The sequence below is a fragment of the Duganella sp. genome (genome assembly GCF_039595735.1).
Classification (GTDB): Bacteria; Pseudomonadota; Gammaproteobacteria; order Burkholderiales; family Burkholderiaceae_D; genus Rugamonas.
The window spans coordinates 1-57,671 of sequence record NZ_JBCNLB010000009.1 but is presented as its reverse complement, the minus strand read 5'-3'; the positions used below and the strand labels follow the sequence as shown (position 1 = coordinate 57,671).

Genomic DNA, 57,671 nt, shown 5'->3' with positions numbered 1-57,671 from the left:
TCGGATCGATACAGCTTAGAACGAGTACTGTGCCAGCAAGGTGTAACGCGGACCGCTCATGAACACCTGACGGGTGAAGTTACCCGCGTGCTGCTGCATGATCTGACGCGTGTAGGTGTTGGTCAGGTTGGTGCCTTCCAGGCCGACACGGAACTTGTCCGTGAAGTCATAGAAGATCGACGCGTCCACCTGGCCATAGGCTGCCTGGTACAGCGGCAGACCGAAAGCCTGGTCGTTGTTGGTGGTCGGGATCAGGAAGCGGCCGGCACCGGAGTCCGGATTGGTGTTCAGGCCGTTGTTGCCGCGGCTGCCCCATTGGTTCACGCCCAGCAGATAGCGCGAGCGCCAGTTGTACGCCAGACGCATCGACAGGCCGTGCTGCTCGTACATGATCGCAAAGTTGATCGTGTTACGCGACAGGCCCTGCAGCGGGGTCTTGCCGAAAGCACGGGCATCGGTATCGCAGCCATTGATGCTCAGGTTGAAGTTGGACGAGGCATCGTTGCCCGAGCACCATGCTTCAAACACCGGATTCTTCAGGGTGCGCTCGCTGTCCACATAGGTCCAGCTGGCCTGGGTGCCGATACCGCGCAGCCAGTCAGGCACGAAGTCGTAGTACTGCTGGTGAGCGATTTCGAAACCGCGGGCATAACCGTTGGCGCCGTTGACCGGACCGGTGACCACGAAGGTTTGCGGCTTGCCGGTGACATCTTTCGCAGTGTACGAATAGTTCTGCGTCATGATGATGTCTTTGAGGTCTTTGTTGAACGCCGAGAAGGTCAGCGAACCGGCCTTGGCGAAGTACCACTCGGCGGTCAGGTCGACGTTGGTCGACATGGTCGGCTTCAGCATCGGGTTGCCGTCGCTGGTGCCGGTCAGGCTGGTGCCGTCGAAGCGCACGCCGATGGTGTTGCCGGCCGCATCCTTGGTGACGGTCTGCAGGTGCTGGGCGCTCAGCGTGGTCTGGACCTGAAGCTGGTTGAAGTCCGGACGCGACATGCCGCGCGCCACCGCAAAGCGGAACTGCAGGTCGTCGCGGGCTTTCAGGCGCAGGTTCAGGCTAGGCAGCCAGTTGTCGTAGGAATTCTTGTACGACTGTGCCTCGGCAAACGCGGCGATGTTGATCAGCTTGTCCTGGCCGGTGGCATTGGCGCCGGCCGGGATGGTCGGGGTGGACGGCGGCGTGAAGGCGACATAGCCGCTGCCCGAGCCATTGGTTTTCACATAGCGCAGGCCGACATTGCCGTCGATCGGGTACTTCAGGTCGTCCCAGCCGAAACGCAGCTGCGCGTAGGCCGCCTTGGTGCGCTCCTTCTGGATGTTGGTGGCGGCCGGATCGTTGAAGGTGGCCGGTTTCCAGGTATCGCAGGTGCCCCAGCCCTGGGCTGCCGATTGCTCCGCGCACAGCACGTCGTGGTAGGCGTGGATCTTGCTCCATTCCTCAGGGAAGCCGCGCACCGTCGCCTCGTTGGCGAACAGCATCGGCGGCAGGTTGTATTTGCCGCCGAAGAAGTTGTCGATGGTCTGCAGCGAGGCGCCGCCGGCAAAGCGCGGATCGTTCAGCCGCGCCACGTGCGGGATCTGCCAGCCTTCCATCCACGGGAAGGTAATGCCCTGCCAGTTGTAGAACTTCTGGGCCTTGTTGTTGACGCCTTCGCGGTCGGTCAGGCGCACGCCGAAGCGCACATCGCGCAGCACCGGATCGTCAAAGGTGTACTTGAAGTCGGATTTCCACGCCTTCTGGGTCGCATGGGCGCGGTCCAGCGCTTCCTGGGTGTAAGCCCAGTAGTAGTTTTTCGGGTCGGCCATGTAGGCCGCCGAACCCAGGCTGATCTGCGGCACGCTGCCGGTCATGTCCATGGTCTGGTTCGGCAGGATGAAGCCGGTCGAGACGTCGGCGTCAAAGCCCTCGGTGGTCGAGCGCACGTGCTGGAAGTCGTTGGTCCAGGTCAGCGACGGGGTGGCGCGCCATTGGACGTTCAGCGAAATGTCGCGGGTGCCGGATTCGCGGGTATTGATGCGCTGCGAGCTGTTGAACGGCGAACCGCCATAGGTCGGGTTCGAGATGGTGCCGCTCTGGAACGCGCCATTGCTGTCGAACACCGCGTTGGAACTGGCCACCTGCTGGTACCACTTGTCTTCGGAAGACGCCACCACGTGCTCGTCCAGGTCTTCCTTGTACTTGGTCTTGAAGTAAGTCAGGCCGGCGGTCAGGTCGCGGTTCGGGCGCCACTGCAAGGCCGCGTAGTCGCCGCGGCGGGTGCGGTCGAAGTCCTGCGAACGGTAGCCGACGCCGAGCGGAATCCACTGGGTCTTGGAGCGGTCATACTTGGCCGGATCGGTGGAGTTCACGTGCGGGAAGTAGGGATCGACACCGACGCCGTCCGAACGGCTTGGGCTCTTGGCGTGGGCGATATCGATCAGGGCGCCGATTTCGCCCAGCCCGGTGGTCCAGCGGTTCGACAGCAGGAGGGTGCCGGTTGGCGAAGGCTTGCCTTTGCGCAGGGTGGAATACGATTCCGACACGCCCACGGTGCCCTTGAAGCCCTTGTAGTCGAATGGCATGGCGGTGCGCAGATTGACCAGCGCGGCCACCGCGCCTTCCACCTGTTCCGCGGACGGGTTCTTGTAGACGTCCACGCCGGCCATCAGCTCAGGCGCCACGTCGGCAAAGCCGAGCGAGCGGCCGCCACCGGCCGAGAAGGCGTCACGGCCGTTGATTTCCGAACGCACATAGGTCAGGCCGCGCACGGACACGCCCGAGCCTTCAACCGACTGGCGGTTCGGGTCGCCCGCCATGTTGCGGTCGATGGTGACGCCGGCGATGCGCTGCAGCACTTCGGTGACCGAACGGTCCGGCAGCTTGCCGATGTCTTCGGCCACAATCGAATCAACGACCTCGTCCGCATCCTGTTTGAGTTTCTGGGCCGATTGCAGGGCGGCGCGCTGGCCGCTCACCACCACGGTGGTGGTGCCTGGGGCGGCGTCTGCCGTTTGTGCCCATGCCGGGCTGGCGTGCAGTACCACAAGCTGTGCGACCGCAGCGGCGATCGCCGTTTTCTGTAACTTACTCAATTGTGTCTCTCCCTCTTAAATGCTTTTTTGTATTTCACAAGTCTTGATGCTTTGTCTGCTGGTCCGAAAGTTTATGCCTCCATCAGTTGGTGATTCGGTTCATCTCAGGCGGCTGCCCGAGCGGAAACTTTTGCCGCCGCCTGGCGCGCCACATAGCTGCCGTGGTCCGGCGTGCGCGCCACCACCTGGGCGATCTTGTCGCGCAGATCGGCAAAGTGGCCGTGCACCACGCGCAGGTCGACACGCTCGGCCAGCGGGTCGTAGCGTTTCGGCACCACGCCCAGGCCCATCAGCATGGCCACGAAGGACGGCTCGGCGAAGCCGGCGCGGTCGAGAATGGCGACGCGCCCGGTCTCGCGGAACAGCTCGATCTGGTGGCGCAGCGTGTCCGGGATCGCCATGTTGGCGCAGTAGCGCCACAGTTCGCTGTCGTTGCGCTGGGTCAGCTTGTAGTGCAGCACGATGAAGTCGCGCACCGATTCGTAGCGGATCCCCATGTAGCGGTTGAATTCGTCGGCCAGGGTCACGCTGCAATCGCGCTCCGGGAACAGTTCCAGCAGCTTGCCCACCGCCGTTTCGATCAGGTTGATGCTGGTCGATTCCAGCGGCTCGACAAAGCCGGCCGACAGGCCGATGGCGACCACGTTCTTGACCCAGCTCTTGCGCCGGCGGCCGGTGAGGAAGCGGATCTGGCGCGGCTCGTCCAGCGCGGCGCCGTCAATCGCGTCCAGCAGCACGCGGCGCGCCTGCTCGTCGGTGGTGAAATTGTTGCTGTACACGTAGCCGTTGCCGGTGCGGTGTTGCAGCGGAATGCGCCAGGTCCAGCCGGCTTCCTGCGCGGTGGAGCGGGTGTAGGGCGTCAGCGCCGGCACCGAGGCGCATGGCACGGCCAGTGCGCTGTTGCACGGCAGGTAGTCGCTCCAGTCCTCGTAGCCGGCCTTGAGCGCGCCTTCGATCAGCAGGCCGCGGAAGCCCGAGCAATCGACGAACAGGTCGCCTTCGACGCGGCGGCCGTCGCGCAGCTTGACCGCGGTGACGAAGCCGCTCTCGGGATGCTGCTCGACCTCCACGATCATGCCCTCGATGCGCTGGGCGCCGCGCGCCAGCGCGTAATCGCGCAGGTAGCTGGCGTACAGGCTGGCATCGAAATGGAAGCCGTAGGAATAGGCGTCGGTGATGCCGGGCGTTTCCTCGCTGGGCGGCACGAATTTGTTGTGGCGTGCCATGACCGAGGCCAGCGACCAGTTTTCGATGTCCGGCATTTTGTCGAATGCCTGCGCCAGGCGCAGCCAGTGATGGTGCGCGCTGATGCCGGCCAGCGCCGGGCCGAAATCGCCAAACTGGTGGAAGAAACGGTTGCCGACGTGGCCCCAGTCCTTGAACTCGATGCCGAGTTTGAAGCTGGCCTGGGTCTTGGCGACAAAGTCGGCGCCATCCAGACCCAGCGCCTTGTTGTAGACGCGGATGGTGGGCAGGGTCGCTTCGCCGACACCGATGGTGCCGATCTCGGGCGATTCCACCAGGATCACTTCGCAGGGGATGGTGGGGTGGCGCGCCAGGCGCTGGGCCAGCGGGGCGGCGGTCATCCAGCCGGCCGTGCCGCCACCGACGATCACGATCCTGCGGATCGCACCGCCTTGCATGTCATTGCTGTTCATTCCGTTTCCTCAGAATGGACTAGTTATGACAACGTTTTCAAAAAAGCCTGGATCAAGGGTGGTCAATGTGGTCATGCGTGTGTCTCCCGTATTTTTTTATTGTCCGGCAACTGGTGCAGGTCATTGCAAATTAACATTAATGCGAACAGCGAACAAATAATTCTTTGCGAAATGTCGCTGTTTAACCGCACACGCTAAACAAGGGTTGACAGGATAAAATATCGCAGCGCCGGCGATGATGGAATTTTCATCGGGGATTTGGTGTTTTCGCGGAATTTAAGCCCTGAAAGGTAAACGGTTTCCCGCCGCGCTGTTGGGCTGGCATGAATACTGCATTGCAAGTCACGGACCGGCCCGCAAGCCCCGCTTTGGTGCGCACAGGCCGCTTTTTGTGACCTTATCCCGGAACGAGCTCATGCATAACGATTTGGGCAATTTGTGCCCGCAGTGCGCCACCGCCGCCTACCGCGACCCGATTGACGCCCTGGCCGGGCTGGGACGCTGGTCCATGGTGCGCGGGGCGCCGCATTTGTGCCTGTCGGCGGTGGCCATGCGCCTTCTGGGCGTGGAGGGCGCCGACGATGAGCTGCCGTGGATCGAGCGGGTGGTGGCGGAAGACCGGCCGGCGCTGGATGCCGCGCTGCTGGAGATCGTGGCCCGCGGCGCCGCGGTCAGCTGCGAATTCCGCCTGGCCGAGCGCGAACAGGGCGTGCGCTGGCTGCGCCTGCAATCGGTGGCGGCCGAACAGCGCATGGTGGCCACCGGCATGCTGACCGATATCACCACCAGCAAGCGCGCGGCCCTGCGCGAGCGCTTCAATTTCGCCCTGACCCAATACCTGATCGGCACCGACACGCTGGACGAGGCGGTGTACAAGATCATCCACCTGGTGTGCGAAGAACTGGGCTGGGAGTGGGGCGCCTTCTGGGCGCTGGAACGCCACGGCGCCGCCGAGGTGCTGCGCTGCCGGCATGTCTGGCATGCGCCGGACCGCGACTACACGCCGTTCCGCAGCGCCGCCACCGCGCTGGTGGTGGAGCGCGGCCAGGGGCCGGTGGGCCAGGCCTGGCACAGCGGGCAGTCGCTGTGGGTGGATGCCGGCGGCGCCCACAGCGATGTGGCGCGGGTGCAGGCGGCGCGCCAGTGCGGCCTGCAGTCGGGCTTTTTCTTCCCGGTCACCTACGTCGCTGGCGATGGCCGCCTGCACAGCGCCGGCGTGCTGGAATTCTTCAGCGACGAGCCGCGCCAGCGCGAAGCGCAGCTGCCCGGGCTGGCGGAGTCGATCAGCGCCCTGATCGCCCAGACCGGGCAGCGCATGGCGCAGCAGGAGCGCGTGCGCGTGCTGGCGCAGACCGATGAAATGACCGGCCTGTTCAACCGCGCCCACTTCCACGCGCTGCTGGACGCCGCCTGCGCCCAGGGCGGGCAGTTCGGCCTGATGTACATCGACCTCGACCAGTTCAAGCCGATCAACGATGGCTTCGGCCACGCGGCCGGCAACCTGGTGCTGTGCGAATTTGCCGACCGCCTGCGGCAGCTGGCGCCGGCCGGCGCGCGCGTGGCCCGCCTCGGCGGCGATGAGTTTGCGCTGATGGCGCCGCCCGGCTGGGACCAGCAGGCGCTCGACGCCCTGGCCGCCGCCGTGCTGGAGGCGGCGCGCGGCCGTTTCAACTACCTGGGGCATGACCTGTCGGTGTCGGCCAGCATCGGCGTCAGCATGTTCCCGCTGCACGGCGCCGACACCGCCCAGCTGCTGCACGCGGCCGATGCCGCCATGTACCTGAGCAAGCGCAACGGCCGCAACCTGGTCAGCTATTTCTGCCGCGAGAGCGACACCCAGCAGCGCGTGGTGGCGGCCCAGTTGCTGATGTTGTCGGCCCTGCAGGACGCCTTGCAGCGCAACGAATTCTTCCTTGAATACCAGCCGATCCGCGACCTGCAAAGCGACCGCATCGTCGGGCTGGAAGCGCTGATCCGCTGGCGCAAGGCCGATGGCAGCATCGTGCCGCCGGACCAGTTCATTCCGGTGGCCGAGCAAAGCCGCCTGATCGTCTTCATTGGCCGCTGGGTGATCGAGCAGGTGTGCCGCGACCTGCCGCGCCTGCAGGCGGCCGGCATGCCGGACATCCAGGTGCACGTCAACATGGCGGCGCCGGAATTCCTGGACGACGATTTGCCGCGCGAGCTGATGGCCATCGTCAGCGCTGCCGGCATCGCGCCGTCGCGCATTTGCCTGGAGCTGACCGAGGGCGTCATCATGCGCCGCCTCGACAAGACCCTGCCCATCATGCGCGAGCTGGTGCGGCTGGGTTTTGAGATCAGCCTGGACGATTTTGGCATGGGCTATTCCTCGCTGTCGCTGCTGAAAACGTTGCCAATCAGCTCGCTCAAGATCGACCGCGTGTTCGTGCAAGGCGTGCCGCACGACCGCAACGACGGCGCCATCGTCCGCACCATCATCGATCTGGCGCTGCACATGCAGCTGCGGGTGATTGCCGAAGGGGTGGAAAGCGCCGCCCAGCTGGCGTTTCTGCGCCAGTTCGATTGCACCCAGGTGCAGGGCTATCTGCCCGGGCGGCCGCTGGTGCTGGCCGGGCTGCTGGCCGCGCTGGCCTAGGAAAAGCGGCCGAAGGTCAGCAGCACCCAGGCCACCAGGATCACCACCATGCCGGTCACGGTCATGCACGACCAGGTGAAAAAGCAGGCCGACAGCGCGGTGGCCTGCAGGCCGCGCTCGAACAGGAAGCCGAGTCCGAAGTCGAAGGTGGCCAGCACGCTCCAGCGGCGCAGGTAGACCGGCAGGTAGCGGCTCATGTATTTGTTGTGCTGTAGCGCGGCGTGGCGTTCGAAGCGGTTGCGCGCGGCGCTGACGTCGCGGAACAGCCAGTCGAAGAACATGAAGCGGTAGAGCAGGGTGCGGAACGGCATGGCGGCTGGCTCCGGCGTGTGGTTCGCTTGATCAGGCTTGAATATGTCCGTCATCTTGAGCACTCCTGCTGAGATAAGCTGTCGCCCCCGGCCCTAGCATATACGGAATGGCGGCGCGCCTCAAGCTGCGGCTGTGCGGCGGTCCGCCCTGTGGCAAAAAAACGCTGCCGTCTCCTATTATATGTCTTATATAAGAGTTGTTGGTGTACAATAGCGGCCAGTACAGGCGGTCGATTATTGCCTGCCCTGCAATCAACCTGACGAGAACTAACATGCTAGCTGCTTATCGTGCCCACGTTGCCGAACGTGCAACCCTCGGTATCCCTCCGCTGCCGCTGTCCGCAGCCCAGACCACCGATCTGGTTGAACTCCTGAAGAATCCGCCAGCCGGCGAAGAAGCCTTCCTGGTCGATCTGATCACCAACCGCGTGCCGGCCGGCGTGGACGATGCCGCCAAAGTCAAGGCCGCCTTCCTGACCGCCGTGGCCAAGGGCGCGGAAAGCTCGCCGCTGGTGTCGCGCGAACTGGCGACCCAGCTGCTGGGCACCATGCTGGGCGGTTTCAACATCAAGCCGATGATCGATCTGCTGGCAGACGAGGTGGTGGGCGACGTGGCCGCCGAGGGCCTGAAGAAAACCCTGCTGATGTTTGACTACTTCCACGACGTCAAGGAACTGGCCGACCAGGGCAATGCGCGCGCCAAGGGCGTGCTGCAATCGTGGGCCGACGCCGAGTGGTTCACCTCGCGTCCTGAAGTGCCGCAAAGCCTGACCCTGACCGTGTTCAAGGTCTCCGGCGAAACCAACACCGACGACCTGTCGCCGGCGCCTGACGCCACCACCCGTCCGGACATCCCGATGCACGCGCTGGCCATGCTGAAAAACCCGCGTCCAGGCATCGAGCCGGTGGAACCGGGCAAAGTCGGCCCGCTGAAGCAGATCGAAGCGCTGAAAGCCAAGGGCAACCTGGTGGCCTACGTCGGCGACGTGGTCGGCACCGGTTCCTCGCGTAAATCCGCCACCAACTCGGTGCTGTGGTTCACCGGCGAAGACATCCCGTTCATCCCGAACAAGCGTTTCGGCGGCGTCTGCCTGGGCACCAAGATTGCGCCGATCTTCTACAACACCATGGAAGACGCCGGCGCACTGCCGATCGAGCTGGACGTGTCGCAAATGGAGATGGGCGACGTCATCGAGCTGCGTCCATACGAAGGCAAGGCGCTGAAAAACGGCACCGTCATCGCTGAATTCAAGGTCAAGTCCGACGTGCTGTTCGACGAAGTGCGCGCCGGCGGCCGGATTCCGCTGATCATCGGCCGCGGCCTGACCGCCAAGGCGCGTGAAGCGCTGGGCCTGCCGGCGTCGGAACTGTTCCGCCTGCCGCAAAACCCGGCCGACACCGGCAAGGGCTACTCGCTGGCGCAGAAGATGGTCGGCCGCGCCTGCGGTCTGCCGGAAGGCAAGGGCATCCGCCCAGGCACCTACTGCGAACCGAAGATGACCACCGTCGGCTCGCAAGACACCACCGGTCCGATGACCCGCGACGAGCTGAAAGACCTGGCCTGCCTGGGCTTCTCGGCCGACCTGGTGATGCAATCGTTCTGCCACACCGCCGCGTATCCGAAAGTGGTGGACGTGAAGATGCACCGCGAACTGCCAACCTTCATTGAAAACCGCGGCGGCGTGGCCCTGCGTCCGGGCGACGGCGTGATCCACTCGTGGCTGAACCGTCTGCTGATGCCGGACACCGTCGGCACCGGCGGCGACTCGCACACCCGCTTCCCGATCGGCATTTCGTTCCCGGCCGGTTCCGGTCTGGTGGCGTTTGCCGCCGCCACCGGCGTGATGCCGCTGGACATGCCTGAATCGGTGCTGGTGCGCTTCAAGGGCAAGATGCAGCCGGGCGTGACCCTGCGCGACCTGGTCAACGCGATTCCGCTGTACGCCATCCGTGCCGGCCTGCTGACCGTCGACAAGAAAGGCAAGAAGAACATCTTCTCCGGCCGCATCCTGGAAATCGAAGGCCTGCCGGACCTGAAGGTTGAGCAGGCATTTGAACTGTCGGACGCGTCGGCGGAACGCTCGGCCGCCGGCTGCACCGTGCACCTGGACAAGGCGCCGATCATCGAGTACATGAACTCCAACATCACCCTGATGAAGTGGATGATCGCCAACAACTACCAGGACAAGCGCACGCTGGAACGCCGCATCAAGGCCATGGAAGCCTGGCTGGCCAACCCGCAGCTGCTGGCGCCGGACGCGGATGCCGAATACGCCGCCGTGATCGAGATCGACCTGGCCGACATCCACGAGCCTATCGTGGCCTGCCCGAACGATCCGGACGATGTGAAGACCCTGGCCGAAGTGGCTGGCGACAAGATCGACGACGTGTTTGTGGGTTCGTGCATGACCAACATCGGCCACTTCCGCGCCGCCTCGAAAGTCCTGGAAGGCAAGTCGGACATTCCGGTGCGCCTGTGGATTGCGCCGCCAACCAAGATGGATGCGCAACAGCTGACCGCCGAAGGCCACTACGGCACCCTGGGCCGCACCGGCGCGCGCATGGAAATGCCGGGCTGCTCGCTGTGCATGGGTAACCAGGCGCAGATCCGCAAGGGCGCCACCGTGATGTCGACCTCGACCCGTAACTTCCCTAACCGTCTGGGCATCGAAACCAATGTGTACCTGGGTTCGGCCGAACTGGCGGCGGTATGCTCGGCGCTGGGCCGCATCCCGACCAGGGAAGAATACATGTCGCACATCGGCGTGATCGACAAGAACGCCGCCGACATCTACCGCTACATGAACTTCGACCAGATCGACGAGTTCCGCGAAGTGGCCGACACCGTCAAGGTGTAAGCAAGCAGAAACCCCGCTTCGGCGGGGTTTTTTTTCAGGTCAGCAGCGGGCGGCCGCCGCCGTGGCCGAGGGCGCGCTCGGGCGCGGCCGGCGCCAGCCGGAACGCGCCGACCGCGCTGGACAGCACGCCGGCCTGATCGCGCAGCGATTCCGCCGCCGCCGCCGCCGCCTGTTCCACCAGCGCCGAGTTCTGCTGGGTAGCGCTGTCCAGCTCGGCCACCGTGCGGTTGATTTGCTGGATGCCCACTTCCTGCTCCTGACCGGCCGCGCTGATGGCGCTCATGCTGTCCGCCACCTGGCGGATGCTGGCCACAATCTGCTCCATAGTAACGCCGGCCTGTTCCACCAGCCGGCTGCCGTTGTCGACCTGCGCGGTCGAGTCCCCGATCAATTGCTTGATGTCCCTGGCCGCGCTGGCGCTGCGCTGCGCCAGGTTGCGCACCTCGCTGGCCACCACCGCAAAGCCGCGGCCCTGTTCGCCGGCGCGGGCCGCTTCCACTGCGGCGTTCAGGGCCAGGATATTGGTCTGGAAAGCGATGCCGTCGATCACGCCGATGATGTCGGCAATGCGGCTGGAGGAGTGGCGGATGGTGTCCATGGTGCTGACCACGCCGGAGACGATCTGGCCGCCCTTGTGGGCGACGTCGGAGGCGGCGCTGGCCAGTTGCTGCGACTGGCGCGCATGGTCGGCGTTGTGCTTGACGGCGGCGGTCAGCTGTTCCAGCGAGGCGGCGGCTTCCTCCAGGCTGGCGGCCTGCTGCTCGGTGCGGCGCGACAGGTCGGCATTGCCGGTGGCGATTTCGGCCGTGGCGCTGGCGATTGCGGCGGCGCCGTCGCGCACCTTGCCGACGGTGGCGGCCAGGCGGGTCTGCATGGCCGCCAGGCCGCGCATCAGCACGGCCATCTCGTCATGCCCCTCGGCGTGGATGGGATTGGACAGGTTGCCCTCCGCGATGCTGTTGAAGTGGGCGATGGCCTGCTTGATCGGCCGCAGGATGGCGCGCGCCAGCGCCACCGAGGCCAGCACGATCAGCACCACGCCCACGCCGATGGCGCCGGTGGTGATCCAGCGCAGCATGCGATAGGAATCCCGGCTTTCCTGCGAGTGCAGGCGGTTGCTGCGTTCCTGGAATTCAGTCAGCCTGGTGGCGCTGTCGGAAAAGCGCGTGAACAGGGGCTGCATGCGGGTCATGATGATGTGGTCGGCGCTCACGGCATCCCTGGCCTGGAGCCGCTCGACCACCGGCCGCAGCGCCTGCTCCAGGAATTCCTTGCGGCTGGCATCGACCTCGGCGGCCAGCCGCGCCTCTTCGGCGTCCTGCGGCAGCGCCAGGTAGCGGTTCCAGGCCTGATCGGACAGCGCCGCGAAATTGCTGGCGCGCGCCAGCAATTTGTCCACTTCCGGCAGTTCCGGATGCATGGTCACCCGGTCCAGCACCAGCCGGGCGCGGCAAAGCGCCAGCTGGGTGTCGGCAATTGCCGTCATCGAGGGCATGATATTGCTTTCGATATCGGCCATGGCGGCGTGGACCCGGCTCATGCCGTACAGGCCGCTGACGCCGGTGACCACGATGAGCAGCCCCAGCAACGTCATGGTCGCGGTCAGGCGCAGGCGGATGGTGGTGTTGAATTGCATGAGCTACCTCCTGTCAGATGGCTGGCGCCGATGCGCCCGGCAGGGGCAGGCGCGCCGGCGCACGCAGCGTGTCGGCGGCCTGCGCCGCCCCGGTCTTGAATGCGGCCACGACATGGGCCAGGCCGTCCGCCTGCTCACGCATGGCGGCCGCCGCCGCGGCCGCTTCTTCCACCAGCGTGGCGTTCTGCTGGGTGACCTGGTCCATTTCGCAGATGGCCTGGTTGATTTGCTCGATGCCGATGCTTTGCTCGTTGCTGGCGGTGGTCAGCTCGGTGATGATGCCGTTGACATCGTTGATGCTCCTGACCACCTCGTCCATGGTGGCGCCGGCCTGCTGCACCAGCGCGGTGCCTTTGCCCAGTTCGGCGACGGAATCGCCGATCAGCTGCTTGATCTCCCGTGCGGCGTTGGCCGAGCGCTGCGCCAGGGCGCGCACCTCGCCGGCCACCACCGCAAAGCCGCGGCCCTGGTCGCCGGCGCGGGCGGCTTCCACCGCCGCGTTCAGGGCCAGGATGTTGGTCTGGAAGGCGATGCCGTCGATCACGCCGATGATCTCGACGATCTTGTTGGAGGCGGCATTGATGGCGCCCATGGTGTCGACCACCTGGGCCACGGCGGCGCCGCCGCGGGCCGCGGTCTCGGTGGCGGCACGCGCCAGCTGGTGGGCGCGCTGGGCCTGGCCGGCGCTTTGCTGCACCGTGCTGGTCAGTTCTTCCATCGACGACGCGGTTTCCTCCAGCGCGCTGGCCTGCCGCTCGGTGCGGCTGGACAGGTCCTGGTTGTCGCGGGCGATCTGGCGCGAGGCGGCGGCGATGGCGTCGGCGCCGTCGCGCACGCGGCGCACAATGCCGTCCAGGCTGCCGTTCATGTCGCGCAGGGCCAGCAGCAGCTGGCCCGATTCATCGCCGCTGGTGACTTCGATATTGCTGCGCAAGTCGCCGGCGGCCACCGCCTGTGCCAGCGTGACGGCCCTGGTGATCGGCGCGGTGATCGAGCGGCTGATGCGCCACGCCACCACCGCCCCCAGCGCCAGCGCGCTCAGCGACAGCAGCAGCATCAGGCGGGTGGCGTTGTGGAAGGCTTGCTCGGCGTCCTGCTCGTCGCGCTGGCTTTTGCGTTCCTGCAGTTCAATGAATTCGTCGATGCCGCTTTGCCAGGCGGTGTAGGCCGGGCCGGCCTGCTTGAGCAGGAAGTTGACCGCCTGGGCGCGGTCGCCATGGCTCATCACCAGGAATTGTTCGCTGAGCGGCTCGGCGGCCGTCTGCAACTGGCGGATGCGGTCCAGCAGGCGCCGGCCATCGGCGTCCAGCGACATGCGCTCCAGCGCGTTGCTGGCCAGCTGATAGCGTTCGCGCGCGGCCTTGACCTTGTGGTACTCGACCGCGGCGGCGGCGTCATCCTGCAGCAGGGCGATGCTGCGGATCACGCGCGAGACGATGTGGGTCTGGGTGGCCATCTGCTCCAGCAGCAGCACTTTTTTGCCGTTGACGTCGGCGATGCGGTGCAGCGCGTCGTTGGCACGCTGCAATCCTTGCAGGCCGCACAGCGCGACCGCGGTCAGCAGCACCAGCAGCAGCGCGTGGCTGAGGCCGAGGCGGATGCCGATTTTCCAGTTGGCGATTTTCATGACAAAACTCCTTTGTGCAACGTGAAATCCGGGCCGCGCACGGCAGCCATGGCGCGCCAGCTTAGCTGAATTGGCGCTCGCGGCGGTAGCGGAAATTTGCGGCGCGCGGCAAGCGTTGTTTTTGCCTGCAAGGGCGCGGCGGCGGCTTCAGGATTTTTTTTCGGCCACCTGCAAACGGCCCCGTCATAGAGCGGCTGCGGCCTGCCGGGGTGGCTTTGTCAGGATTTCCTGACCATCCTGTAAGCTTGCCCTACATGGCAATCAAGAATGCCCGATAGGCAGGCGGCGGCGATCACGGCATGCTGGCTACCGCCACCACTTTCCCCGGTGGCCTTGAAGGAGAATCGAGTGAACCATCCCGCCAGTCCGGCCGCGGCAACCGGGCGACCAAGCCACACCATCCTGATCGTCGACGACCGGCCGGCCAATCTCGGTTTCGTGGTCGACCACCTGGAGTCGCTGGGCTACCAGCTCATCGTGGCGCTGGACGGCGCCGAGGCGCTGCGCCGCGTCGGCTTTGCCCGGCCCGACCTGATCCTGCTGGACGCCATGATGCCGGACATGGATGGCTTCGAGGTGTGCCGCCAGTTGAAGGCGCAGGGCAGCCTGGACGACATCCCGGTGATCTTCATGACCGCCCTTAAGCAGACCGACACCAAGCTGTCGGCGTTTGCGCTGGGCGCGGTCGACTACCTCACCAAGCCGCTGCAGGTGGACGAGGTGGCGGCGCGCGTGGCCACCCATCTGGCGCTGCGCGACACCCGCCTGCAGCTGCAGCAGCAGACCCGCCAGCTGCAGCAGGTGCGGCGCGACCTGCTGGAGGAGGCCGACCTGCGCAACGCCGAGCTCAAGGAAAGCAACCGCCGCCTGCAGTTCGAGCTGGCCGAGCGCTACGCCGCCGAGCTGGCGCTGCAGGCCAGCATGCTGGGGTACCAGGAAATCTTCGATCACGTGTCGGACGCCCTGTACCTGCTGGAAGGCGGCGACGATGGCCAGTTCCGCTACGTGCAGATCAATCCGGCCTTTGCCGCGCTGGTCGGGCTGCCGCACAGCGCCGTGATCGGCCAGCCGGCCGGCCAGCTGTTTGGCGCGGCGGCCGGCGCGCAGCTGCAGGCGGCCTGCCAGCGCTGCCTGACGGAGGGCGCGGCGGTCGATCAGGAACTGGTGCTGGAAGCGCCGGGCGGGCGCAGCATCGTGCAGCTGACCATGGTGCGCTCGTGCGTGCCCAGCCGCAATGGCAGCCACCTGGTCGGCATCGGCCGCGACGTCACCCGCCTGCACGACTACCAGGCCCAGCTCACTTTCCTGGCCAAGCGCGACCCCCTGACCGGGCTGCCCAACCGGCACTGCTTCCGCGACAGCCTGACGCAGGCGCTGGCCGGCGCGGCGGCGGACGGCGCCACGGTGGCGGTGCTGCTGCTGGGGCTGGACCACTTCCGCGAGCTCAACGACGGCCTCGGGCGCGCCTTTGGCGACCGCCTGCTGGTGGCCTGCGCGCGCCTGCTGGAACAGGCGGTGGACGGGCAGGGCCGGGTGGCGCGCATCGGCGGCGACGAGTTTGCCATCCTGCTGCATGCCGACGGCGCCGGCCAGGCGGCCGGACCGCTGGCGCGCCGGCTGCTGCGCCTGCTGGCGGCGCCGGTCGACCTGGGCGACTACGAACTGGCGGTCGGCTGCAGCATCGGCATCAGCCTGGCGCCCCAGGACGGCGCCGACGCCGAAACCCTGCTGTGCAATGTCGACACCGCCATGTGCCGCGCCAAGGCCGAGGGCGGCCACCGCTACCAACACTTCACCGCCGAGATGAGCACCACTACCCGCCGCCGGGTCGAGATCGGCAATGCGCTGCGCCACGCCATCCGCCAGGCCGAGCTGTCGCTGCACTATCAGCCGCGCGCCAGCGTGCAGGGCGAGGCCGTGGTGACGGTTGGCATGGAAGCGCTGCTGCGCTGGGACGGCCAGCTGCTGGGCCGGGTGGCGCCGTCGGAATTCATCCCGCTGGCCGAGCAGAACGGCCTGATCCTGCAGATCGGCCAGTGGGTGCTGCAGCACGCCTGCCAGCAGGCGCAGGCGTGGCGCAGCCAGCACGGCAGCGCGCTGCCGGTGGCGGTCAACCTGTCGGCGCGCCAGTTCCGCGACGCCGACCTGGTGCGCATGGTGGAAGTGGCGCTGCAGACCAGCGGCCTGCCGCCGCAGCTGCTGGAGCTGGAGCTGACCGAGAGCATGCTGATGCAGGACGCCCGCCGCACCCGGCGCACCCTGGCCGCGCTCAAGGCCATCGGCGTGCGGCTGGCGGTGGACGATTTCGGCACCGGCTACTCTTCGCTCAGCTACCTGAAAAGTTTCCCGCTCGACTACCTGAAGATCGACCGCTCGTTTGTCAGCGGCCTGCCGCAGGACCGCAGCGACGCCGCCATCGTGCGCGCCATCATTGCCATGGCCCACACGCTGGGCCTGAAGGTGATTGCCGAGGGCGTGGAAACGCTCGGCCAGCTCGACTTCCTGCGCGCCCAGCAGTGCGACGAGGTGCAGGGCTACTGGTTCAGCCGTCCGCTGGCTGTGGCCGACATGGAACGCTACCTGCAGCGGCCGGCGGCGCCGTTTGCTGCGGCCAGCCAGTTGTCTGGTAGCATCACTTAAACCCGCAGCCCGCCCGCTGGAGCCATCATGAGCCTGCCACCCGATTTGCATGACCGCACCATTCTGATCGTCGACGACACCCCCGCCAACCTGACGCTGGCGGTGGCCATGCTGGAACAGCAGGGCCTGCGCCTGTCGGTGGCGCAAAGCGGTGACGAGGCGCTGCGCCGGGTGGCGTTCGCGGCGCCCGACCTGATCCTGCTGGACGTGATGTTGCCCGGCATCGATGGCTTTGAAGTATGCCGCCGCCTCAAGGCCGGGCCGGCCGCGGCGGTGCCGGTGATCTTCATGACCGCGCTGCGCGACACCGCCGACAAGGTGGCCGGCTTTGCCGCCGGCGCGGTCGACTACGTCACCAAGCCGCTGCAGTCGGAAGAGGTGCTGGCGCGCGTCACCACCCATCTGCGGCTGGCCGCCATGCAGGCCCAGCTGATCGCCCAGAACGCCTTGCTGGCGCGCGAAAACCAGGAGCGGCGCGTGGCCGAACGCATTCTGCAGCAGTACCGCGACAGCCTGGAACTGCAGGTGGCGGCGCGCACCGCCGAAGTGCGCGAGCTGGCGGCCCACCGTGAAAGCGCGCGCGAGGACGAGCGCAAGCACATCGCCCGCGAGCTGCACGACGAGCTGGGGCAGTCGCTCACGGCGCTGCGCATGCGCGCCGCGCTGCTGCGGGTGCGCTTTGGCGCCAGCGTGCCAGGCTTGAACGAGCAGGTGCGCGAGATGACCGAACTGGTGGACCGCAGCATCAGCGTGGTGCGCAATGTCGCCACCAGCCTGCGCCCGACCGTGCTGGACCTGGGCATCGGCTCGGCGCTGGAATGGCTGGTGGATGAATTCCGCCAGCACAGCGGCCTCAATTGCAGCCTGACGCTGGCGCTGGACGAGGGCGGGCTGAGCGAGGCGCAGGCGATTGTGGTATTCCGCATCGTGCAGGAATCGCTGACCAACATCGCCCGCCACGCCGAGGCCAGCGAAACCAATGTGGCGCTGCGCTGCAGCGCCGACCACTGCGAACTGCAGATCGAGGACGATGGCTGCGGCTTCGATCCGGCGCAGGCGCGGCCGCATTCGTTCGGGCTGCTGGGCATCCGCGAGCGCGTGCTCAGCCTGGACGGCCAGGTCACCATCAGCAGCCGCCCGGGCGGCCACACCAGCATTGCCGTGGTGCTGCCGCGGGGCCAGGCATGAAACAGACCGGCGCGTGGTGGCGCGGGCGGCCGGCGTGGCCGCTGTGGCCGCTGCTATGGCTGCTGGCGGCGGCGCCGCTGCCGCTGGCGGCCGCGCCGGCGCACTGGTCGGCGCTGGCGCAGCCCATGTTCCACACCCTCGGCGCGCAGAGCGGGCTGGCCAACGTGATCGTCACCGCCGTGGCCCAGGACCGCGACGGCTTCCTGTGGGTCGGCACCCAGGGCGGCCTGTCGCGCTGGGACGGCTACCGCTTCCGCAACTACGCCTCCGTGCCCGGCGACCCGCACAGCCTGCCGGACGGTTTTATCGGCCCGCTGCACGTCGACCCGCGCGGGCGGCTGTGGATCGGCACCGCCAGCGGCGGCCTGGCGCGCTATGAGCCGGCCAGCGACGGCTTTGTCACCTACAACGTGCGCAACGCCGGGCTGGCCAGCCTGGGGGTGCTGGCACTGGCCGGCGACGCCGCCGGCGGCCTGTGGGTGGGGTCCGACAACGGCCTGGATTATCTGCATCCGGGCGACGCCCCGGCCATGCCGCAGGTCAGCCACTACCGCGAGGGCGACGGCAGCGGCCTGCCGGCCACCATCATCAAATCATTGTGGCAGGACGGTGGCGGCACGCTGTGGGTCGGCACCAAGCAAGGCCTGGCGCGGCGCGATCCGCGCAGCGGCAAGTTCGTCAAGGTGCCGGTGCCGACCCGCACCTCGGACACGCCCGGCGTCGAGGCGCTGTTCATGGACCGCGCCGGCCAGCTGTGGATCGGCACCAACGGCGACGGCCTGTTCGTGCTGGACCCGCAAACCGGCGTGGCGCGCCGCTTTGCCGCCACCCGCGCGGCGGTCGAGCTGATGAAGAACGAGGCCATCAACGGCATTGCCGAGCCGGTGCCGGGCGAGATCTGGATCAGCTCCTATGCCGGCGGGGTCGGGGTGGTGGAGCGCGCCAGCGGCCAAGTGCGCACCCTGTCATATGACCCGCAAGCCACGGCCGGCGTGCCCAGCGGGCTGTTGCGCGGCGTATACGGTGACCGCGCCGGCACCCTGTGGCTGGCCAGCGATGCCGGCCTGGCCCAGCATCAGCCGGCGCAGGCCGCCCTGTCGCTGGGGCGCGCCTATCCCGGCCGCGCCGGGCTGGCCGATGGCGACGTCATGTCGCTGGCCGAGGCCGCCGACCACCAGCTGTGGGCCGGCTTCGCCCGCCGCGGCGCCGACCTGGTCGATCCGGCGCGCGGCACGGTCACGCCGTGGCGCCAGAGCAGCGTGCCGCATCGCGGGCTGACGCCGTCCAGTGCCGTGACCGCGCTGTTTCCCGACCGCGACGGCACGGTGTGGCTGGCCACGCCATCCGGCCTGTACCGCAGCGACGCCAGCGGCCGCCACAGCACCCGCCTGAGCGCGCCGTGGCTGGATGAGCGCTGGTACATCCGCACCATGACGCGCACCGGCGACCTGCTGTGGCTGGGCACCAGCGCGGAAGGCTTGTTCCAGGCCCGCCTCGATGCGGGCGGCCGATTGCAGCTGGTGCGCCACATCGAGGGGCTGAGCGCGCGCGACGTCAACGTGGTGCTGCCCGGCCCGGCCGGTTCCGGCTTCGTCTGGGTCGGCACCACCAACGGCCTGAACCGGGTGGCGCTGGACAGCGGCGCCGTGCTGCAGCGGATCGAGGCCGACGTCAGCGACCCGGGCGCGCTGTCCAACGCCTATGTCACCGCGCTGCACACCGACCGCCGCGGCCGCCTGTGGGTGGCCAACGGCGCCGGCATCGACGTCATGGAAGGCGGCTACGCCGATGGCCAGCGCCGCTTCCGCCGGCTCGGCCTGGCGCAGGGCCTGCCCAATACCAGCATGGGGGCGCTGGCGGCCGACCGCCAGGGCCGGGTCTGGGCCAGCACCGACGACGGCATTGCCGTGATCGATCCGGAATCCCTGACGGTGGGCGTGATCGGGCGCGCCGAGGGCGCGCTGTATTCGCCGTACTGGGCCGGTGCCGGCCTGGCCACCGCCGGCGGCGAAATCGTGTTTGGCGGTTCCGGCGGCGTCACCGTGGTGCGACCCGAGCGCTTCCAGGCCTGGAACCTGAGTCCGCCGGTGGTGGTGAGCGAGCTGCGCGTGGGCGGGCGGCCGGTGGCGCCGGCGCCGTACAACGCCGGCGGCGCCGCGCCGGCGCTGCTGGTGCAGCCGGACGGCAACAGCCTGGCGCTGGAGTTCGCCGCGCTGGACTTTACCGCGCCCGAGCAGAACCGCTACGCCTACCGGCTGGAAGGCTATGACCGCGAGTGGAACAACGTCGACGCCGCCCACCGCACGGCGGCCTACACCAATCTGCCGCCGGGCCAGTACCGCCTGCTGGTGCGCGGCTCCAACCGGCGCGGCGTGTGGAGCGCGCAGACGCTGCAGCTGGCGGTGCGGGTGCTGCCGTGGTGGTACCAGACCTGGTGGTTCCGCGCTGCCGTGCTGCTGCTGGCGGCCGGCGCCCTGTACGGCGTCTACCGCCTGCGCACCTGGCAGCTGGCGGCCCAGCGCAACGCGCTGGAGCGCGAGGTGGCCGCGCGCACCGCCGAGGTGGTGCAGCAAAAGGCGCTGGCCGAGCACCAGCACCGCGAGGCCAGCGAACGCAACGCCGAGCTGGCGGCGGTCAACGCGGTGGCGCACATCCTGGCCGGCAAGCTGGACCTGGCGCACCTGATCGCGCTGGTGGGCGAGCAGGTGCGCAGCACCTTCCTGGCCGGGCATACCCATATCGCGGTGCTGGAGCGCGAAGGTGGTCCGCTGCGCTTCGGCTACGCCAGCGGGCCGTCGGCGCCGGTGCCCGACCGCGGCGAGCAGCTGTGCCGCGCGGTCTGCGCCAGCGGCGTCGGCGCGCTGGCCGCGCATGACGGCCTGTCCAGCCTGTGCGTGCCGATCGTGGCCGGCGGCGCCGTGCTGGGCGCGGTGGCGGTGCAGCGGGTGGCGGCCTACAAGGCCAGCGACCAGCGCCTGCTGGACACGATTGCCGCCCATGTCGGCGCGGCGCTGCAGAACGCGCTGCTGTTCCAGCAGGCCGAGGCGGCGCGCACCCGGGCCGAGGAGGCGACCCAGGCCAAGTCGATGTTCCTGGCCAATATGAGCCACGAAATCCGCACCCCGATGAACGCGGTGATCGGCCTGTCCTATCTGGCGCTGAACACCGAGGTGCCGTCGCGCCAGCGCGACTACGTGCAAAAAATCCACAACGCCGGCAACTCGCTGCTGGGCATCATCAGCGACATCCTGGACTTTTCCAAGATCGAGGCCGGCAAGCTGGAACTGGAAACCGCCGACTTCGACCTGGACGACCTGCTGGCCCATGTGGCGGCCGTCAGCGGCGGCGGCCTGGGCCGCAAGGGCCTGGAATGCAATTTCGACGTCCCGGCGGCGGTGCCGCGCGGCCTGCGCGGCGACGCCCTGCGGCTGGGGCAGGTGCTGATCAACCTGCTCAACAACGCGCTCAAGTTCACCACCCAGGGCGAGGTCACGCTGGCGGTGCGGGTGCTGGCGCGCGAGGCCGGGCGGGTGCGGCTGTCGTTCAGCGTGCGCGACACCGGCATCGGCCTGTCGGAGCTGCAGATCGGCCGCCTGTTCCAGGCCTTCACCCAGGCCGACGGCTCGTCGACCCGCAAGTTCGGCGGCACCGGCCTTGGCCTGAGCATCTGCAAGAACCTGACCGACCTGATGGGCGGCATCATCCGGGTGGAAAGCCGCAGCGGCGCCGGCAGCCGCTTCATCGTCGAGCTGTGGCTGGAGCATGCCAGCGCCGCGCTGGCGCCGGCGGCGCCGCTGCCGGCCGCGCTGACCGGCCTGCGGGTGCTGGTGGCCGATGACAACCCTACCGCGCGCACCGCACTGAGCGGCGTGCTGGAAGGGCTGGGCCTGAACCCGGCCACCGTGGCGGACGCGGCGGAGGCAGCCGCGCAGCTAGCCGCGCCGGCAGCCCGCTGCGACCTGCTGCTGGCCGACGCCGGCCTGTCCGGACTGGCATCGCTGCATGAGGCCGTGCGCGCGGCAGCACCCTGCAAGCTGGCGCTGCTGACCAACCTGAATGACAGCGAGGCGGCGCCGGCGCTGTTGCCGGCCGGGGCCGACGCCGTGCTGGTCAAGCCGGCCACCCGCGCCGGCATGGTGGCGCTGCTGATGCAGCTGTTCGCGCCGGAGCGCCGCGCGCGCGGCAGCCAGCGGCCGGCGGCGCCGCAATTCCCGGGCACCCGCGTGCTGCTGGTGGAAGACCATCCGATCAACCAGGAAATCGCGGTGGCGCTGCTGCGTGCCTGCGCCATCCAGGTCGACCTGGCGGCCAACGGCCGCGACGCCGTCGAGCGCCTGCTGAGCGCCGATACCGCGCAGCGCTATCAGCTGGTGTTCATGGACCTGCACATGCCGGAACTGGACGGTCATGCGGCCACGCTGCGGCTGCGCCAGGAGCCGCGCCTGGCCGCGCTGCCCATCATTGCCATGACCGCCAACGCGCTGCCGGAAGAGTGGCAGCGCTGCAAGCGCGAAGGGTTCGACGACCGCATCAGCAAGCCGCTGATCCCGGCCGTGCTGCATCGCCTGCTGCAGCAATACCTGCCGGCCGGCGGCCAGGCCGGCGCGTCCCCCGCGCCGCTGGCGGCGGCGCTGCCGGCCATGGTGCCGGGCCTGGACCTGGCGCAGGCGCGCGCCAGCGTCAACGGCAACGAGGCGCTGCTGCTCAAGGTGCTGCGCTGGTTCCGGCGCGACGAGCGCGACTGCGCCGTCCGCATCCGCGCAGCGCTGGAGCGTGACGACCACGCCGCCGCGCAGCGCCACGCGCATGCCTTGCGCGGCCTGGCCGAGGGCATGGGCGCGGCCGCGCTGGCGCAACTGGCCGGGCAGCTGGAGCGCGCCGCCCGGCAGGCGCAGCCGCTGACGGCCGTGGCGCCCCAGCTCGATGAGCTGCAAGCGGCGCTGGCGGTGCTGTGCGCCGACCTGGACGCCTGCCTGCCGGCCGATGCCGCCGCCGGCGCCGCCCGCGCGCCGCTGGAATGGCAGGAGCAACTGCGCCGGCTGGCCGAACCGATGCGCGACGGCGACCCGCTGGCGGTGGCCCTGTTTGACGCCTGCGCCACCGAATTTGAAGCCACCTTCGGGGTGTGGGACCGCGAAGCCATCCAGCGCAGCCTGGACCAGCAGGACTTCGACGGCGCCTACGCGGCCCTGCAATGGGTGATCCACAAACACGAATTGACACTATGGTAAAACGCATCATCATCCTGGCCGCCTGGCTGCTGGCGTCGGCCGCCGCGCTGGGCCAGCAACTGCCGCTGCGCACCTTCGGCCAGCTGGAGGGCCTGGGCAACCTGACCGTGCAGGCGCTGGCGCAGGACCGCGCCGGCTATCTGTGGGCCGGCACCGAGAATGGCCTGTACCGCTTTGACGGCAGCCGCTTCCGGCGCCATGCCGAGCAGCACAGCCTGTACATCACGGCACTGCATGTCGATCCGGCCGGCCGCCTGTGGGTCGGCGCCGAGCAGGGCCTGTTTGTGCTGGCTGGTCAGCACCTGGCGCCGGTGCCGCGGCAGGATGGCAAGGCGCTGGCGCTGCGGGTCGGCCAGCACCTGCAGTCGGTCGACGCCGGCCACCTGCTGGTGCAGGCCAGCGGGCGGCTGCACCGGGTGCAGCCGGACGGCCGCGGCGGCTGGCACGCGGTGCCGGTGTTCACTCCGGCGCAGATAGCCGAGCATCGCCAGCTGACCGATCTGGAGGGCATGCTGCGCGACCCCGACGGCACCCTGTGGCTGGGTTGCGGCGACCGGCTGTGCCGCTACCGCGACGGCGTGCTGAGCGTGCTTGGGCGCGCGCAGGGCTTGCCGGAGCAGCACTGGAGCGGCCTGGTGCGCGATGCCGGCGGCGCCCTGTGGATCAGCAGCGCCAACCGGGTGATGGTGCTGGCGCCCGGCGCCCAGCGTTTCAGCGACCGCACCCCGCGCGACTATGGCACCTCGGTGCAGACCCGGGCGGTGCCGCTGGCGCAGGACCGCGACGGCCGCCTGATCAGCGTGACCGACAATGGTCTGTTCCGCCTCGGTGAGAACGGCTGGGAGCGCTATGGCATGGCGCAGGGCCTGCGGCTGGGCGCCGGCTTCCACGCGCTGCTGCTGGACCGCGACGGCGACGCCTGGCTGAGCCTGCCCGGGCGCGGCGTGGCGCAGTGGCAGGGCTATCGCCATTGGGAAAACTGGACCCGTCAGGAAGGCTTGCCGGACGACGATATCTGGGCGGTGCTGCGCAGCCGCGACGGCGTGCTGCATGTCGGCACCGGTGGCGGCCTGGCCCGATCGAACGGCCGCCAGTTCGGTGCGGTTGCGGACGGCGGCAGCGAACAGTGGAGCGCGCTGGCCGAAGACGCCAGCGGCAACCTGTGGGCCGGCAGCATGGTCGGCCTGCTGACCCGGCGCCAGGCCGACGGCCGCCACACAGCGCGGGTGCAACTGCCCACCGGCGTGATTTACCAGTTGCTGTTCGATCCCGACGGCCAGCTGTGGATCCTGTCCGAAAGCGGACTGTACGTGATAGACGACCCGCGCGGCGCGGCGCGTGCGCGCCGGGTCGAAGCCAGCGTCAGCCTGCTGGACAGCGATGCCGGCTTTGTCAGCGGCTGTCTGGATGCCGACGGCGGCCTGTGGTTGGTCGGCGGCGGCAAGCTGCTGCGGCGCCAGGGCGGCCACTGGTCGCGCCCGCCGCTGCCGGAGGCCAATGAACGCTACTCCCACGTGGCATGCGACGGCAATACCGTGTGGCTGGCGCGCGACCATGGCGCGGCCCTGTGGCATGCTGACGCCGGCGCCGCGTCGCTGCAATGGCAGCTGCGCCAGCACGAGGTGCTGTCCGGGCGGCTGCTGCAATCGATGCTGATCGACCGCCGCGGCTGGCTGTGGCTGGGCACCGATGCCGGCCTGATGGTGTGGAACGGCCAGCGCTGGCGTACCTTCAATCAGCGCAGCGGCATGGTGTGGAATGACAGCAACCAGAACGCGTTGTACGAAGACCACGATGGCTCGATCTGGGCCGGCACCAGCAACGGCCTGTCCCACCTGCAGCGGCCGGAAGCGCTGTTCGAAGCGCGCACCATCCCGCTGCAGCTGGCGGCGGTGCGCTATGGCGGCGCCGCCATGGCCAGCGCCGCCGTGCCGTGGCGCGGCGCCGCGCTGGAGGTGCAACTGGCGGCGCCGTTGTACCAGAACCATGAGACGCTGGGCTTCCGCTATCGCCTGCTGGGGCTGGAAACCCTGTGGTCGGCCAGCGAGAACGGCGAACTGCGCTATCCGGCGCTGGCGCCCGGCCAGTACCGCCTGCAGGTGGTGGCCGAGCACAGTTCGCTGCAGGCCACCTCGGCCTTGCTGGAACTGCCGCTGACCATCGTGCCGCCCTGGTGGCAGACCGGCTGGGCCTACGCCGGCGCCGCCGTGCTGGCGCTGCTGGTGATCGGGCTGCTGCACCGCTACCGGGTGGCGCGGGTGCTGCGCCAGCGCGCGCTGCTGGAACAGCGGGTGGCCGAGCGCACCGCCGAACTGGAAGCCTCGCGCGAGGAGCACCGCCTGCGTTCGCTTAAGGATGGCCTGACCCAGGCCTGGAACCGGGTGGCGCTGATGGAGCGGCTGGCAGCGCTGATGGCGCCGGGCGGCGCGCCGTTCCTGCTGGTGCTGCTGGACCTGGACCATTTCAAGCGCATCAACGATACCCACGGCCACCTGGCCGGCGATGAGGTGCTGCGCGAGGTGGTGCGGCGGGTGCAGGCGCAGCTGCGCGCCAGCGACACCGTGGGCCGCTACGGCGGCGAGGAATTCATGCTGCTGCTGCCGGGGCTGGACCTGGCCAGCGGCGTGGCGCGGCTGGAACAGCTGCACCGCGCCATTTGTGCCGAGCCGGTGCGCATTGACGACCACCTGCAACTGCCGATCAGCTGCAGCTGCGGCGTGGTGGCCGGCCGGGCCGGCAGCGCCTGCAGTGCCGAGCAATGGATCGGTCAGGCGGACGAAGCCCTGTACCGGGCCAAGGCGCTGGGCCGGGCGCGGATCGAATACGCGGCCGAGGCCGCTTGTTGTAACGATGAAACAGCCGATTGATCTTGTGCCGCGGCTGCCCGCATCATAGGGCGACCGCGGGATTTTTTAGGAAGGCAACACCATGATACGAATTCTGATCGCCGACGACCATGCCATCGTGCGCGGCGGCCTGTTGCAGCTGTTCGGCCTGGCGGGCGACATGACGGTGGTGGGCCAGGCCACCAACGGCGGCCAGGTGATCGACAGTGTGCGCAACGTGCCATGCGACCTGGTGCTGCTGGACATGTCGATGCCCGGCATCAGCGGCATCGACCTGATCGGCCGCATCCGCGCCCATGCGCCCAGCCTGCCGATCCTGGTGCTGAGCATGCACAACGAGGCGCTGGTGGTGCGGCGCGCGCTGAAGGCCGGCGCCAACGGCTACATGACCAAGGAAGGCGACCCGGAAACGCTGCTGCAGGCCGTGCGCAAGGTCGCTGCCGGCGGCCGCTACATCGACCCCGGCCTGGCCGAGCAGATGGTGTTCGAAAGCGAGGGCGGACAGTTCGAGCAGGCCCACGAGCAATTGTCGAACCGCGAGCTGAGCATCTTCCGCCTGTTCGTGCGCGGCAAAACGGTCAACCAGATTGCCGATGAACTGGCCATCAGCAACAAGACCGTCAGCACCCACAAGGCGCGCCTGATGCAGAAGATGGGATTCCAGAGCAATGCCGACATGCTGCGCTACGGCATCGACCACGCGCTGGGCGAATAAGGTAGGGATTTCCTTACTGCAGATCGGCCTTGCCTGATAGGCGGCGGCCGCGTCGTCGCGCATACTGGCCGCTGTCTTGGAACGATCTGGAGCGGGGGAATGGGGGACGGGCGCACGCCCGCCGGCGGTTTGCTGCTGGCATTGCTGATAGTCTGGCTGACGCCGGCCGCTGCGGTGGAATCGCTGCCGCAGTGGCGCGCGGCGGTGGCGCACGCGGGCGTGCTGGCCGAGCAGGACGTCCAGCGGGCGCACGCCGAAGCGCTGCGCCTGCAGGCGGCGCCGGCCGAGGCCAGCGGCGCCGACCGCACCAGCGCCCTCAATCTGCTGGCCCGCACCGAGATGCTGATGGCCAACACCAGCGCGGCCGGCGAGCTGGCCATGCGCGCGCTGGCCCAGGCGCGCCAGCAGGGCGACCGCATCGGCCAGGCCGAAGCCAATCTGGTATTGGCGCGCAACACCGTCAACCAGGGCCGCCTCGACCGCCTGTACGGCATCACCACCGACGCCATGGCCAGCCTGGACGGCGTCGCCCGGCCGGCGCTGCTGGCGGAGGTGATGCTGCATACCTCCCTGATGTACAGCCGCCAGGGCAAACTGGACGAGTCGGTGGCGATTTGCGTGCAGGCGCTGGAGATTGCCCGTCTCAGCGGCGTGCCGCGCGCGCTGGCGTTCGGCCACCGCTGCATGGCGCTGGCGTTTGGCCAGGCCGGCAAACACAGCGAGGCGATGCCGCATTATCTGGCCATGGCCAGGGCCGCGCGCCAGGAAGGCTCGACCCTGCTGCTGGGCGAGGCGCTGCTGGGCGAGGGCAATCTGCTGGCCGGCAGCGGCGAGCCGCACCGCGGCGAAGCGCTGATACGCCAGGCGCTCGCCCTGTTCCGCGCGCTGGGCAGCCCGTTCAATATCAGCCACAGCCTGTACAGCCTGGGGGCGCTGCTGTCGCAGCAGGGGCAGCATACCGAGGCCCTGCAGGCGTTTGGCGCCGGCGCCGCCATCTACCAGCGTCATCCGAATCCGATCGCCCAGTGGTGGGCGCTGTCGGCGCTCAGCGCCGAGCACGAGAAGCTGGGCAACCTGGGCGCCGCGCTGAGCGATGCCGAGGCGGCCTATCAACTGGCGCGCAAGATCGGCATGGAACCTTATCAGGGCAACAGCGCGCGCCAGCTGGGGGCGCTGGCGGCACGGCGCGGCGATTACCGCCAGGCCTACAACTACCTGCAGGAGGCCGGCGAGCGGGCGGCCCGCAGCGCGCGCGACACCACCGGCACGCGGGTGATGGAACTGGCCGCGCGTTACGAATCCGAAAGCAAGCAGCGCCGCATTGACGCGCTGACCCGCAGCAACGCCAGCCAGCAGCTCGAACTGGAGCGGCGCGCGGCCCAGCAGCGCTGGATGTGGACCGTGCTGGGCGGCAGCCTGGCGCTGCTGCTGTGCATAGTCGTGTTCCTGACCCGGCTGCGCCGTTCGCACCGCATGGTGGCGCGCCTGAACGCCGACCTCGAACGCACCGTGCAACAGCGTACCGCCGAGCTGCGCCAGCAGACCCGCTACCTGCGGGTGCTGATCGACACCTTGCCGTGGTGGGTCTGGTTCAAGGATACCGACAGCCGCTATCTGGCCGTCAACCGCGCGGTGGCGGCCACCTGGTCGCGCGACGTCGACGCCATGGTGGGGCTGGAGGAGGGCGACGTGATGCCGGAGCTGGCCGCCCATTTCCGCCAGGAAGACCAGGAAGTGATGGCCACGCGCCAGGCGCGCACGGTGGAGACCCAGCAGATGACCCCGGACGGGCCGCGCTGGGTGGAAACGTTCAAGGCGGCGGTGGTGGACGAGGATGGCAGCGTGCTGGGCACGGTGGGGCTGGCGCGCGACATCAGCGAGCGCAAGCAGGTGGAAGCGGCGCGCGAGGCGGCGCTGGAGGAGGCGCGCCAGCTGGCGCAGCTGCGCAGCGAGTTCCTGGCGCAGATGAGCCACGAGCTGCGCACGCCGCTGAACGGCATCCTCGGTTATGCCCAGTTGCTGCGGCGCGACCCGGAACTGAGCGAGCGCCAGCGCGCCGGCGCGAGCGTGATCCACGACAGCGGCCAGCATTTGCTGACCCTGATCAACGACTTGCTGGATTCAGCCAAAATCGAGGCCAACAAGCTGCAGGCGCAGCCGGCGCCGGTGGCGCTGCGCCAGTGCCTGCAGGTGCTGGCCGACATGGTACGGGTCAGCGCCGAACAGAAGCAGCTGCGCTTCCACTGCGAGATCAGCGCGGCGGTGCCGTCCATGGTGCTGACCGACGAACGGCGCCTGCGCCAGGCCCTGCTCAACCTGCTGGCCAACGCGGTCAAGTTCACCGACCACGGCGGTGTCAGCCTGCGCGTCAACCTGCTGGCGGACGGCCGCCTGCGCTTTGAGGTGAGCGACACCGGGGTCGGCATCGAGGCCGGCCAGCGCGAGCGCATCTTCCTGCCGTTCGAACAGGCCGGCGAACTGCTGCGGCGCCAGGACGGCACCGGCCTCGGCCTGGCCATCAGCCGCCAGTTCGTGCGCCTGCTGGGCGGCGAGATTTCGCTCGATAGTCAATTGGGGCAGGGCTGCCGTTTCTGGTTCGATCTGGCGCTGCCGGTGGCCGAGGCGTTGCCGCCCGACCTGCCGCCATCGCTGTGGATCACCGGCTACCACGGGCCGTGCCGGCGCCTGCTGGTGGCTGACGACCAGCCGGAAAACCGCCGCCTGCTGCACGACATGCTGGCGCCGCTGGGTTTCGCGGTCACTCACGCCGGCCACGGGCAGGCGGTGCTGGACCAGCTGGCGCTGCAGCCGCCCGACCTGCTGCTGATGGACATTGCCATGCCGGGCCTGGACGGACTGGAAACACTGCGCCGGCTGCGCGCCGACCCGCGCCTGGCGGCGCTGCCGGTGATCGCGGTGTCGGCCAGCGCCGGCGGCGCCGACCGCCAGCAATTGCTGGACGCCGGCTTCAACGACCGCCTGTCCAAGCCGATCGACCTGGACCAGCTGCTGGCCGCGCTGCACCGCTGCCTGCAGCTGGAATGGCAGCACCAGCGCCAGCCGCAGGCCGAGGAGGACGAGGGCGGCGCCGAGCTGCTGGCGCCGCCGCCGGAGGAAATGGCGGTGCTGCACGATCTGGCCCAGCTTGGCAATATGCGCGCGATCAGGGCGCGCGCCGACTACCTGCTGCGGCTGGACCGCCGCTACCGGCCGTTTGCCGCTCAGTTGCGCCAGCTGGCCCAGGACTATCAGTCGCAGGCCTTGCTGCAGCTGGTGGAGCGCCATCTGGGAGGACCGGCATGAGGCGCCGCCAGGCCTGCCGCTGGCTGGGCTGCGCCGCGCTGGCGTGGGCCGCCTGCTCCCAGGCGCAGGCGCAAGAGCCGCTGCCGTCGGTGCTGGTGAGCGGCAAGCGCGCCAGTCTGGAGACGGCGCAGCAGATCAAGCGCGCGCAGCTGGCCATGGTCGACGCGGTGGTGGCGGACGATGTGCAGGCGCTGCCCGACTTCAGCGTGACCGATGCCCTGCAGCGCATCAGCGGGGTGCAGATCGCGCGCGACCGCGGCGAGGGCAGCAATGTCGCCATCCGCGGACTGACCCAGATCGAAACCACGCTCAACGGCCGCGAAGTATTCACCGCCGGCACCGGCCGCACCCTCGATCTGGCCGACCTGCCGGCCGAGCTGGTGGCCGGCATCGACGTCTACAAGAGCGCCGAAGCGGCTCAGGTCGAAGGCGGCCTGGGCGGCACGATCGACCTGCGCACGCGGCGCCCGTTCGACTTTGCCGGCCCGCAGCTGGCCGGCACCGCGCGCCTGGTGCGCGACGCCCTGGCCGGGCACAGCCAGCCGCAATGGTCGCTGCTGGCCAGCCAGCGCTGGCGCGGCGCTGGCGGCGCCGAGTGGGGCGCCTTGCTGAACCTGGCCCACCAGCGGCGCGCCTGGCGCGAGGACCAGTACAGCTTTGGCGCGCCGCAGCTGCGCGGCGACCTGGAGCCCGGGCGCCAGCTGGCGGTGTCCGCCAGCACCACGGAATCGGCCAGCGCCGGCATCCGCCAGCGCGACGCGGTCAGCGCCGCCCTGCAATGGCGGCCCGCGCCCGGCATCGAAGGGTATGCCGAAGGCAGCTACCAGCAATTCCTGACGCGGCAGGACACCGTGCAGCTGACCCTGGGCACCGGCGAAGGCTTCGTGCCGGGCAGCGTGGCGCTGTTTGCCGGCAGCGCGGACGTGCGCCGCATCGACTGGCTGCGGGCGCCGGCCGACATCCTCAGCTTTGCGCGCGACACGATGGACCGCAACCGCGCGCTGGCGCTCGGCGGCAGCGTCCAGCGCGGCGCGCTGCGGCTGGCGGCCGACCTGAGTTACAGCGACAGCCGCAACAGCCTGTATTTTGCCGGCCCGGTGCTGAGCGGCAGCGCCGATCTGGTGCGGGTCGACCTGTCGCCGCCCCATCCGGCGGTGACGCTGGCCGGCGACGCCCTGCTGGACCCGGCGCGCCTGCAGGTGACCAGCATCGCCTATCGCGCGCGGCCGTATGACGGCCAGTTGCGCGCGCTCAAACTGGATGGCAGTTATGCGCTGGACGGCTGGCTGGACAGCCTGGCGGCCGGCCTGCGGCTGGCGCGCCGCGCGGCCGGCAACGCGCCGGGGCAGATCAACGGCGACCTGCGGGTGCCGGCCGGGCTGGACCTGGCCAGCGTGCCGGCGCTGGCGGCGGCCTATCCGTATCCGGTGTTTTTCCCGGACGGCGGCGCCGGCGCCAGCAACTACCTGACCGGCAGCCTGGCGCTGGCGCGCGATGCCGCCGCGCTGCGCCGCCAGGCCGGGCTGACGGCGCCGCTGCCGCTGGCGGGCGGGGCGCTGGGCGTGTGGCGCATCCGCGAGCAGACCGTGGCCGCCTATCTGCAGGCGCGCTTTCACGGCGGCGCGCTGGACGGCAATGCCGGCGTGCGCGTGGTGGCCACGCGCGAGGCGGTGGACGGCATGCAGGCGCTGCCGGCCAGCGGCGCGCTGGCGCCGATCGCGCTGGACCACGCCTACCTGGATTATCTGCCCAGCCTGAATCTGCGCTACGCGCTGGCGGACGGGCTGTATGTGCGCGGCGCGGCTGCCAAGTCGCTGACCCGGCCCAACTTCGACCAGCTGTCGCCCTCGCTGACGCTGACGCCCAACAGCATCACCCCCAGCGCCAACAGCGGCAGCGCCGGCAATCCGGCCTTGCAGCCGGTGCGCGCCAACAATCTGGATCTGGCGCTGGAGCGCTACTTCAGCGGCTCCGCCAGCGCCACCATCAGCCTCTTCCACAAGCGCGTGGACGGCCTGATCGGCAGCGAAAGCCAGGCCGAGCTGCACGACGGCGCGCTGTACCAGGTGACCCGGCCGTACAACCGGCGCCGCGCGATCGTGCGCGGCGCCGAGCTGGGCTATCAGCAGATATATGACTTCCTGCCCGGCTGGATGCGCGGGCTGGGCATGCAGATCAATTACACCCTGGCCGACAGCGCCACGCCCAACCCCTTGCAGGGCGGCGACTCCGCGCTGCCCAATCTGTCGCGCCGCAGCGCCAACCTGGTCGGCATCTATGAAAACGGGGCACTGTCGGCGCGCCTGGCCTACAACTGGCGCGACCGCTTCCTCAGCAGCATCAACAGCTACGCCGGCGTCGGCGTGCTGCCGGTCTACACCGACGGTTACGGCTGGCTGGATGCCTCGTTCGGCTACCGGCTCAACGCCAGGCTGACGCTGACCATGGAGGGCGGCAACCTGTCGCGCACGGTGCGCCGCGCCAGCTTTGGCAGCGAGACCCGGCCGCAAAGCCTGTGGACCAATGACCGCCAGTGGAGCATCACGGCGCGTTTTCACCTCTGACGCATGAACAATGAAAGACCAATGAAGGGAGTCACATGAAGGGAATGGCGTTTTACGAGCAATACATCGCAGGCTTGCGTTCGGTGCTGCATCTGCTGGAAGAAGCGCTGGAAAACCGCCGGCCGGCGCCCGGCTGCGACAACCTGTTACGTTTGCGCCTGCTGTTCGAGGATGCCACGGTGAGCTTTGACCATGTGATGCGCTGCATGCAGGCGCACGCTCAGTCGGGCGGGCCGAAGATCGAAGGCGAGCTGGCCGCCAGGCTGGCCGAATGCCGCGACAAGCTGCTGTCCTTGCGCGCGCGCTGCGCCGGCAACCACGAAGCGCGGTGAGTGACGATCAGCCAGCGCGTGCCAAAGCGGCGGTAGGTGAGCAGGTAGCCGGCGCTGCGCTGGCTGCCGTCGGCAAAGCTGATCCGGTAGGTGCCGGCATCGGTGGCGGTGTCGCAGTCGGCTTCGATGCGGCGCTGGTCAATCTGCACCGCCGCGCCGCGCGCCACCAGGTGCCGGTAGTAGCTCAGCTTGGCCGCCGGCGACAGCAGCACCTCATCGGAAGACGGCACCAGCAACACTGAGCGTGGCGCATAGTTGGCCACCACGCGTTCCGCCTTGCCGCTTTGTAGCATGGCATTCCAGTGGTCGAACAGGGCGGCGATCTGGGCGGCGGACGCCGGGCGGCAGGCCTCGGCCGCTGCCGCGTGGCCATGGGCGGCCAGCAGGAGGCCGGCAAGAAAAAGCGGGCGGGGCGTGTACATAGTGCACTGAGGAGCGGCTGGTGGGTGGTGCCATATCATCGCCGCCGCCGCCGCGCCGCGCCATCAGGAAACACTGTAGATCGTGTAGGGAATTCCGGATAGCCGTTCAGGCGCCGGGCGGCGCGTACTCAATGCGGTCGCGGCCGTTTTCCTTGGCGCGGTACAGCGCCTGGTCGGCCAGTTCGATCAGCTGCGCCATGGTCTGCGGGCGCTGCGGATCGAAGGCGATGGCGCCAAAGCTGCCGCTGACCGCGATGGCCTGCTGCTCGCTGATGCGGATCGGCTCGTGGCGGATCGCATGGCGCAGTTCCTCCACGCGCGCGTGGCCGTTGGCCGCATTCAGGCCCGGCAGCAGCACCAGGAATTCCTCGCCGCCGTAGCGGCCGACCGCGTCGCTCTGGCGCACGGCCGCGCTCAGCCGCACCACCGCCTCGCGCAGCACGGCGTCGCCGGCGGCATGGCCATAGTTGTCGTTGATGCGCTTGAAGTAATCCAGGTCCAGCAGCACCAGCAGCAAGGGTTGTTGCTGGGCCGCCGCCTGCGCCAGCGCGTGCTCGATGATTTCCATGATGGCGCCACGATTCCAGGCGCCGGTCAGGCTGTCCTTGAGCGCGCGCTGGCGCAGCTGTTCGCGCGACTGCTCCAGTTCGCGCGTGCGCTCGCGCACCAGCTGTTCGGTGTGCAGCTGGCGCTGCAGCAGGTGCCGCACCCGCAGGCGGTACGCCACGCTCAGCAACAGCAGGGCCAGCACCGCGCACAGCAGATAGAACGGGGTGGTTTGCCACCATGGCGGCAGTACGGTCACCGCCTGCCGCTGCAGCGGCGAGGTGCTGTGGTTGTAAAGATTGGTGGCGTAGTACTCGAACTGGTACTCGCCGGGCGGCAGGGCCGCGTAACGCAGCTGCGGTGTGGCCGACTCGGCCCAGCCGCTTTCCAGTCCCGCCAGCCGGTAGTGGTAGCGCAGGGCGCTGCGGTTTTGCGGGTGCAGGCTGGCCAGCTCCAGTTCCAGCGGCGCGCCGGACCAGGGCAGGGTCCATGGCCGGCCCGGGGCCAGATCCATCCCTTCGTGGCGGGCCTGCTCGATCTGCACGCTCAGCGGCTGGGCGGCGAACAGCCGTTCCGGGTGTAGGACGTGGGAAGCGCCGTTGCTGGTGGCGATCCACATCGAAGCGTCGCCGTCCTCGTAGAATACCGCGCCGTTGGTATCGTTCCACGCCAGGCCGTCGTTCTGGTCAAAGAAGCGCCAGTGCGCACGGTTCCAGACGGCCACGCCGGCATCGGTGCCGACCCACAGCCAGCCGCGCCGGTCCTCGTACAGGGCGATGATGTGGGCACCGGCCAGCAGGCTGTTGTCGACCGCTTCAAATTGCAGACCGGCGCCGGCGGCGCTGGCGCGCCACAGGCGATTGCGGCTGTCGGCCAGCCACAGCCGGCCGTCGGCGCCGCAATGCATGGCGGAGAAATCGGCCTGGCCGCCGGGCGGCGGCGTGTCCAGCGTTTGCCAGCCGCTGTCGCCCAGGTGTTGCAGCTGGCCGGCGCGCAGGAACCACGGCGTGCCGTCCGGCGCCAGGCATTGGCTGATCACCGTGATGCTGTCGCCGTCAGAGGGCTGGACCAGGCCGGCGGGCGGGCCGGCTTTTTGCTTGGGGGCGCTGGTATCGAGCACCGAAATGCCGTCCACGGTGGCCAGCCAGAGGCGCTGCTGCGGATCGACCAGCAACTGGTTGATGGCGGCCAATCCGCGCGTATGCACGCGCGCCCGTCCGTCGGCGTCCAGCCGCGCCAACAGGCCGGAAAAGGTGGCGGCCCAGACCTGACCGCGGCCGTCCAGCGCCAGGCTGCTCCATTGCGCCTCGGTTTGGTCGGCCGCGACCGGGGAGAACTGCCGTGTTCCCGGCAACAGGCGGGCTGGGCGCTCACGGGTGGCGGCGTACAGGATGCCGGCCTGATCCCGGACAAAGGAGATCGCCACGTCGCTCGGCAGGCCTTGCGCGCTGCTCCAGTTTTCCCAGTTGCCATAGCCGAGCCAGTGGATCAGGCCGAGGCCGCGCGCGCCCAGCCACAGCCCGCCGGCCGCATCAAACTGCATGGCCGTGATGCCGCCGGCCACGCGCAAGCCGTTGGCGGGGCCGTAACGGGTCCAGTGATCGTTTTCCCAGCGCACCAGGCCGTCATCGGTGTTGCTGAGGATGCGGCCTTCGCCATCTTCGGCCAGCGTCACCCGCAGTGCTTTCTTGCGCATCAGGCCGCCAGCCGGGGTGCGATCGGTAAAGCGCCGCGCTCCCGGCGCCAGGACGACGATGCTGCTGTCGCCGCGTGCCCACAACTGGCCCTTGCGGTCGCGCAGAATGGCTTCCCAGTGCTGGCCCGGCACGCCCTGAGCCGGTCCCCACACTGTCACGCCATCGGGGCCGACATGGCACAGGGCGCCGCCGCAGCCCAGCCACAGGTTACTGCCCGCTTCGGCCAGCACGCTGTCGATCTGCGCCAGCCGCTCGTGCCTGGCCAACTGCTGTTCGGTGAATACCGGCCGCAGCGCGGTCCGGCCGTTACGCAGCCCCAGCGTGTACAGCCGCATGCCGGTCACCAGATAGCGGGTGCCGTCCGGCGCGATCGACATATTCTGAGCCGGCACGCTGTCGATCTGGCGGCCATCGTCGCGCAGCACCGGCTGCAGGCGTTCACCGACCTTGAGGTAGAGTTTGTTGAAGTTGGAAACCCACAGATTGTCCTCGTGGTCCACGGTCAGGCCAGTCACTGCGGACTCGTCCATGCCTTCGCTTTGCGCGTAACGGCGGAAACCCGCGCCGTTGTAGCGGTACACACCGTTTTCGGTGCCGACCCACAAGTGGCCGCTGCGGGCGCGCGCCAGCGCGGTCACCGCCAGGTTGCCGAGGCCATCCTGCTGGCCGTAATAGCGCAACGGCGCCTGCTGCGCCGCCGCCAGGGCAGGCAGCAGGAACAGCAGGGCAAGCAATTTGCGGAAAAGATCAGTTGGTGCTGGCAAAATAAGGGCGCATCAAGGCATATTGTTGTCGTGAGACAAGCTTATGGTGTGCCCCGTCTTTTGCCAAGTAGAATTTTCAGCAGGCGGCTTACGGCCAATGCAGCGGTTTAAACTCTTCCGGACTGCAGGCGAGCTGCTGGGCCGCGGCAAAATGCGCGAATTCGGCCGCGCCGACGCGGTTGGCAAAGATCGACCAACTGAACATGCGTGCGTACAGCCGCATGCGTTCGCGCGGCGCCTGCTGGAAGGCGGCATCGGCGGCCAGGGCCTGTTTCAGGCTGTCGGCATCCAGCCGCAGCGTGCCGGCGCGCACGCCGCCGCCGGCCGGGCCGTCAAACAGCATCAGCTTGTCGGCGCCGGCTTCTTCATTCCAGCACGGCCAGGCGGGCCGTTGCATGCGCGCACCGCGGCCCGGCACGCCGTCGCGGGCAAAGCTGGTCCAGTATCCGGCCATGGCGTCCGATACCAGCTGGCGGCTGGCGCGGTTGCCCCTGGTGGCGCAGCGCAGCGGATCGAACTCGCCGTCGATATCGCGCAGGGCGAAGGCGATTTCGATCACGTGGGCCGCACCCAGCAGCAGCGGCAGGCGCAGCAGCGGCAGCTGGGGATGTTCATCCCAGTCAAAGCGGTAAACCCACACCTGGCTGTGGCCGCCAGCCAGCATGGCGCTGGCCGGGGCGTCGACGCAATTGGCTTTCCACAGATCGGACATGTAGCGCGCATGCAGCTGGTACTGCGCCGGATCGCGGATCAGCGGCAGCTGGCCGCCGAGCAGGCGCACGAATTCCGGGTTGTTGGCCATGAACAGCTTGTACTCGTCGCGATTGCTGCCGATGATGAGCGGCACCGCGTTGTAGCGGGCCGGATCGGTGAACCATTGCTCCAGCGGCGCCAGCGGCAGCACCACGCCGTCGCGCAGCACCACCGGCGCGTCGTAGAAGCCCAGCCCGGCCGGCGTGATGGCCGCCATCAGCTCGGCCGCCGGACGCGCCCGCAGTTCCAGCGCCAGCGGCAGGCCGGATGCCGGCGCCCAGCGCCGCAGCAGTTCGGCCGAACTGAGCGCGTGGCCCGGCACGGGGTTATCGCGTGCATGACGCGCTTCCGCCAGGCTGTGGCTGAGCGTGATCGGGGATTGCAGGATGGCACGGTGGAACAAGCCCCTGGCCAGCGGGCTGGCCAGCATGGTGTAGATGTTCAGTCCGCCGGCCGACTCGCCAAACAGGGTAACGTTGCCGGGATCGCCGCCAAAAGCCGCGATATGCCGGCGTACCCAGCGCAGGGCGGCAATGATGTCCAGCGTGCCGAAGTTGCCGGAGCGGTCCAGCGCCGCGTACTCGTCATCGCTGCCCGCCGGATCCAGCGCCTCCAGCGCCTCCAGGCTGAACCAGCCGAAAATGCCGAGCCGGTAGTTCAGCGACACTACCAGCACCCGGTCGTGCCCGGCCAGGTTGCGCAGCGCGGTGTAGGCCGAGGCGCTGCCGGCCGTGTTGGCGCCGCCATGAATCCACACCATCACCGGCAGCGGCGCCGCCTGCGCCAGCTGCGCCGGCGTCATGCCGGGAGCGAAGACATTGAGCGTCAGGCAGTCCTCGGAACCGGTCACGCTGCCCCATTGCCTGCGCGGCGCGCCGATGGTCTCGCCGGCAAACTGCATGGCCACGGCACCGTATTGCAACGCTTCACGCACGCCGTCCCAGGCCTGCGGCGGCCGCGGCGCTTTCCAGCGCAGCTCGCCCACCGGCGGTTTGGCGTAGGGGATGCCCAGCCAGGCATGGGTGCCATGACGTTCCTGGTAGCCGACCACGGCACCCTGGCTGGTCACGCGCAGCGAATCCGGATCGGGCCGGCGCGACGGCTGGCCCGGCAGCAGGAAATGGGCCAGCGCCGGCAGCAGCACCAGCGCGCCCACCATATTCCACAGGAACATGAAGGCCAGCAGGATGCCCATGTCGGCCTGGAACTTGATTGGCGACCAGATCCAGGTGGCCACCGCGATGGCCAGCGTGACGCCGGTCAGCATCACCACCTTGCCGGTGAATTGCAGTGCGTGGTGGAAGGCTGCCGACAGGCTGGCGCCGGCACGCTGGCGCGCCAGCACCACGCTCAGCACATACAGCGCGTAGTCGACGCCGATGCCCACGCCCAGCGCGATCACCGGCAGCGTGGCCACCTTGACGCCCATGCCCAGCCACACCATCAGCACCTCGCACAGGATGGAGGTCAGCACCAGCGGCAGCACCGCCACCGCCACCGCGCGCCAGGAGCGGAAGGTCAGGTAGCACAGCACGATCACCGCGCCGTAGACCCAGTACAGCATGTCATGCATGGCTTGCTTGACCACGATGTTGGTGGCGGCCTCGATGCCGGCGCTGCCGGCCGCCAGCAGGAACTGCTCCTGCGGCGTATTATTGGCGGCGGCAAAGCGTTCCACCGTGCCGACCACGCCGCTCAGGGTGGCCGCCTTGTGGTCCTTCAGGTAGACATACAGCGACAGCAGCGAGCAGTTCTGGTTGAACAGTTCGCGCGGCGCACGCGTCTGCACCGCGCCCAGCGCGCTCTGGTTGGGCGTCAGGTTGTACCACTTGAAGTTACCCTCGTTATAGCCGCTGGCGGCCAGCTTGCTGAGCGAGGCCATGGAGTTGGTCGAGTCCACCCCCGGCAACTGCTCCAGCTGCCAGGCCAGCGCATCGACCTTGGCCAGGGTCTGGTACTGGGTGCACTGGTCGGCGCCGGTCTTGACCATGACCACCAGCACGTCGGCGCTGGCGGCGTAGTTGCGCACCATGAAGGCGTTGTCGCGGTTGTAGCGTGAATCGGCGCGCAGTTCCGGTGCACCCGGATCAAGGTCGCCCACCTGCAGTTGCAGGCTGAGCAGGAAGCCGGCCACGGCCAGCACGGCGCTGGCGATGACGGTCACCGTGGCCCAGCGGCGCTGCGTGAAACGGTCGAGCAGGGTCCATAGCCACGGCTTGCTGCCCTGTTGCGCCTGGTCGGTCTGCAGGCTGCGGGCGGCCGCTTTGGCGCTGACGCCGGTGTATGACAGCAGAATCGGCAGCAGCACCAGGTTGGTGAAGATCAGCACGGCCACGCCGATGCTGGCGATCACCGCCAGGTCCTGGATCACCTTGATGTCGATCATGGCCAGCACCAGGAAACCAACCGCGTCGCACAGCAGCGCCGACATGCCGGCCGCGAACAGGCGGCGGAAGGTGTAGCGCGCGGCCACCACCTTGTGCGTGCCGCGTCCGACGTCTTGCATGATGCCGTTCATCTTTTGCGCGCCGTGGCTCATGCCGATGGCGAACACCAGGAAGGGCACCAGTACCGAGTAGGGATCGAGCTCGTAATGCAGCAGCGACAGCAGGCCGAACTGCCACAGCACCGCCACCAGCGAACACAGCATGACCAGCAGGGTGCTGCGCCAGCAGCGCGTGTACCAGTACAGCACCGCGCTGGCGATGGCGATCGCGGCCACGAAGAACAGCAGGACCTGCTGCAATCCCTCGATCAGGTCGCCAACGATCTTGGTGAAACCGGTGATGTGGATGTCCACGCCCTGCGCCTGGTATTTGGCGCGGATGGCTTCCAGCTGCTGCGAGAACTGGCGGTAGTCCAGCGCCTGACCGGTCTGCGGGTTGACGTCCAGCAGCGGCACGAACAGCATGGTGGACTGGAAGTTGGCGGCGACGATCTGGCCGATTTCGCCGGAACGCTCGACGTTGGCACGCAACACCTCCATGCTGCGCGGCGAGCCGTCGTAGTCGTCCGGGATGACGGTGCCGCCGTCCAGGCCTTCCTCGGTGACGGCGGTCCAGCGCGTGTTGGCGGTCCACAGCGATTTCATGAACGGCCGGTCCACTCCGGGCAGCAGGTAGATTTCGTCATTCATCTTTTGCAGCGTGGCCAGGTAGCCGGCGTCAAAAATGCCGCCCTGGCGCGCGGCCACGGCAATACGCAGCGAGTTGCCCAATCCGCTCAGTTCGGTTTTGTGCTCCAGGTAGTTGCGCACGTAAGGATGCGAGGTGGGGATCATCTTGTCAAAGCTGGCGTTGAGCCGCAGGTGCGTGGCCTGCCAGCCCAGCAGCGCGGTCAGCAGCAGGCACAGGGCGATGATCAGCGGACGGAAGTTGAACAGCGCACGCTCGGCCAAGTTGCCCGAGCCGGTGTCGAAGTCCTGCAGGCGCCGGATGACGGGCTGCTGGTCGAGGTCTGGTTCGTTATGCATGAAGTTTCCTGCCTATTTGGTTGAAGATGCCAGCCGCGTGACGCCACGCAGGCCGGCCACCACCAGCGTGCCATCGGCCGCCTGCGCCAGCGCGGCGGCCGGCAGCGGCCGTGACTGCGGCTGGCGGGTGAAGCTGCGGCCCTGGTCGCGGCTGATCAGCACGTCGCCGCCCTGGCTGAGCAGGGCCAGGCTGCCGTCGGCCAGCGCGATGCCGGCCGTGATGGCTTGCTGCACGCCGGTCTGGACCTGGGTCCAGCTGCGGCCCTGGTCGCCGGACCACCAGGCGCTGCCGCGCAGGCCGTAGGCCACCAGTTCGCCGCCGGGCGCCGCCAGCAGGCCGAAGTAGCTGCCCTTGTAGGGCGAGGCCAGCGGCTCGAAGCTGGCGCCGCCGTCGAGCGAGCGCAGCAGCGTGCCCTGTTCGCCGGCAAGGTAGAGCGCAGCGCCGGCTGCACGCAGGCCGTACAGGTGCAAGCTCTTCGGATTGGCCACATGCTGCTGCCATGCTTGCCAGCTGCGGCCGCCGTCGCTGGTGCGGAACACCAGGTTGTAGGCGCCAACGATGTAGCCGTTGCTGGCGTCGGCAAAGTACAGGTCGAGGAAAGGCTTGTCCGGGCCGTCCGCCCGCAGTTGCGCGGCGGCGCTGGCCTCGGCCGGCGTGCTGGCCGCGCGCGCCAGGGTATCGGCCGCCTGCACGCCGTCGAACTGCTTGCTCCAGCTCTGGCCGCCATCGGCGGTGTGCAGCACCACGCCCAGGTGGCCGACGGCCCAGCCCAGTTGCGGCGTGACGAACTGCACCGCCACCAGGCTGACCTGTACCGGCGTGGGCGCCTGACGCCAGGTCTGGCCGTTGTCGTCGGACAGCAGCACGATGCCGCGCTCGCCCACCGCCACCAGCCGCAGACCGGCTTGCGCCAGCGCCAGCATGACGGCGCCGCCAGCCTTGGCGGACAGGATGGCCGGGCTGGTCAGCACCGCTGGCGGCGCCGCCCAGGCCGGCGACAGCCAGCCGGCGGCCAGCGTCACCAACAGGATTCTGAAGATCGCCATGGCATCGCTCCGCATCAGCGCGAACCCTGGTTGGCCAGTTCTTCGGGACCGAAGTAGCTGACCGGCAGGCGCGGGATGGCCTTGTACTGGACCGGCAGCTCATTCGACGAAGCGTTCAGCAGGTAGGCGCCGGTCTGCACGTTATAGGTACCCCACATGACGCTGCCCAGCACGGCCGGCAGGTCCGGCGCCAGCAAGGTCAGCGTGTAGTTGCTGCGCCAGATCTGGCCCTGCGCGTCGTAACCGTCGATCAGGATGATTTGCCAGGTGTCTTCGTCAAGGTAGTAGCGGCGCTTGGCCACCACGTGGCGTTTGCCGGGCGCCAGCGTGGCTTCCACTTCCCATACGCGGTGCAGCTCCCAGCGCACCAGGTCGGGATTGAGGAACTGCGGCCCTACCAGATCGGCAATCCTGGCGGCCGCCGCGCGGTTGTTGTTGTACGGGATGTACAGCTCCTTCTTGCCGACCAGCTTGAGTTCATGGTGGTCGACCGGGCCGAACATCATGAACGCTTCATCGAAGAAGCCGATGCCGGAGGTGACCGAGTCCGGCGTGTCGTAGGCCACCGACGGCGCGCGGCGCACGCGGCGCTGGCCCACCAGGTATTGCCACAGGGCGCGCGGCGAGGCTTCGTTCAGCCCGTCATGCGCGAGGATGCCTTCGCCGGCCTTGGATGCCGGCGCACGCGTGATCAGGCGGCCGTACTGGTACATGCCTTCCATCTTCTCCAGGCTGCCTTCCTTGAAGTAGTACGGCCGCATGATGGTTTGCTCGGCCTCGTTGGCCAGCGAACGCTTGCCATCGGGCGTGACGATCCAGGTGCGGGTGGCGTAGATCGCGGTTTCACCGGTCCAGGCCAGGCGATGGTTCCAGATCGCTTCGTAGCCGCTCTTCGGAATCGGGAACGGGATGCCGCCGTAAGCGCCTTCCACCCCATAGCCGCCGTCTACCGTCCTGGCGCGGGTGGCGTTCTTGAACGTGTTGTCGTAGACCCAACTGGGGGCGCCGCCGGTGCGGTGGGTTGGATAGACGTCAACCCGGTAGGACGGATATTTTTTCAGCATCGCCACGGTGCCGGCCGACAGCCTGGCCGCATACTGATCGACGTTTTTGCCGGTAATGCTCAGCAGCGGTTTTTCAGCGGCAAACGGATCGGCGCGGGCGTCGCCCGGCTTGTAGCCGGCCGGCACCTTGGCGTACACGCCGTCCCAGGCCGGAATGCTGCCATCCTTGTTGCCGGCTTTCTCGGCGCCCAGCGGGGTGAGGGTGGTTTTCAGTGCGGCCGCTTCGTCGGCGGTGACGGCCGCCATGGCCAGGCTGTTGGTCAGGAGCAGGGCGGCGGCCAGCAGGTGTGCGTTGGATTTCATATGGGATTCCATTCTCAAAAGGCGCGTTTGATGTTGAGCGAGATGTAGTTGCGGTCTTTCAGGGACTGCGCATAGCTCAGGATCGGCGTATTGGTGGCGGGATTATTCTTGAGGAAGGTGCCGGCCGCGCCCAGGAAGCGCACATAGCTGATGCCGAATTTCCAGTCCTGCTGATAGCTGCCGCTGATGCCGATATTGAAATCGCCGCCGTGTTCGCTGCCGCCGTTGAAGTTGAAGATGGTGGAGGAGCGGCCCGAGAGGTTGTAGCCGATGCCGATCGGCACGGTCAGGTCCAGTCCGGTCAGCACCTGGTAGTAGGCCGGCTCGAAGATCATGCGCACGGCAGTGGCGTCGCGGGTGGTGTTGGGATCGAGCGAACCCTGGAAGGTGGTGCTGGTGCGGCGGTTCCACGCCAGTTCGCCCAGCAGGGAGCCGCCCTGGAACAGGCTGTTGGTCGGCAGCACGTAGATGGCCGACAGGTTGACGTGGGCGCTGTTGCCAACCGCGTATCCAGGATTGCCGCGGTTGTCTGACAGCGCGCCACCGCCCAGGCGCGACAGGAAATTGGGCGTCGGATCGCTCACCAGCGGCGTATTGCGCCGCACCGACACCTCGGCCGCGACATTGACGCCGCCCAGCACCGTGCTGGCGCTGGCGCCGTAGGTTTTGATGCCTTCCGCGTACACCGCCTGCACCGTGGCCGGCGCGCCGGGTGGGAAGGCAGGCGCAAAGCCGAGGTAGAAGTATGGCGTCTTGTCGTGGTAGCGCGCCGCGTAGAGGCCGAACTCGATGTCGCTGCCGGCCGGCGTGAACTTGACCTGGGCGCCGCCCTGGCCGGAATTCTTTGCCTTCATGTCGGGCTGGGTGTAGAACGCCGGCGCACCGGAGTTGGTGGGCGCGACCAGGAAGGCGCTGGCGCCGGCGCCGGCCGCGTCATAGCTGCTCAGGTAGCTGCCAGCGCCGGGAATCAGCGTCGGCCGCCATTCGAACTGGTAGTAGGCGCCGATCGAGACATTCGGCAGTACCTGCAGCTGGCCGGACAGCTGGTTCACCGGCCGCAGGATTTCCTTGAACTGCGCGCCCGGCACGGACAGCAGCTTGACCAGGTCGACCGGGCCTTGCGCGTTGGCGATGCCATTGGCGCCAAAGAACAGGCTCTCGCCGTATTGCAGCGTGTGACGGCCCAGACGCACGGTGCCAGGCAGGTCGCCAATGCTGCCCTTGCCGAACACGAAGGCATCCAGCAGCTCGGCGTTGCGGCCGTGCAGCACGCGCGTGCCCTTGGTGAAATCCTGGTTGGCGTTGCCGGTCAGGATGCCGGCGTTGCTGCCGGGCGAGGCGTTGTCGTTGCTGCGGTTGTAGACCGTGTCGTACCAGGCGGCGGCGCTGATGCGCAGGCCGGCGTTGCGGGTGCCGACATCCAGTTCCGACAGCCAGTCGATCCGGTTCGAGACGATGCCCTTGTTGCGGAAGTTCTGGTTGCCGTCGTCCAGGTTGTAGCCGGTGAAATCGGCCGCGCCGAAGCCTGTATACCCGCCGGCCAGCAGGCGCGGGTCGGCGTCCTTCAGACGGTAGGCGGCGCTGTATTTGATGGTGTTGTTCCAGCTGAGCTTGACGTCGGAGCCGGTATCGAATTCAAATGCCAGTGCCGCGTGGCCGGGCAGGGCGGCTGCCACCGCCAGCGCCAGCAGGCGCAGTGCAGGTTGTTGTTTCATGTCTCCCCCAGGGATAGTTTTAGGTATGGGTGGTTTGCTACATCAGATAAAGGTCGATGCCAGCCCGCCATCGACGGGAATATTGACGCCGTTGATCCAGCGGGCGGCGTCGGAACAGAGGAAGGCCACCACCGGCGCGATTTCGTCCGCGTAGGCCGGGCGCTTCATGCGGCCGGCGTCACGCTGCACCCGTTCCTGGCCCAGCATGGAGACAAAGTCGCCCAGGATGGGGGTGAACACCGGCCCCGGCGCCACGCAATTCATGCGCACCGATTTCTCCAGGAACCAGGGCTGGGACTGCACATAGGTCCAGACCAGCAGCGCTTCCTTGAAATACTGGTAGCAGGTGTCCTGCGGCACCGGATGCTCGCGCAGCCAGTCGGCGCCGGCCTCGAAACCCTGCACGGCCGCCAGTGTCTTGTGCGGCGCCAGCCGCTGCGGCCATTCCGCGCCCAGGATGGAGGCGATGTTGACGATCGATGCACCGGCCGGCATGCGCTCCAGCACGCGCTCGGTCAGGTGGCGCAGGCCGAGGTAGTTGACCCGTGCCACCAGCGTGGCCGGCGCGGTGCCGGGCACGCCGGCCACGTTGCACAGCGCGTCGATGCGCGCGGGAAGCTGGGCCACGGCGGCGTCGATGCCTTCCACGCTGCTGAGGTCGGCCTGGATGAAGCCGTCCAGCGTCAGGCCGGGCGTGTTGCGGTCGATGCCAATCACGGTGGCCCCTTGGGCGCGCGCCAGCCGGGCCGTTTCCGCGCCGATGCCGGAACAGGCGCCGGTGATGACGATGGTTTTATTCAGTAATTCCATGGTGTCTCTCGTTGTTTTGTGGTTAGAAGGGGTAGTGCGGCGCCTGGCTCTTGATGGTCAGCCATTGCCATTGAGTGAATTCGTCCCAGTCGGCCGGACCGCCGTGGCGGCCGCCATTACCGGAGGTGCCGCTGCCGCCGAACGGCGCATGCACCTCGGCCAGCACGGTCTGGTCGTTGATGTGGGCGTGGCCGCAGGGCACGCGGTTGACGATGTGCATGGCGCGCGCCAGCGATGGTGAAATCACGCCCAGCGCCAGGCAGCCTTCGGCCTGCGCGGCCAGCGCGATGGCATCGTCGTCGCTGTCAAACACGGTGATCGAGGCCACCGGTCCGAACAGCTCTTCCTCGAAGCAGCGCATGCCGGGCCGGACCTCGGCCAGCACGGTGGGCTGATAGAAGCGGCCGTCGTGATTGCCGCCGGCCAGCAAGCTGGCGCCAGCTGCGATCGAATCCTGCACGATGCCATGCAGGCGCTCGACCTGGCGGCCGTTGATCAAGGGCCCGAGCGCCACTGAGCCGCTCATGGGATCGCCCACCGGCAGACTGGCGGCCTTGTCCAGCAGGCGTTCGGTGACGGCGGCGGCGATGCCGCGCTGGAGCAGGATGCGGCCGGACGCCATGCAGATCTGGCCCTGGTGCAGGTAGGCGCCCCAGGCCACGTTGGCGGCGGCGATGTCGGGATCGGCGTCGTCCAGGATCACCAGTGAATTCTTGCCGCCCAATTCCAGCGCGACTTTCTTGAGCGCGCGCCCGGCCAGCTCGGCCACGCGGCGGCCGACCGCAGTGGAGCCCGTGAACGACACCATGCCGATGTCCGGATGGGTGCACAAGGCTTCGCCGGCATCGGCCCCGCCCGGCAGCACGTGCAGCACGCCCGGCGGCAGGCCGGCCTGTTCAAAGATGCGGGCGATGATGACGCCGCCCGTGACCGGGGTTTGCAGGTCGGGCTTGTGGACCACAGCGTTGCCCACCGCCAGGGCCGGCGCAATCGAGCGCAGCGACAGGATCAGCGGGAAGTTGAATGGCGAGATCACGCCCACCACACCGTGCGGCACGCGCCGCGCAATGCTGAACTGGTCGTGCGGCGCCGCCAGCAACTGGCCTTGCGGCTGGGTCAGCATGGCGGCCGCCTCATGCAGGTGGGCCACGGCTTCGCGCAGTTCCAGCTGCGCCTTGGGCAGGATGCCGCCGGTTTCGCGCGCAATCCATTCGGCCAGCTCGTCGCGGTGCTGCTCCAGCAGCGCGGCGGCGCGACGGAAGATGGCCGCGCGTTCCTTGTAGTCGCTGGCCGCCCAGGCGCGCTGGGCGGCGCGGGCGAGGCCGGCGGCGCGGGCGACGTCAGCGGCATTGGCCTTGCCGGTGTGGCCCAGCGTGGCGCCGGTGGCCGGTTCGATGATGGGCTGGCTGCCTCCTTGCGCGGCGTTCCAGCCGCCGTCAAAGATCTTGCCCTGCCAGGTGGTGTCGTGTAAAAACGCGATCGCGTCGGGTGCGCCCATATTGGTCTCCTGTGGCGTGGGTTGTTGTGGCTTTTACGTTGGTATTAGCCAAATCCGTGCCACACCCCGGCAAGTTGCTGATGACGCACTGCATTCCATAGGTGGCGCAGGTGTTTTCTGCTGCGCCGCAGCGATGTCGCGCCGCGATTTTGATTTGATCAAATGATTAAAAGCCGGCGTGGCGTTGTACTATTTGATCAATTCATTACAAGCAAGCGGGAGCACAATGAAGCAGGTGGAGCAGGTGTCGCTGGCCGATATGGCCAAGTCGGAAAGCCGGATACTGAACCGGGGCGACAGCGCCCACATGAACGCTGGCGCGCCGCCGACGCTGGACGACCTGACGCAAAGCCTGCAATTCTCGCCGGGCGACGGCCGCATCTGGCTGAATGGGCAGCGCATGCAGTTGATGCACACCAGTTCGCTGGGCGACTTGCGGCGTGAACTGGTGGACAGCCTGGGCATGGAAAAGACGCGCGGCCTGCTGACGCGGGTCGGCTATTCGGCCGGCATGCGCGATGCACAGCTGCTGCGCGAGCGCTGGCCGGAGGCCGAGCCGGCGGCGCTGTTTGCGGCCGGTCCGCGCATGCATGCGCTGGAAGGCGCGGTCAAGGTGGAGCCGGTGCATTTCGAGTTTGATGTCGAGCGCGGCACTTATCACGGGGAATTCCTGTGGCACCACTCCAGCGAGGATGAAGCGCACATCGCTCACTTCGGCATCGGCACCGAGCCGGCCTGCTGGATGCAGACCGGCTATGCGATCGGCTATACCAGCGCGCTGGTGGGGCGCTTGATCGTCTATCGCGAGGTGGAATGCCAGTCCATGGGCCATCGCCAATGCCGGCTGCTGGGCAAGCCGGCCGACGAGTGGGACGATATCGAGGAAGATCTCAGCTACTTCAACGCCGAGGCATTTGTCAGCACCGCTTATGGCCAGCGCAGCGGCGCGACCTCCAGAAATACCGCGGTGCTGTTTCCAGCCGATGGCAGTGGGCAGGACAAGCAAATGGTGGGCGTGTCATCGGCCTTCAACGCCGCCTGCCATATGCTGCGGCGGGTGGCGCCGACCGAGGCCACGGTGCTGTTCACCGGCGAATCGGGTGTCGGCAAGGAGATGTTCGCGTCCATGCTGCATCAGATCAGTCCGCGCAAGGAGAAGCCGTTTGTGGCGGTCAACTGCGCCGCGATTCCGGAAACCTTGATCGAGTCGGAACTGTTTGGCGTCGAGCGCGGTGCGTTCACCGGCGCCTCCGAATCACGGCCAGGGCGCTTTGAGCGTGCCAACGGCGGCACGCTTTTTCTCGACGAGATCGCCACGCTGAGCATGGTCGCGCAGGGCAAGCTGCTGCGCGCGCTGCAGGAAGGCGAGATCGAGCGGGTGGGCGGAGCGCGCAGTATTCGTGTGGCGGTGCGGGTGGTGGCCGCCACCAATGTCAATCTGCGCGAGGAAATTCGTGCCGGGCGCTTCCGCGAAGACCTGTTCTTCCGCCTGAATGTGTTCCCGATCCATCTGCCGCCGCTACGTGACCGGCGTGACGACATCCCGCTGCTGATGAGCTACTTCCTGCGTCATTACGGGCACAAACACCAGCGCCGCGTGACCGGCTTCACGGCGCGTGCGGTGGATGCGCTGCTCAATTACGCTTTCCCGGGCAATATCCGTGAACTGCAGAATCTGGTTGAACGCGGTACGATATATGCCAACGAGGACGGGCCGATCGACCTGCCGCATTTGTTCACCAGCGGCGAGGATGCGGCGCAGTCGTATTTCTCGCTGAGCGTGACCGGGCAGCTGCAGCAGGGTGACGCGCCGCGTGAAGAGGCCGGCGGCGCGGGCAAGCAGCTGCTGGAGATGGTGCCGGACCTGCTGAAAACCGCAGGCGGTGCCTGGTCGCTGGACCAGCTGGAGCAGGCTTTGATCGGAGCGGCGGTGGAACAGGCGCAGGGCAATCTGTCGGCGGCGGCGCGGCTGCTGGGTCTGAGCCGTCCCAAGCTGGCCTACCGCATGCGCAAGCGGGAAGAGGAAGCGGCAGGCGGAAAATAAACATTTCAGGAGAGAGTGGATGGCATTGACGTGGTTCGATTCGATCGAGACGCTGGACTGGGACGAACTGAGCGCGCTGTATCACGCGGCGCCCCTGGGCAACAAGAACCCGGCCGATTTGAAAGTTGCCTTTGGCAACAGCCGCTTCGTCTGTTTCGCGCGGGAAGATGGCCGGCTGGTTGGCGTGGGCCGGGCGCTGGCGGATGGGATTGATTGTTCCTACATCTGCGATGTGGCTGTGCTGCCCAGCCATCAAGGCACCGGTCTGGGCAAGGAGATCGTTGCCAGGCTGGTGGAACTGTCGGCCGGCCACAAGAAAATCATCCTGTACGCCGTGCCGGGCAAGGAACCCTTCTATAAAAAGTTCGGCTTCAAGCGCATGCGCACCGCGATGGCGATCTTCGCCAACCCAGCCCAGGCGCAGGAAAGCGGCTATATTGACGAGTCTTGATTGCAGAGGTATCTGGAGGCGGCTCACATGACGAAAGAACAGATTCGCTACATCCTGATCGGCGGCCTCATCGCCGGCGCGCTGGACATCACGTTCGCCATCTCCTTTGCCGCTTACAACGGCACGGCGCCAATGCAGTTGCTGCGGATCGTTGCCAGCGGTGCTTTTGGAAAGGAAGCATTAAGCGGTGGCACGCCGATGGCCGCATTCGGACTGGCGGCGCATTTCGGGCTTTCTCTGGTGTGGGCCGGTGCTTACTTTGTGCTGGCCCGATCGAAGCCGCTGCTGGCAAAACATGCCGTGATTTGCGGTGCTGTCTTCGGCGTGCTGGTCTTTTTCGCGATGCGCCTGATTGTGCTGCCGGCGTCCGCATTCCCGTTCCCCGTGCACTTCAAGCCGCTGGCCACCGCGCTTGATCTCTTATCCCACATGTTCCTGTTTGGGCTTCCTATCGCATTTGGCGCGCGGAAGGCTTTGGCCGGTGAAACCTCATGAACCAGCTTACGCGGGCAGCAAGAGCGAATGTTGGCTGGCGGTGTGGAAGTCGCGCCAGACGCGGTTGATGGGGCTGTCCTGATGGGCCGCGTAGAGGCCGCAGTAGGGATATAGGTCGTTGACGGCAGCGCGGGCGGTGGCGACCAGGGTGAGTGATCTCGTTTGGATGGCCAGCATGTCTTCATCGGTGAGCGTACCGCCGGCCGCTATCTGAGCCCAACTGCGGTCCAGTACAGCGTGGAAGCCCGCGCGGGCGGCTTGCAGGTTTTGCTCCTTCTCCTCCAGCAGCGCCATGCCTTTGTTGCGGCGGTGAGTGCACTCCCGCGCCAGTTCGATGAAATGGCTCGCCATGCCCGCCACGTTGGCTGCCAGCGTAACGTAAGCCAGCGAATAGAACGGAAAGCGGTACAGCGGACCGTCAGCCGTTGCCGTGTCCGGGCTGATGGTGAAGCCATGGTCTTTGCTGACCCATGCGTTATCAATCCGGTAGCTGTGCGAGGCGCTGGCACGCATGCCGATGCTGCGCCAGTTGTCTTCGACCTGCACCAGCGCCGCTGGCACCAGAAAGGCGCGGATGCGCGGCGCCCCTTGCGCGTCCAGCAGCGGCTGGCCGTTGACACGCAGGACCGCATTCAGCGTGAAGTGCGTCGCCATCGGCGCGCCGCTGGCGTAGTCCCAGCGGCCCGTGATGCGGTAACCGTCGCCGTCTTCGTCGGCGTAGCCGGTAGGAGCGCCGCTGCCTGCCAGACAGGCGCGCGGCGTGCCGATGATCTGGCGTGCCAGCGCCGGCGACAGGAAACCGGCGAACCACCCGGCGCCCGCGCACAGCGTCAATACCCAGCCCATGCTGCCGTCAACCGCGGCGACGGCTTGCTCCAGCCGCACCACCTGCGGCAGGGACAGCTCAGTGCCGCCCGCTGCGCGTGGCGCCAGCATTGTCAGCCAGCCGCGCCGGTGCAGCAAGGCTTGCTGGACTGGATGCAGGAAGCCGGCGATGTCGGCCGCCGCCGCATGGCGTGCGATGCGTTGAGCGTCACGCTGGGAGAGCTGATTCATGGTGGGCTGTGCGGTTCGGTAAAGGCCGATATTGTCGCACAGCCGGCGGCTGATCAGTAAGCGGTGGAGAGTACCGGCGTTTGCCCCATGGCGTATTGTTCGGCGGCGCGGCGCTCGTCCTTGAGCAGGCGGCCATTGGCGATCCAGCGCACCAGCCATGGAATGCGGCCGACGGGCAGGCCGGCGCTGGTGGCCAGCACGTAGGCCTTGGCACATTTCTCCAGCAGTTCGGCATTGAAGACGGTGCGCTCCGGCAGGGTGCCAAAGCACAGCACATGGCCCGGTGCGACCCAGGCGTTCGCGCCGTTTTGCAGGCGTGCCTGATTGGCCGTCAGTTCGACCGGGCCGTCCAGCAAGGCCACCGAGCGGCCCAGATGCCGGATCTGTTCGTCGAATACGCCGGGCATGTCGCGCGCCAAAGCGTGCAAGGCGCACGCCCACGGCTGGCGGTTGAGCAGCACACAACCAACGTCGGGACGCGCACGGTAGACCGCCAGATGCTGCGCCGCCAGCGGCCCAGCGACGGCGCCGTCCGTGACCGGCACGATGTCGACCCGCTGTGCCGGGCCGGAGCCGGTTTGCAGCAGGATGTTGTCGCAGCCGGCCAACCGCATGGAGAGCGTGTCCTCTGGCTGCAGCAGCCCCTTGGCGCACAGGCGTTTGGCGGCGTCGTTGAGGCGCGCGATGGCGTCGTCATAGTTCATCGATATCGCTCCGCTCAGACCAATCGCAGTACGGATTCGAAGCGGTTCAACGCTTCGTCAATCACGGCGTCGGTGTCGGCCATGCTGGTGTAGATGCGGCTGCCGGCCAAGGTTACCAGACCGTGCGCCATGTAGGCTGCGCCCATCTCCTCCATCATGTGCTTGCGGGTGTTGACCTCCTTCATCAGCTTGATCGGATTGCGCATGCTCATGAGCAGCACCGCCGAGGTTTGCAGGTGCACGATTGAACCCTGGTTGTAGACCACATAGGGCAGGCCAAGGCGCTCAACAATGTCGGATAGTCCCTTGCACAGCCGGTCGCCAGCGCGGCCAGCCACCACCGCCGCATTGGTGCGCGCCATCTCCGAGATGGCGTAATAGCCCGCCACGCAAGACAGCGGATTGGCCGATAGCGTGCCGCCGACAAACGCGCGCTTGCTGGTGGAGCCGATGCCGCCGGCCAGCAGCATCATCACATCCTTGCGTCCGCCGATGCCGCCGGCCATCAGGTAGCCGCCGGTCAGGCATTTGCCAAATACGGTCAGGTCGGGGCGCACATTGAAATAGCCCTGCGCACCCCCCATGCCGACGCGGAAGCCAGTCACCACTTCATCGAAGATCAATAGCGCACCGAATTCATCGCACAACGCGCGCACCTGGCGATTGTAGTCCAGGTAGATCGGACGCGTGCCGCTCTCCGGGCCAAGCGGCTCGACGATGACCGCCGCCGTTCCGCCGCGCAGCTTGTTGAGCCACAGCTTGCGCCGCAACGCATCCAGATCGTTGGGGAAGCACTCCTGCGTGAAGGCGGTAGAGCCGGTCGGAATGCCGATCGCCTCGCGCCGGCCGGTGCCAGGCAGGCGCATGCCGTACACCATCTGGTCGCTCCAGCCGTGGTAGGCACCGCCGATCTTGATGATCCATTTTTTACTGGTGTAGGCACGCGCCAGGCGGATGGCGCCCATCACGCCCTCCGTGCCGGAACCCAGCATGCGGAACATCTCGATATTTGGCATGTACTGTCGGATCAACTCCGCCAGCTTTACTTCGTATTCATGAAACAGGCCAGTCACCGGACCGCAGTGGTCCAGCAGTTCGTGTACCTTCCCGCGCACCGGCGCGTAATTGGAGCCGAGCAGAGTCGGGCCACCGGCTTGCAGAAAATCGATGTACTGGTTGCCGTCCACGTCCCACAGGTGCGCGCCTTCGCAGCGCTCGGCCGCAATCGGGAAGGGAAAGTTGAAAGCCAGGTTGTGCTGCACGCCGCCGGGGATCACGTCCGCCGTGCGCGCGGCCAGCTGTTTCGAGCGCTGGCATTTCTGTTCGAAGTAATGCAGTACCTCGTCCATCTTGTCCCGCCGGATGGGCCGCACCGGTTCGCGCAGCAGCGCTTGCAGGCGAGCGTAGACGGCGGCGGTATCGTGCCATCGGCTGATCGCGTATTGATCGGCGGCGGGCTGGAGATCGGTGGCGGCAAGTGTCATGGCAAGTCCTCAAGGATGGGTGTTCAGTGCGGCCAGCGCCATCTGGCGCACGGCTGGCGGAGCGGTATTGGCGGCAACGATGCGCTGGCGCAGAAACTCCGCCGCCGCGGCTTCGATGCGTCCGACATGGCCAATCGCTTCGGTCATGTCGGGAGCGGCGCAGATCACGCCATGGTTCTTTAACAGATAGCCATGCAGGTCGGCGCGCAGCTTGCGGCCAAAGGCGCGTACCAGAAAGCCGGTCCCGGACGGTGCATACGGCACGATGGCGATACGATCGCCCAGAACACGGCGCAGCGCCTCGCCTTGCACCGGCAGGTCGATGTTCAGCAGTGCGACTGCGCTGGCCAGCGGCTGGTGAGTGTGCACGCTGGCCTGCATATCTCGCTTGAAGCGCAGCATGCAGGCATGCATGGCGCTTTCCACCGACGGCTTGAGCGAACCTTCCACCTGCTGCAGCGTGTCGAGCCGCAGTACGCAGATATCGTCCGGCCGCAGCGCGTAGTAATCGGCGCCGGAAGGCGTTACGGCAAACAGCTCGTCATTGATGCGCAGGGCGAGGTTGCCGCCGGTGCCGGCCAGGTAGCCAGCTTCGGCCAGCGTCAGGCAGGCCTGGATGACCTGCTGCTTGTGAGAGGTGTAGTGGCTCATAATCCCTGATGATTCAGTCGCTGGTACAACGGCGCGAGGCGCCGGTGCAATTCGGTGAAAGTGCCAAAGCAGTCGTCGTACAGATTGCGGTGCACATGATTGGGCTGGTAGCTGGCGCGGTAGCGGGTTTGCGCGGCGGCGCTGGCGAAGTCCAGCTGGCGCAAGCCGACAAAGGCGATGTAGGCCGCACCGATGGCGTTGGCCTGCATCGGCTCGGCCAGTTGCCGGATCGGCTGGCCCAGTACGTCGGCAAAAATCTGGCACCAGACGTTGGAACTGGCGCCGCCGCCGACAGCGGTCAGATGATCGAGCTTGCGGCCGAGGAAGCGCTGCACGGGATCGACCATCCAGCGCGTGTTCAGCGCCACGCCTTCCAGAATGGCGCGGATCACGGTTTCACGCGTGTGGTCGAGCGACAGATTGAACAAGCCGCCGCGCAGCGAACGGTCTTCCACCGGGCAGCGTTCGCCATACAGCCATGGCGCATACAGCAAGCCATGGCTGCCGGCCGGCACCTTGGCCGCGATGCGGTCGAAGATCTTGTACACGTCCGGCAGCTGTTCCTCGCGCAGCAGCTCGTCCTGATGGTACAGGATCTTCTCCTTCAGGAAGCTGAGGTTATTGCCGGCCGAGGTCTGCATCGCCATCATCAGGTATTTGGACGGCACCGCGCAGGGAATGGCGGCGATCATGGCCGAGATATCGGTCTTCTTCTGCGATACATGCGCGCCGATCCACGACGAGGTGCCCAGATACAGGTGCGCATCGCCATCCGCCAGCGTGCCGGCGCCGATGGCCGCAGCGCTGTTGTCGATGGCGCCTGCCACCACCGCCGTATTGCGCTGCAGCCCCAGTTCGTTGGCCACTTCGGCCCGTAGCACGCCGATGACTTCAGTGCACGGCACCAGCTCCGGGAATTTTTCGGCATCGATGCCGCTGGCTTGCAGCAGTTTGCCGTCGTAGCGGATGCGGTTGACGTCGCGGTTGTCGGTCACCCAGGAAGTGAGGATGGAATCATGGGTCGCGACGAAACGGCCGGTCAGGCGCAGGTTCAGGTAATCGAGGACGTTGAGGAATTTGTAGGTGTTCTGATACACCTGCGGATACATATCGCGGATGAACAGCATATGGGCCGCCGGGTCTTTGCCGGACAGCGCCGGCGCGCCACCGCACAGGCGCAGCCAGCGCGCCAGCTTGAGCGGATCGTAACCGGCGACGTTGACCCAGCCGCGTACCTGCTTGCGCAACGAGGCCGCGCCGCGCATGTCCATCCAGGTGATGGCATTCATCAGCGGAATGCCTTCGCGGTCGACCGGTATCGTGCCTTCGCCTTGCGTCGAGCAGCAGACTGCGGCCACACGCCACGCCGGCATGCCGGCGTTGTCCAGTACCTCGCGCGCGGTGGCAAGGAAGGCTTGCCACCAGTCTTCCGGCACTTGCTCGGCGCCGGCGCCCTCCAGCAGATGCAGCGCCACCGGGCGATAGGCCCAGGCCAGCACGGTGCCGCTGCGCGTCACCAGTGCGGTTTTGCAGCCCGAGGTGCCCAGATCGACCGCCAGTACCAGTTGTTCGTCCATGCCGCGAAACGCCTCTGTCGTGATGATGGCACGACTATAGAGGCAGGGCCGGGCGGGGCGTTATTGCAAAAGCGGACGGAATAGGGGGCTTTTCCGGCCAAACTGCCTGACCGGGGTTTACCGCATTTCGCTGGGCGTGCTGCCGGTCCAGCGCTTGAATGCGCGGCGGAAGTTGTGCGAGTCGCAGAAGCCCACTTCAAATGCCACCTGCTCGATCGACAGGCGCGGATTGGCCAGCATCTCCAATGCGCGGTTCTTGCGCACGTTATCCAGCAGCGACTGATAGGACACGCCGTTCTCCGCCAGGCGCCGGCGCAGCGTACGCTCGCTGAGACACAGTTTGCGCGCGATGTCGGCAAAGCTGAGCTGCTCGCGCAGGTTCTGGCGCACGGCGCGCTCAATCGACTCGAACAGATCGACCTTCTCACGCTCGCGCGAAAAGCCGATTTCCATGAATTCCAGCGCCTGCCGGTGGCTGAGCGGATCGTAGGTCAGCAAAGGCCGGGCCGCCCATTCCACGTCCGTGACAAAGGCGGCCAGCGGCTGGCCAAAACGCACCGGGCACTGGAAGATGCGGGTGTATTCGTCGGCATACGCCGGCGCCGGATAATTCAGGTCCACGCGGCGTGGCAGGAAGCTGTTGCCACCCAGCCCGCGCGCCACCTGCAGGAAGCTGGCAAACGCCTCCTCGACCAGGAAGATCTGGATATCCGGCTCGTGAAAGCGGTTGCTGGCGCTGACCGTGACGAATTGTGAGTCCAGCCGCATGTCGAATTCCAGCATACTGCCAGTGAATTTTTGCTGACTCATGCCCAGCGCCACAGCGTCGCCCAGCGTGGCGCAGGTCATCATGGCGTAACCCACCAGGCCGATGGAGGCGATGGTCTCACGCTCGCCTATCAGCAGGCCGAGTCCTTTGCCCGGGGCCAGTTGCAAGGCGCGGCGGATCAAGGCGCTGCCCTGGCGGAATGAGACCCGGCAGGCCGGATTGCTCAAGTCTTCCAGCGTGAATCCCAGGCCGAGACACAGGCGCGCCGGATCGTGACCGAATTCGGCCATGGTCGCGGCCAGACAACGCAGCAGATAGACCGGAATATTGGCTGTGGTGTAGCGGGTGTAGTTGTCGGTATCCGTCATGAACCAGAGCGTCCCATGGCCGGATCGGCCCCGTCAAGTGCATGCGTGGCTATCCTGCCACGGGCTTGCATCGACGGAGCTTGTCCTGCTAACACCCTGCGTGTGGCCGGAAATGACCCACCGCAAACCGCCGGCTTGGCGCTATTCTTGTCAACATTCCATTCCGGGAAAGGGTGATTATGCCGTCTACCGTGCCATCCAGCGCCATCCGCGTCAGCGGCTTGAGCGCGGCCTTTGCCGCCGCCCTGAATGGCACCATGGTGATGCCATTGATTGTGATGGCGCTGTGCCGTATTCCCGGCATCGACGAGGCCACTGCCACCGCGGTGGCCAGCGCGGAGATCGGCGGCATCGCGCTGTATTGCCTGCTGTGCCCACGGCTGGTGCGGCGCGCGCACTGGCAGGTGGCGGCGGGCGGCGCGCTGGCCATGGTGGCCGGGCAGCTGCTCAGCCACGTGACTGACAGCGTGGCCACCCTCAGCCTCGCGCGCCTGCTGGCCGGTGTAGGCGAGGGGGCTTTATTCAGCCTGATTACCTACAATGTGGCCGGACAGGCCGAGGCGGAGCGCATCTGGGGGCAGATCAATCTGGTGGGCGGCGTGTGCATGGGCGGGTTGCTGTATGTCTTGTCCATGCTGCCGCCGCAGGGCGGTCGTGGCCCGATCTTCCTTTGGCTGGCCGCGTTTGGCGTGGCCCTGGCGCCGCTGATTCTCAGCATCCGCCCGCGTGCCGATGCGGCGGCACACGCTGCAACGCAGGCGGCCGCCCAGCCGGTCGCCCGCCTGCCGCGCTCCCGCCTCGCTCTCGTGTTGACGGTTGTGCTGCTGGTCTACGGCGTCCAGGCCGGCCAGTGGGCAGTCAGCGGCTACGTGGGCGAGCGCGCCCGCATGGCGGCGGAGACGGTCGGCTTGTTCCTCGCGCTGTCCTCGATACTGGGCTTTGCGGGCGCCATCGTGCCATCGCTGACGCGCAACCCGGCGCGCCGCGCGCCATTGGTGGCGTTGGGATTTGTGATTCTGGGCGCATCCGTGTACGCCTTCTTCAATCTCGCCGGCCAGTGGCCGTTCCTGCTGTCGCAGATCATGGTCAACGTCGGCTTCTACATGCTGACGCCATTCCTCACCGGCCTGCTGACCGAGAACGATCCCGATGGCGCGCTGGTGATGCGTACCCTGATTATCGCCATGCTGGGCGCCGGCATCGGCACCGCGCTGGCCGGCGAGCTGTTTGTCAGCGGCGGTCCGGGCATGTTCAGTTTGATTGCGGTGGGAGTCGTGGGCCTGGCATGGGCGGGCGCCATGGCCGTGTTTAATACAATAAAAAGGACGAAACATGAGCACGAAGAAGCACAAGTTGGCACTCGCCATATCGCAGGCGCTG

Annotated in this window: 32 protein-coding genes and 2 pseudogenes; 14 read left to right on the top strand and 20 right to left on the bottom strand. The window is 67.6% G+C overall.

Features of this window, described 5'->3' with window-relative positions; all coding sequences use genetic code 11:
• Nucleotides 1–15 precede the first annotated feature (15 nt).
• Complete coding sequence (locus ABDW57_RS16565; RefSeq protein WP_343731278.1) at nt 16–3,075, bottom strand: TonB-dependent receptor; 3,060 nt, start codon at nt 3,073–3,075, stop codon at nt 16–18.
• Between the two features lie 104 nt (nt 3,076–3,179).
• The gene (locus ABDW57_RS16560) at nt 3,180–4,733 is read right to left on the bottom strand and encodes a tryptophan halogenase family protein (protein ID WP_343731277.1); all 1,554 of its coding nucleotides are present in this window, start codon (nt 4,731–4,733) and stop codon (nt 3,180–3,182) included.
• A 415-nt stretch (nt 4,734–5,148) separates the two neighbouring features.
• Between ABDW57_RS16560 and ABDW57_RS16555 the strand changes: the two genes are divergently transcribed.
• Nucleotides 5,149–7,350, top strand: a complete 2,202-nt coding sequence (locus tag ABDW57_RS16555) for an EAL domain-containing protein (protein WP_343731276.1) — start codon at nt 5,149–5,151, stop codon at nt 7,348–7,350.
• Here ABDW57_RS16555 and ABDW57_RS16550 read toward each other — a convergent pair.
• On the bottom strand, nt 7,347–7,715 hold the full coding sequence (locus ABDW57_RS16550; RefSeq protein ID WP_343731275.1) for a hypothetical protein: 369 nt from the start codon (nt 7,713–7,715) through the stop codon (nt 7,347–7,349). The genes ABDW57_RS16555 and ABDW57_RS16550 overlap by 4 nt on opposite strands.
• Nucleotides 7,716–7,933: 218 nt before the next feature.
• Between ABDW57_RS16550 and acnB the strand changes: the two genes are divergently transcribed.
• Nucleotides 7,934–10,519 carry a bifunctional aconitate hydratase 2/2-methylisocitrate dehydratase gene (acnB, locus tag ABDW57_RS16545; RefSeq protein WP_343731274.1) on the top strand — a complete coding sequence of 862 codons (2,586 nt, stop codon included), beginning with the start codon at nt 7,934–7,936 and terminating at the stop codon, nt 10,517–10,519.
• A 34-nt stretch (nt 10,520–10,553) separates the two neighbouring features.
• On the opposite strand, the gene ABDW57_RS16540 is transcribed toward acnB, so the two are convergent.
• Together ABDW57_RS16540 and ABDW57_RS16535 are read right to left on the bottom strand one after the other, a co-directional pair.
• A complete protein-coding gene (locus tag ABDW57_RS16540; protein ID WP_343731273.1) occupies nt 10,554–12,155 on the bottom strand; it encodes a methyl-accepting chemotaxis protein in 1,602 nt (533 codons plus the stop codon).
• A 13-nt stretch (nt 12,156–12,168) separates the two neighbouring features.
• On the bottom strand, nt 12,169–13,782 hold the full coding sequence (locus tag ABDW57_RS16535) for a methyl-accepting chemotaxis protein (RefSeq protein WP_343731272.1): 1,614 nt from the start codon (nt 13,780–13,782) through the stop codon (nt 12,169–12,171).
• A gap of 348 nt (nt 13,783–14,130) precedes the next feature.
• Between ABDW57_RS16535 and ABDW57_RS16530 the strand changes: the two genes are divergently transcribed.
• The 8 genes from ABDW57_RS16530 (at nt 14,131) to ABDW57_RS16495 (ending at nt 32,601) form a co-directional block, all read left to right on the top strand.
• Entirely contained in the window at nt 14,131–16,422 is a 2,292-nt protein-coding gene (locus ABDW57_RS16530) for an EAL domain-containing protein (protein WP_343731271.1), read from the top strand.
• Between the two features lie 27 nt (nt 16,423–16,449).
• Nucleotides 16,450–17,610 (top strand): response regulator, encoded by a 1,161-nt coding sequence (locus ABDW57_RS16525; RefSeq protein WP_343731270.1) that lies wholly within the window; start codon nt 16,450–16,452, stop codon nt 17,608–17,610.
• Complete coding sequence (locus tag ABDW57_RS16520; RefSeq protein WP_343731269.1) at nt 17,607–22,841, top strand: two-component regulator propeller domain-containing protein; 5,235 nt, start codon at nt 17,607–17,609, stop codon at nt 22,839–22,841. Before ABDW57_RS16525 ends, ABDW57_RS16520 begins: the two co-directional genes overlap by 4 nt.
• On the top strand, nt 22,835–25,708 hold the full coding sequence (locus tag ABDW57_RS16515) for a diguanylate cyclase (RefSeq protein ID WP_343731268.1): 2,874 nt from the start codon (nt 22,835–22,837) through the stop codon (nt 25,706–25,708). Before ABDW57_RS16520 ends, ABDW57_RS16515 begins: the two co-directional genes overlap by 7 nt.
• Before the next feature lie 61 nt (nt 25,709–25,769).
• Nucleotides 25,770–26,402 (top strand): response regulator transcription factor, encoded by a 633-nt coding sequence (locus ABDW57_RS16510; RefSeq protein ID WP_343731267.1) that lies wholly within the window; start codon nt 25,770–25,772, stop codon nt 26,400–26,402.
• A gap of 99 nt (nt 26,403–26,501) precedes the next feature.
• Nucleotides 26,502–29,705: an ATP-binding protein gene (locus tag ABDW57_RS16505; RefSeq protein WP_343731266.1), complete on the top strand. Its 3,204-nt coding sequence runs from the start codon at nt 26,502–26,504 to the stop codon at nt 29,703–29,705.
• Entirely contained in the window at nt 29,702–32,269 is a 2,568-nt protein-coding gene (locus ABDW57_RS16500; protein ID WP_343731265.1) for a TonB-dependent receptor, read from the top strand. The genes ABDW57_RS16505 and ABDW57_RS16500 overlap by 4 nt, the downstream gene beginning before the upstream one ends.
• A gap of 35 nt (nt 32,270–32,304) precedes the next feature.
• Nucleotides 32,305–32,601 (top strand): hypothetical protein, encoded by a 297-nt coding sequence (locus ABDW57_RS16495; protein ID WP_343731264.1) that lies wholly within the window; start codon nt 32,305–32,307, stop codon nt 32,599–32,601.
• Here the strand turns inward: ABDW57_RS16495 and ABDW57_RS16490 are convergent.
• The 9 genes and pseudogenes from ABDW57_RS16490 to ABDW57_RS16450 all read right to left on the bottom strand — a co-directional run bounded on the left by ABDW57_RS16490 (nt 32,490) and on the right by ABDW57_RS16450 (nt 46,692).
• Complete coding sequence (locus ABDW57_RS16490) at nt 32,490–33,023, bottom strand: nuclear transport factor 2 family protein (protein ID WP_343731263.1); 534 nt, start codon at nt 33,021–33,023, stop codon at nt 32,490–32,492. The two genes, ABDW57_RS16495 and ABDW57_RS16490, sit on opposite strands and share 112 nt — an antisense overlap.
• Before the next feature lie 106 nt (nt 33,024–33,129).
• Complete coding sequence (locus tag ABDW57_RS16485) at nt 33,130–36,030, bottom strand: diguanylate cyclase (RefSeq protein WP_343731262.1); 2,901 nt, start codon at nt 36,028–36,030, stop codon at nt 33,130–33,132.
• Between the two features lie 88 nt (nt 36,031–36,118).
• Nucleotides 36,119–37,837 (bottom strand): annotated as a pseudogene (locus ABDW57_RS16480) (carboxylesterase family protein); the annotation flags it as partial.
• Between the two features lie 57 nt (nt 37,838–37,894).
• Nucleotides 37,895–40,255, bottom strand: a pseudogene (locus ABDW57_RS16475) (MMPL family transporter); the annotation flags it as partial.
• A 12-nt stretch (nt 40,256–40,267) separates the two neighbouring features.
• A complete protein-coding gene (locus ABDW57_RS16470) occupies nt 40,268–41,302 on the bottom strand; it encodes a YCF48-related protein (protein ID WP_343731261.1) in 1,035 nt (344 codons plus the stop codon).
• Nucleotides 41,303–41,316: 14 nt separating this feature from the next.
• A complete protein-coding gene (locus ABDW57_RS16465) occupies nt 41,317–42,669 on the bottom strand; it encodes a DUF1329 domain-containing protein (protein WP_343731260.1) in 1,353 nt (450 codons plus the stop codon).
• Between the two features lie 14 nt (nt 42,670–42,683).
• A complete protein-coding gene (locus ABDW57_RS16460) occupies nt 42,684–44,384 on the bottom strand; it encodes a DUF1302 domain-containing protein (protein ID WP_343731259.1) in 1,701 nt (566 codons plus the stop codon).
• 42 nt (nt 44,385–44,426) lie between these two features.
• Nucleotides 44,427–45,194 (bottom strand): coniferyl-alcohol dehydrogenase, encoded by a 768-nt coding sequence (locus ABDW57_RS16455; RefSeq protein WP_343731258.1) that lies wholly within the window; start codon nt 45,192–45,194, stop codon nt 44,427–44,429.
• Between the two features lie 22 nt (nt 45,195–45,216).
• Complete coding sequence (locus ABDW57_RS16450) at nt 45,217–46,692, bottom strand: aldehyde dehydrogenase family protein (RefSeq protein WP_343731257.1); 1,476 nt, start codon at nt 46,690–46,692, stop codon at nt 45,217–45,219.
• Nucleotides 46,693–46,918: 226 nt separating this feature from the next.
• Here ABDW57_RS16450 and ABDW57_RS16445 point away from each other — a divergent pair, with 226 nt between their 5' ends.
• Genes ABDW57_RS16445 through ABDW57_RS16435 form a run of 3 tightly spaced genes read left to right on the top strand, consistent with a single transcriptional unit; the run spans nt 46,919 to nt 49,682 of the window.
• Nucleotides 46,919–48,736: a sigma 54-interacting transcriptional regulator gene (locus ABDW57_RS16445; protein ID WP_343731256.1), complete on the top strand. Its 1,818-nt coding sequence runs from the start codon at nt 46,919–46,921 to the stop codon at nt 48,734–48,736.
• A gap of 19 nt (nt 48,737–48,755) precedes the next feature.
• Nucleotides 48,756–49,187, top strand: a complete 432-nt coding sequence (locus ABDW57_RS16440) for a GNAT family N-acetyltransferase (protein WP_343731255.1) — start codon at nt 48,756–48,758, stop codon at nt 49,185–49,187.
• 27 nt (nt 49,188–49,214) lie between these two features.
• Nucleotides 49,215–49,682: a hypothetical protein gene (locus ABDW57_RS16435; RefSeq protein ID WP_343731254.1), complete on the top strand. Its 468-nt coding sequence runs from the start codon at nt 49,215–49,217 to the stop codon at nt 49,680–49,682.
• Nucleotides 49,683–49,688: 6 nt separating this feature from the next.
• On the opposite strand, the gene ABDW57_RS16430 is transcribed toward ABDW57_RS16435, so the two are convergent.
• The 6 genes from ABDW57_RS16430 to ABDW57_RS16405 all read right to left on the bottom strand — a co-directional run bounded on the left by ABDW57_RS16430 (nt 49,689) and on the right by ABDW57_RS16405 (nt 56,291).
• Entirely contained in the window at nt 49,689–50,738 is a 1,050-nt protein-coding gene (locus ABDW57_RS16430) for an acyl-CoA dehydrogenase (RefSeq protein WP_343731253.1), read from the bottom strand.
• Between the two features lie 53 nt (nt 50,739–50,791).
• Nucleotides 50,792–51,442, bottom strand: a complete 651-nt coding sequence (locus ABDW57_RS16425; RefSeq protein ID WP_343731252.1) for a class II aldolase/adducin family protein — start codon at nt 51,440–51,442, stop codon at nt 50,792–50,794.
• A gap of 14 nt (nt 51,443–51,456) precedes the next feature.
• Entirely contained in the window at nt 51,457–52,926 is a 1,470-nt protein-coding gene (locus tag ABDW57_RS16420) for an aminotransferase class III-fold pyridoxal phosphate-dependent enzyme (protein WP_343731251.1), read from the bottom strand.
• 9 nt (nt 52,927–52,935) lie between these two features.
• Complete coding sequence (locus tag ABDW57_RS16415) at nt 52,936–53,577, bottom strand: class II aldolase/adducin family protein (RefSeq protein ID WP_343731250.1); 642 nt, start codon at nt 53,575–53,577, stop codon at nt 52,936–52,938.
• The gene (locus ABDW57_RS16410; protein ID WP_343731249.1) at nt 53,574–55,154 is read right to left on the bottom strand and encodes an FGGY-family carbohydrate kinase; all 1,581 of its coding nucleotides are present in this window, start codon (nt 55,152–55,154) and stop codon (nt 53,574–53,576) included. Before ABDW57_RS16410 ends, ABDW57_RS16415 begins: the two co-directional genes overlap by 4 nt.
• Nucleotides 55,155–55,271: 117 nt before the next feature.
• The gene (locus ABDW57_RS16405; RefSeq protein ID WP_343731248.1) at nt 55,272–56,291 is read right to left on the bottom strand and encodes an AraC family transcriptional regulator; all 1,020 of its coding nucleotides are present in this window, start codon (nt 56,289–56,291) and stop codon (nt 55,272–55,274) included.
• 179 nt (nt 56,292–56,470) lie between these two features.
• Here ABDW57_RS16405 and ABDW57_RS16400 point away from each other — a divergent pair.
• Nucleotides 56,471–57,671 (top strand): hypothetical protein (locus ABDW57_RS16400; RefSeq protein WP_343731247.1); only part of this gene is annotated, 1,201 nt, incomplete at its 3' end.

Coding starts and splice junctions, on each gene's coding strand:
- ABDW57_RS16560 (WP_343731277.1), bottom strand. CDS start 4,733: ATGAACAGCAATGACATGCAAGGCGGTGCGATCCGCAGGATCGTGATC.
- ABDW57_RS16555 (WP_343731276.1), top strand. CDS start 5,149: ATGCATAACGATTTGGGCAATTTGTGCCCGCAGTGCGCCACCGCCGCC.
- ABDW57_RS16550 (WP_343731275.1), bottom strand. CDS start 7,715: ATGACGGACATATTCAAGCCTGATCAAGCGAACCACACGCCGGAGCCA.
- acnB (WP_343731274.1), top strand. CDS start 7,934: ATGCTAGCTGCTTATCGTGCCCACGTTGCCGAACGTGCAACCCTCGGT.
- ABDW57_RS16540 (WP_343731273.1), bottom strand. CDS start 12,155: ATGCAATTCAACACCACCATCCGCCTGCGCCTGACCGCGACCATGACG.
- ABDW57_RS16535 (WP_343731272.1), bottom strand. CDS start 13,782: ATGAAAATCGCCAACTGGAAAATCGGCATCCGCCTCGGCCTCAGCCAC.
- ABDW57_RS16525 (WP_343731270.1), top strand. CDS start 16,450: ATGAGCCTGCCACCCGATTTGCATGACCGCACCATTCTGATCGTCGAC.
- ABDW57_RS16520 (WP_343731269.1), top strand. CDS start 17,607: ATGAAACAGACCGGCGCGTGGTGGCGCGGGCGGCCGGCGTGGCCGCTG.
- ABDW57_RS16515 (WP_343731268.1), top strand. CDS start 22,835: ATGGTAAAACGCATCATCATCCTGGCCGCCTGGCTGCTGGCGTCGGCC.
- ABDW57_RS16510 (WP_343731267.1), top strand. CDS start 25,770: ATGATACGAATTCTGATCGCCGACGACCATGCCATCGTGCGCGGCGGC.
- ABDW57_RS16505 (WP_343731266.1), top strand. CDS start 26,502: ATGGGGGACGGGCGCACGCCCGCCGGCGGTTTGCTGCTGGCATTGCTG.
- ABDW57_RS16500 (WP_343731265.1), top strand. CDS start 29,702: ATGAGGCGCCGCCAGGCCTGCCGCTGGCTGGGCTGCGCCGCGCTGGCG.
- ABDW57_RS16495 (WP_343731264.1), top strand. CDS start 32,305: ATGAAGGGAATGGCGTTTTACGAGCAATACATCGCAGGCTTGCGTTCG.
- ABDW57_RS16490 (WP_343731263.1), bottom strand. CDS start 33,023: ATGTACACGCCCCGCCCGCTTTTTCTTGCCGGCCTCCTGCTGGCCGCC.
- ABDW57_RS16470 (WP_343731261.1), bottom strand. CDS start 41,302: ATGGCGATCTTCAGAATCCTGTTGGTGACGCTGGCCGCCGGCTGGCTG.
- ABDW57_RS16465 (WP_343731260.1), bottom strand. CDS start 42,669: ATGAAATCCAACGCACACCTGCTGGCCGCCGCCCTGCTCCTGACCAAC.
- ABDW57_RS16460 (WP_343731259.1), bottom strand. CDS start 44,384: ATGAAACAACAACCTGCACTGCGCCTGCTGGCGCTGGCGGTGGCAGCC.
- ABDW57_RS16455 (WP_343731258.1), bottom strand. CDS start 45,194: ATGGAATTACTGAATAAAACCATCGTCATCACCGGCGCCTGTTCCGGC.
- ABDW57_RS16450 (WP_343731257.1), bottom strand. CDS start 46,692: ATGGGCGCACCCGACGCGATCGCGTTTTTACACGACACCACCTGGCAG.
- ABDW57_RS16445 (WP_343731256.1), top strand. CDS start 46,919: ATGAAGCAGGTGGAGCAGGTGTCGCTGGCCGATATGGCCAAGTCGGAA.
- ABDW57_RS16440 (WP_343731255.1), top strand. CDS start 48,756: ATGGCATTGACGTGGTTCGATTCGATCGAGACGCTGGACTGGGACGAA.
- ABDW57_RS16435 (WP_343731254.1), top strand. CDS start 49,215: ATGACGAAAGAACAGATTCGCTACATCCTGATCGGCGGCCTCATCGCC.
- ABDW57_RS16430 (WP_343731253.1), bottom strand. CDS start 50,738: ATGAATCAGCTCTCCCAGCGTGACGCTCAACGCATCGCACGCCATGCG.
- ABDW57_RS16425 (WP_343731252.1), bottom strand. CDS start 51,442: ATGAACTATGACGACGCCATCGCGCGCCTCAACGACGCCGCCAAACGC.
- ABDW57_RS16420 (WP_343731251.1), bottom strand. CDS start 52,926: ATGACACTTGCCGCCACCGATCTCCAGCCCGCCGCCGATCAATACGCG.
- ABDW57_RS16415 (WP_343731250.1), bottom strand. CDS start 53,577: ATGAGCCACTACACCTCTCACAAGCAGCAGGTCATCCAGGCCTGCCTG.
- ABDW57_RS16410 (WP_343731249.1), bottom strand. CDS start 55,154: ATGGACGAACAACTGGTACTGGCGGTCGATCTGGGCACCTCGGGCTGC.
- ABDW57_RS16405 (WP_343731248.1), bottom strand. CDS start 56,291: ATGACGGATACCGACAACTACACCCGCTACACCACAGCCAATATTCCG.